At 34.2% G+C, this 57671-nt stretch carries 47 protein-coding genes (1 of these 47 running past the window's edge); 33 read left to right on the top strand and 14 right to left on the bottom strand.

Translation table 11 applies throughout. The features are described 5' to 3' along the window. The 11 genes from FLAPXU55_RS11575 to FLAPXU55_RS11525 form a co-directional block, all read left to right on the top strand. On the top strand, positions 1 to 217 hold the 3' end of the coding sequence (locus FLAPXU55_RS11575; protein WP_180857785.1) for a glycoside hydrolase family 43 protein. 833 nt of this gene lie to the left of the window's left edge; only the last 217 of its 1050 coding nucleotides appear in the window; its start codon lies beyond the left edge, outside the window; the stop codon is at positions 215 to 217. Positions 218 to 404: 187 nt separating this feature from the next. Further along, positions 405 to 2570, top strand: a complete 2166-nt coding sequence (locus tag FLAPXU55_RS11570; protein ID WP_180857784.1) for a TIM-barrel domain-containing protein — start codon at positions 405 to 407, stop codon at positions 2568 to 2570. A gap of 46 nt (positions 2571 to 2616) precedes the next feature. Then, positions 2617 to 4971: a GH92 family glycosyl hydrolase gene (locus FLAPXU55_RS11565; RefSeq protein ID WP_180857783.1), complete on the top strand. Its 2355-nt coding sequence runs from the start codon at positions 2617 to 2619 to the stop codon at positions 4969 to 4971. 51 nt (positions 4972 to 5022) lie between these two features. Next, positions 5023 to 6006, top strand: a complete 984-nt coding sequence (locus FLAPXU55_RS11560) for a glycoside hydrolase family 43 protein (RefSeq protein ID WP_180857782.1) — start codon at positions 5023 to 5025, stop codon at positions 6004 to 6006. A gap of 567 nt (positions 6007 to 6573) precedes the next feature. Next, the gene (locus tag FLAPXU55_RS11555; protein ID WP_235992033.1) at positions 6574 to 9717 is read left to right on the top strand and encodes a SusC/RagA family TonB-linked outer membrane protein; all 3144 of its coding nucleotides are present in this window, start codon (positions 6574 to 6576) and stop codon (positions 9715 to 9717) included. Between the two features lie 17 nt (positions 9718 to 9734). Next, the gene (locus FLAPXU55_RS11550; RefSeq protein ID WP_180857781.1) at positions 9735 to 11627 is read left to right on the top strand and encodes a RagB/SusD family nutrient uptake outer membrane protein; all 1893 of its coding nucleotides are present in this window, start codon (positions 9735 to 9737) and stop codon (positions 11625 to 11627) included. A 16-nt stretch (positions 11628 to 11643) separates the two neighbouring features. Then, positions 11644 to 12807 (top strand): SusF/SusE family outer membrane protein, encoded by a 1164-nt coding sequence (locus FLAPXU55_RS11545; protein ID WP_180857780.1) that lies wholly within the window; start codon positions 11644 to 11646, stop codon positions 12805 to 12807. Positions 12808 to 13010: 203 nt separating this feature from the next. After that, a complete protein-coding gene (locus tag FLAPXU55_RS11540) occupies positions 13011 to 15101 on the top strand; it encodes an RICIN domain-containing protein (RefSeq protein WP_180857779.1) in 2091 nt (696 codons plus the stop codon). Positions 15102 to 15201: 100 nt separating this feature from the next. Then, complete coding sequence (locus FLAPXU55_RS11535; RefSeq protein ID WP_180857778.1) at positions 15202 to 18450, top strand: TIM-barrel domain-containing protein; 3249 nt, start codon at positions 15202 to 15204, stop codon at positions 18448 to 18450. Between the two features lie 181 nt (positions 18451 to 18631). Then, complete coding sequence (locus FLAPXU55_RS11530) at positions 18632 to 19312, top strand: 3-keto-disaccharide hydrolase (protein WP_180857777.1); 681 nt, start codon at positions 18632 to 18634, stop codon at positions 19310 to 19312. Between the two features lie 15 nt (positions 19313 to 19327). Beyond that, positions 19328 to 19798 (top strand): energy transducer TonB, encoded by a 471-nt coding sequence (locus FLAPXU55_RS11525; RefSeq protein ID WP_180857776.1) that lies wholly within the window; start codon positions 19328 to 19330, stop codon positions 19796 to 19798. A 28-nt stretch (positions 19799 to 19826) separates the two neighbouring features. On the opposite strand, the gene FLAPXU55_RS11520 is transcribed toward FLAPXU55_RS11525, so the two are convergent. Then, complete coding sequence (locus FLAPXU55_RS11520; RefSeq protein ID WP_235992032.1) at positions 19827 to 19919, bottom strand: winged helix-turn-helix transcriptional regulator; 93 nt, start codon at positions 19917 to 19919, stop codon at positions 19827 to 19829. 2 nt (positions 19920 to 19921) lie between these two features. Between FLAPXU55_RS11520 and FLAPXU55_RS11515 the strand changes: the two genes are divergently transcribed. Beyond that, positions 19922 to 20215 (top strand): hypothetical protein, encoded by a 294-nt coding sequence (locus FLAPXU55_RS11515; protein ID WP_180857977.1) that lies wholly within the window; start codon positions 19922 to 19924, stop codon positions 20213 to 20215. A 71-nt stretch (positions 20216 to 20286) separates the two neighbouring features. Here FLAPXU55_RS11515 and FLAPXU55_RS11510 read toward each other — a convergent pair whose 3' ends face one another. Further along, positions 20287 to 20652: a hypothetical protein gene (locus FLAPXU55_RS11510; RefSeq protein WP_180857774.1), complete on the bottom strand. Its 366-nt coding sequence runs from the start codon at positions 20650 to 20652 to the stop codon at positions 20287 to 20289. Positions 20653 to 21259: 607 nt separating this feature from the next. Here FLAPXU55_RS11510 and FLAPXU55_RS11505 point away from each other — a divergent pair. The 7 genes from FLAPXU55_RS11505 to FLAPXU55_RS11475 all read left to right on the top strand — a co-directional run bounded on the left by FLAPXU55_RS11505 (position 21260) and on the right by FLAPXU55_RS11475 (position 30370). After that, positions 21260 to 22639 (top strand): heme-binding protein, encoded by a 1380-nt coding sequence (locus FLAPXU55_RS11505; RefSeq protein WP_180857773.1) that lies wholly within the window; start codon positions 21260 to 21262, stop codon positions 22637 to 22639. Between the two features lie 83 nt (positions 22640 to 22722). Beyond that, on the top strand, positions 22723 to 24441 hold the full coding sequence (locus FLAPXU55_RS11500; protein ID WP_180857772.1) for an alpha-keto acid decarboxylase family protein: 1719 nt from the start codon (positions 22723 to 22725) through the stop codon (positions 24439 to 24441). Between the two features lie 42 nt (positions 24442 to 24483). Continuing rightward, positions 24484 to 26478 (top strand): flavin monoamine oxidase family protein, encoded by a 1995-nt coding sequence (locus FLAPXU55_RS11495; RefSeq protein WP_180857771.1) that lies wholly within the window; start codon positions 24484 to 24486, stop codon positions 26476 to 26478. Between the two features lie 20 nt (positions 26479 to 26498). After that, entirely contained in the window at positions 26499 to 28013 is a 1515-nt protein-coding gene (locus FLAPXU55_RS11490) for a ferritin-like domain-containing protein (RefSeq protein ID WP_180857770.1), read from the top strand. A 16-nt stretch (positions 28014 to 28029) separates the two neighbouring features. After that, positions 28030 to 28617, top strand: coding sequence for a hypothetical protein (locus tag FLAPXU55_RS11485; RefSeq protein ID WP_110345497.1), 588 nt, complete (start codon positions 28030 to 28032; stop codon positions 28615 to 28617). Then, positions 28607 to 29521 carry an MNIO family bufferin maturase gene (bufB, locus tag FLAPXU55_RS11480; protein WP_180857769.1) on the top strand — a complete coding sequence of 305 codons (915 nt, stop codon included), beginning with the start codon at positions 28607 to 28609 and terminating at the stop codon, positions 29519 to 29521. Before FLAPXU55_RS11485 ends, bufB begins: the two co-directional genes overlap by 11 nt. Positions 29522 to 29530: 9 nt before the next feature. Then, positions 29531 to 30370, top strand: coding sequence for an HvfC/BufC N-terminal domain-containing protein (locus tag FLAPXU55_RS11475; RefSeq protein ID WP_180857768.1), 840 nt, complete (start codon positions 29531 to 29533; stop codon positions 30368 to 30370). A gap of 18 nt (positions 30371 to 30388) precedes the next feature. Here FLAPXU55_RS11475 and ilvN read toward each other — a convergent pair whose 3' ends face one another. Continuing rightward, on the bottom strand, positions 30389 to 30886 hold the full coding sequence (gene ilvN / locus FLAPXU55_RS11470) for an acetolactate synthase small subunit (RefSeq protein ID WP_180857767.1): 498 nt from the start codon (positions 30884 to 30886) through the stop codon (positions 30389 to 30391). Positions 30887 to 31532: 646 nt separating this feature from the next. Between ilvN and FLAPXU55_RS11465 the strand changes: the two genes are divergently transcribed. The 7 genes from FLAPXU55_RS11465 (at position 31533) to FLAPXU55_RS11435 (ending at position 37311) form a co-directional block, all read left to right on the top strand. Then, positions 31533 to 31775: an outer membrane beta-barrel protein gene (locus FLAPXU55_RS11465; RefSeq protein ID WP_180857766.1), complete on the top strand. Its 243-nt coding sequence runs from the start codon at positions 31533 to 31535 to the stop codon at positions 31773 to 31775. 316 nt (positions 31776 to 32091) lie between these two features. Then, a complete protein-coding gene (locus tag FLAPXU55_RS11460) occupies positions 32092 to 32706 on the top strand; it encodes a pyridoxamine 5'-phosphate oxidase family protein (protein ID WP_180857765.1) in 615 nt (204 codons plus the stop codon). A gap of 439 nt (positions 32707 to 33145) precedes the next feature. Next, positions 33146 to 33382, top strand: coding sequence for a hypothetical protein (locus FLAPXU55_RS11455; RefSeq protein WP_180857764.1), 237 nt, complete (start codon positions 33146 to 33148; stop codon positions 33380 to 33382). Between the two features lie 171 nt (positions 33383 to 33553). Continuing rightward, the gene (locus FLAPXU55_RS11450; protein ID WP_180857763.1) at positions 33554 to 34576 is read left to right on the top strand and encodes an LLM class flavin-dependent oxidoreductase; all 1023 of its coding nucleotides are present in this window, start codon (positions 33554 to 33556) and stop codon (positions 34574 to 34576) included. Positions 34577 to 35013: 437 nt separating this feature from the next. Next, complete coding sequence (locus FLAPXU55_RS11445) at positions 35014 to 35385, top strand: nuclear transport factor 2 family protein (RefSeq protein WP_053471192.1); 372 nt, start codon at positions 35014 to 35016, stop codon at positions 35383 to 35385. Positions 35386 to 35564: 179 nt separating this feature from the next. Further along, positions 35565 to 36506 carry an aldo/keto reductase gene (locus FLAPXU55_RS11440; RefSeq protein WP_235992031.1) on the top strand — a complete coding sequence of 314 codons (942 nt, stop codon included), beginning with the start codon at positions 35565 to 35567 and terminating at the stop codon, positions 36504 to 36506. A gap of 187 nt (positions 36507 to 36693) precedes the next feature. Then, positions 36694 to 37311, top strand: coding sequence for a TlpA family protein disulfide reductase (locus FLAPXU55_RS11435; protein WP_180857762.1), 618 nt, complete (start codon positions 36694 to 36696; stop codon positions 37309 to 37311). 288 nt (positions 37312 to 37599) lie between these two features. Here the strand turns inward: FLAPXU55_RS11435 and FLAPXU55_RS11430 are convergent, their stop codons facing one another. Together FLAPXU55_RS11430 and FLAPXU55_RS11425 are read right to left on the bottom strand one after the other, a co-directional pair. Further along, positions 37600 to 38295: a LytR/AlgR family response regulator transcription factor gene (locus FLAPXU55_RS11430; protein WP_180857761.1), complete on the bottom strand. Its 696-nt coding sequence runs from the start codon at positions 38293 to 38295 to the stop codon at positions 37600 to 37602. Then, positions 38292 to 39902, bottom strand: coding sequence for a histidine kinase (locus FLAPXU55_RS11425; protein ID WP_235992030.1), 1611 nt, complete (start codon positions 39900 to 39902; stop codon positions 38292 to 38294). Before FLAPXU55_RS11425 ends, FLAPXU55_RS11430 begins: the two co-directional genes overlap by 4 nt. A 164-nt stretch (positions 39903 to 40066) precedes the next feature. Here FLAPXU55_RS11425 and FLAPXU55_RS11420 point away from each other — a divergent pair, with 164 nt between their 5' ends. The 3 genes from FLAPXU55_RS11420 to FLAPXU55_RS11410 all read left to right on the top strand — a co-directional run bounded on the left by FLAPXU55_RS11420 (position 40067) and on the right by FLAPXU55_RS11410 (position 43845). After that, the gene (locus FLAPXU55_RS11420) at positions 40067 to 42442 is read left to right on the top strand and encodes an outer membrane beta-barrel protein (protein WP_180857760.1); all 2376 of its coding nucleotides are present in this window, start codon (positions 40067 to 40069) and stop codon (positions 42440 to 42442) included. 73 nt (positions 42443 to 42515) lie between these two features. After that, positions 42516 to 43043: a GNAT family N-acetyltransferase gene (locus FLAPXU55_RS11415; RefSeq protein WP_180857759.1), complete on the top strand. Its 528-nt coding sequence runs from the start codon at positions 42516 to 42518 to the stop codon at positions 43041 to 43043. Between the two features lie 103 nt (positions 43044 to 43146). Beyond that, positions 43147 to 43845, top strand: coding sequence for a DUF1826 domain-containing protein (locus tag FLAPXU55_RS11410; RefSeq protein ID WP_180857758.1), 699 nt, complete (start codon positions 43147 to 43149; stop codon positions 43843 to 43845). A gap of 317 nt (positions 43846 to 44162) precedes the next feature. Here FLAPXU55_RS11410 and FLAPXU55_RS11405 read toward each other — a convergent pair whose 3' ends face one another. The 8 genes from FLAPXU55_RS11405 to FLAPXU55_RS11370 form a co-directional block, all read right to left on the bottom strand. Beyond that, complete coding sequence (locus FLAPXU55_RS11405) at positions 44163 to 44753, bottom strand: hypothetical protein (RefSeq protein WP_180857757.1); 591 nt, start codon at positions 44751 to 44753, stop codon at positions 44163 to 44165. A gap of 151 nt (positions 44754 to 44904) precedes the next feature. Next, on the bottom strand, positions 44905 to 45768 hold the full coding sequence (locus FLAPXU55_RS11400) for a hypothetical protein (protein ID WP_180857756.1): 864 nt from the start codon (positions 45766 to 45768) through the stop codon (positions 44905 to 44907). 85 nt (positions 45769 to 45853) lie between these two features. Continuing rightward, the gene (locus FLAPXU55_RS11395) at positions 45854 to 48508 is read right to left on the bottom strand and encodes a hypothetical protein (RefSeq protein ID WP_180857755.1); all 2655 of its coding nucleotides are present in this window, start codon (positions 48506 to 48508) and stop codon (positions 45854 to 45856) included. Positions 48509 to 48513: 5 nt separating this feature from the next. Then, positions 48514 to 48984, bottom strand: a complete 471-nt coding sequence (locus FLAPXU55_RS11390; protein WP_180857754.1) for a DUF4280 domain-containing protein — start codon at positions 48982 to 48984, stop codon at positions 48514 to 48516. A gap of 46 nt (positions 48985 to 49030) precedes the next feature. Then, on the bottom strand, positions 49031 to 49387 hold the full coding sequence (locus FLAPXU55_RS11385; protein WP_180857753.1) for a PAAR-like protein: 357 nt from the start codon (positions 49385 to 49387) through the stop codon (positions 49031 to 49033). A gap of 50 nt (positions 49388 to 49437) precedes the next feature. Then, positions 49438 to 50610, bottom strand: coding sequence for a LysM peptidoglycan-binding domain-containing protein (locus FLAPXU55_RS11380; protein WP_180857752.1), 1173 nt, complete (start codon positions 50608 to 50610; stop codon positions 49438 to 49440). A 213-nt stretch (positions 50611 to 50823) separates the two neighbouring features. Then, entirely contained in the window at positions 50824 to 51228 is a 405-nt protein-coding gene (locus FLAPXU55_RS11375) for a helix-turn-helix domain-containing protein (protein ID WP_180857751.1), read from the bottom strand. Positions 51229 to 51416: 188 nt separating this feature from the next. Further along, positions 51417 to 51770, bottom strand: coding sequence for a winged helix-turn-helix transcriptional regulator (locus FLAPXU55_RS11370; protein WP_180857750.1), 354 nt, complete (start codon positions 51768 to 51770; stop codon positions 51417 to 51419). Between the two features lie 84 nt (positions 51771 to 51854). Between FLAPXU55_RS11370 and FLAPXU55_RS11365 the strand changes: the two genes are divergently transcribed. From FLAPXU55_RS11365 to FLAPXU55_RS11350, 4 genes are all read left to right on the top strand, one after another. Next, positions 51855 to 52649, top strand: a complete 795-nt coding sequence (locus FLAPXU55_RS11365) for an SDR family oxidoreductase (RefSeq protein ID WP_180857749.1) — start codon at positions 51855 to 51857, stop codon at positions 52647 to 52649. Positions 52650 to 52853: 204 nt separating this feature from the next. Beyond that, positions 52854 to 53414, top strand: coding sequence for a hypothetical protein (locus FLAPXU55_RS11360; RefSeq protein ID WP_180857748.1), 561 nt, complete (start codon positions 52854 to 52856; stop codon positions 53412 to 53414). Between the two features lie 190 nt (positions 53415 to 53604). Further along, complete coding sequence (locus tag FLAPXU55_RS11355) at positions 53605 to 53772, top strand: hypothetical protein (RefSeq protein ID WP_165590681.1); 168 nt, start codon at positions 53605 to 53607, stop codon at positions 53770 to 53772. 99 nt (positions 53773 to 53871) lie between these two features. Next, the gene (locus tag FLAPXU55_RS11350; RefSeq protein WP_053471206.1) at positions 53872 to 54378 is read left to right on the top strand and encodes a PRC-barrel domain-containing protein; all 507 of its coding nucleotides are present in this window, start codon (positions 53872 to 53874) and stop codon (positions 54376 to 54378) included. A 203-nt stretch (positions 54379 to 54581) separates the two neighbouring features. Here FLAPXU55_RS11350 and FLAPXU55_RS11345 read toward each other — a convergent pair whose 3' ends face one another. Beyond that, positions 54582 to 57266: a S8 family peptidase gene (locus tag FLAPXU55_RS11345; RefSeq protein WP_235992029.1), complete on the bottom strand. Its 2685-nt coding sequence runs from the start codon at positions 57264 to 57266 to the stop codon at positions 54582 to 54584. Positions 57267 to 57671 lie beyond the last annotated feature (405 nt).

Here is a 57671-nt window from a genome sequence, read left to right as displayed (position 1 = left end):
TAAAAATAAGGTTTATGCTCCGGGACATAATTCGTTCTTTAAATCGCCAAACGGCAAAGAAGACTGGATTTTATACCATGCTAATTCTAATCCGGGAGAAGGCTGCGGCGAAAAAAGATCGCCAAGAATGCAGCAGATCAAATGGGATAAAAGCGGAAATCCTGTAATTGGAGATCCAATGTCGGAAGAAGCTGTGCTGGCTATTCCGGCTATGTAAAAGAACTATTTTTAAAATAAAATAAAACTGTCTTTTGGCTTGTCATTTTATTGACGGGGCAAAAGGCAGTTCATAGCTTATAATTGAAAAACACAAAATTTCTCAATATTTTTATAAATATACTAAAACGTTTTAGTATATTCGCATATGTTGATTCATAACCGTTTATAACATTTAACTTTCTAACATGAATTTAAAACCTATCTTATTTTCCTTTTTAATTGCAGCAGGAATAACCACAACAACTGCTCAGGAAATTTCAGTATTAAAATCTTCATTAGTCGGGAACAGAATTGCAGAATTTATTCCTAAAGGATTTGATAAAAACAAAACGCCATCGTTAATTCTTGCTTCTGAACCAAAAGCAAAAGGAAAGCTTCCATCAGACTGGTCGCTGGTTCCTGAGTTTACGTTTAAAAATGAAAAAGCAAGTGCCGTTCTTAATCTTAAAGGTGATGTAAGCCTTTATGGCGGAGGAGAAGTTACCGGCCCGTTATTGCGCAACGGACAATCGATAAAATTATGGAATACAGATACCGGAGCTTACAGCGTTGAAGGTGGAAAAAGATTGTATCAAACGCATCCGTGGGTTATGGGAGTTCGTGCAGATGGTTCTGCTTTCGGAATTATTTTTGACAGTACATGGAAAGCAGAATTAATTACAAACTCAAATCAGATTATTTATAATTCTGAAGGCGCTTTATTCAGAGTTTATATTATTGATAGAAAATCACCTCAGGAAGTGATTAAAGGACTTTCAGAATTAACGGGAACTATAAAATTACCGCCTCGCTGGGCATTAGGATATCACCAATGTCGATTTTCTTATGACAGCGAAAAGCGTGTTATGGAAATTGCCGATACTTTTAGAGAAAAGAAAATTCCGTGCGACGTAATCTGGATGGATATTGATTATATGCAGGGTTACAGGGTTTTTACTTTTGACAGTATTCGATTCAAAAATCCGAAAGTGTTAAACGACAATTTGCATAAAAAAGGATTTCGTGCTGTTTATATGATTGATCCGGGTGTGAAAGTAGATAAAGATTATGCTGTTTATAATTCGGGAACACAAAGTGATGTTTGGGTGAAACAAAACAACGGAGAAGAATATCACGGTAAAGTATGGCCGGGCGATTGCGCTTTTCCTGATTTTACAAGTCCGAAAACAAGAAATTGGTGGGGTGGACTTTACAAAGATTTCTTAGCGACAGGAATTGACGGCGTTTGGAACGATATGAACGAACCTGCCGTAAATGATAATGATTTTTCCGAAGATAAACGTTTGGGAACAATGCCGTATGATACGCCGCATAAAGGAGGCGGAAATTTACCACAAGGTTCTCACTTACTTTATCACAACGCTTACGGCCGTTTAATGGTAGAAGCATCTTATAACGGAATTTTAAAAGCAAATCCATCAAAGCGTCCTTTCTTGCTTACAAGATCTAATTTATTGGGCGGACAGCGTTATGCTGCAACCTGGACAGGAGATAATTATGCGGGCTGGGATCATTTAAAATTATCGGTTCCAATGTCGCTTACTTTAGGATTATCAGGTCAGCCGTTTAACGGTCCGGATATAGGAGGTTTTCTAGGAAATACAGATGGAGATTTATGGGCGAACTGGCTTGGTTTTGGTGCTTTTATGCCTTTTGCACGTGGACATGCCTGCGCAGGAACAAATGATAAAGAACCTTGGGCTTACGGCGCAGAAATCGAAAAAACATCTCGTATTGCTTTAGAAAGACGTTATCGTTTATTACCGTATTTATACACCCTTTTTTATGAATCTTCACAAACAGGATTGCCGGTTATGGCTCCGGTATTTTTTGCAGATGCTCAGGATTCACGTTTGAGAGCCGAAGAACAGGCCTTTTTATTAGGTGAAAATCTTTTGGTTGTTCCGGCTTTCGCCAAAGATCCGATACTTCCTTCAGGAATTTGGGAAGAATTAAGTTTAGTTGACGGAGATAAACAAGATAAATATCAGGCCAAATTGAGTATAAAAGGCGGAAGCATTATTCCGGCAGGAAAAATTATTCAAAACGCTGGAGAAAATTCATTCGATCCGTTGAGCCTTTTTGTGTGTCTTGATAAAGACGGGAAAGCAAATGGAGAATTGTATGTTGATGAAGGCGACGGTTTTGGATTTCAAAAAGGAGATTATCGTCTGGTAACTTTTAGTGCAGAAAAAAACAATAATACGGTACTAATCAAAACAGCCGGCATTCAGGGAAAAAGAAACATCGATAAAGAAATAAACAAAATAAATGTGCATTTACTTTTGAATGGTAAAACTTACGAAGGAACTGGAACTCTTAAAGATGGAATTACAATTACTTTAAATTAAATTTCATTAGAATAAAAAAGCAAAATTGAATAATAAGATTTTAGATATGAAAAACATTCTGATAAAATGCTGCGTTATAACTGTACTTTCTTTCGTCAGTAATGCAACTTTTGGGCAGCAGTCAAAAAAGTGGTCTGATTATGTAAATCCGAATATAGGAACCGCACACAGCCGCTGGTTTTTTTATACGCCTGGCGCAATGCCGTTTGGACTTGCAAAACTGGGACCTTCTACGAATGGACATCTTGGAAATGTACAAGGTTGGGAAGCCACAGGTTATGACGATAGAGATACTTCTATCGAAGGTTTTGCTTGTCTGCACGAATTTCAGGTTGGAGGTATTGTGCTTGCACCGTCTGTTGGTAAACTGCAGACAATACCGGGAAGCCTTGAAAATCCGGAAGAAGGTTACAGATCGAGATTTGAGCGAAATGACGAATACGCTACATCAGGATATTATTCAGTTTTGTTGAAAGATTATAAAATTAAAGCAGAATTGACAGCAACAAAACGGGTAGGTTTTCAGCGATATACTTTTCCAAAATCTTCACAATCGAATATAATTTTTGATATTGGAAACAGACAAGGCGAAAGCGGTGCTGTTAAAGAATCAAAAGTTACGATTACTGAAGACGGAAGAATTGAAGGTTATGTAATTACCATACCAGAATATGTGAAAAAATATCAGGCTGGAGCCGAGGTATCAATGTATTTCTCGGCAGTTTTAGATAAAAAACCAACTGCTTTTGGCACATTCAATAAACAGGGAATTCAGGCCAATGTAAAAGAAATTACCGGAGAAGGCGCGGGAGTTTACCTCACTTTTGACACCAAAGAAAATGAAATGATTACCGTAAAAATAGGTTTATCGTATACATCTGTAGCTAATGCCAGACTTAATCTTGAAACGGAAGCCAAGAGTTTAAATTTCGCAGCAGCGAAAAAACAAAGTCTTGCAACTTGGAATGATTATTTAGGAAGGATAGCCGTAGAAGGTAAAAACGAAAATGATAAAATTAAATTCTACACAGGATTATACCACGCTTTATTAGGACGCGGACTGGGCAGCGATGTCAACGGTGCGTATCCGATGAACAATGGTAAAATTGGTCAGATTCCTTTGGATGCAAAAGGGAAACCGCAGCACAATTATTATAATACCGATGCTATTTGGGGAGGATTCTGGAATTTAACGCAATTATGGGCACTTGCATATCCTGAATATTATGCAGACTGGGTTCAGGGACAAATTCTGGTATACAAAGATGCGGGCTGGCTTGGTGATGGAATCGCGAATAGTAAATATGTATCTGGCGTAGGCACAAACTTTACCGGACTTGCAATAGCCTCGGCTTATAATTCTGGCATTCGTAATTTTGATGTAGAAAAAGGATATGAAGCCGCTCTAAAAAATGAATTAGAATGGAAAGGCAGAATTGAAGGCGCAGGAAAAATGGATGTGAAACAGTTTGTAGAATTAGGCTATTCGCCGTATTTGGATAATATGGATTATCAAACGAATACGCAAGGTTCAGGGTTTTCGGCTTCACATACTTTAGAATATTCTTATAGTGCTTATGCCGTAGCGCAATTTGCTAAAGCTTTGGGCAAAACGCAGGACTATGAAAAACTTATAAAATTAGCCGACGGCTGGAAACTAATTTACGATAAGGAAACAACATTTATCAGGCCTAAATATGCAAACGGAGAATTTATAAAAGATTTTGATCCGTCGCAGCCGTGGAGAGGTTTTCAGGAAGGAAATGCGTGGCAGTATACTTTTTATGTTCCGCATAATGTTCCGGAATTGGTTTCTGTTTTAGGAAAAGATACTTTCAACGAACGTTTGAATACTATTTTTACAAAATCTCAAAAAAATGTTTTTGGCGGCGGAACGACTATCGATGCATTTGCTGGATTATCTGGTTTTTACAACCATGGAAATCAGCCTAATCTGCATATCTCGTGGCTTTTTAATTTCTCCGGAAAACCTTATCTCACACAAAAATGGGTTCACGCCATCTGCGATGAATTTTACGGAACCGAAGGAATTCATGGTTACGGTTACGGTCAGGACGAAGATCAGGGACAATTGGGAGCGTGGTACGTTATGTCATCGATTGGATTATTTGATGTGAAAGGATTAACTGATATTAACCCGTCATTTCAAATAGGAAGCCCTTTGTTTGATAAAATCACCATTAAGAAATTAGGAAAAACGCGCAGTAATAATTTTGTTATTGACGTGAAAAATAATTCTAAAACGAATATTTATTTACAAGAAGTAAAACTAAATAATATTGACTTAAAGCAGCTTTCAATTGACTTAGAATCCATTAAAAAAGGAGGAACTTTAAATATGAAAGTAGATGCAAATCCGGCAGATACGTGGTCTAATTAATTGTTAAACTTCGTAAATTGCTCTAACTAACCTTAAACCAAACCAAATGTTATGAAACAAGTATTATATTTTCTGTTGCTTATTTCGTCCGCAAAAGCAATAGCGCAAGAAACAGTTTCAAATCAGAAAAAAAATAATAATCCCATATTCAAAGGCTGGTATGCAGATCCTGAGGGAATTATTTTTGATAAAACCTATTGGGTTTATCCCACTTTTTCTGCCCGTTATGAAGATCAGATTTTTATGGATGCTTTTTCATCAAAAGATTTAACCAATTGGAAAAAACATCCCAGAATTATAGATACTTCGGCAGTAAAATGGGCAAAAAAAGCAATGTGGGCGCCATCCATTATAAAAAATAAAAATAAATACTTTTTGTTTTTTGGCGCAAATGATATTCAGAGCGATAATGAAATTGGCGGAATTGGTGTTGCCGTTGCCTCAAAACCAGAAGGCCCTTTTAAAGATTATTTAGGAAAACCGCTCGTTGATAAATTTTATAATGGTGCGCAACCAATTGATCAGTTTGTATTTAGGGATAAAGACGGACAGCATTATTTAATTTATGGCGGATGGAGACATTGTAATATTGCCAAACTAAAACCTGATTTTACCGGTTTTATTCCTTTTGAAGATAAAACGGTTTTTAAAGAAATTACGCCAGAGAATTATGTTGAAGGGCCGTTTATGTTTATCAGAAATAACAAATATTACTTTATGTGGTCAGAAGGCGGCTGGACAGGGCCCGATTATTGCGTAGCCTACGCCATCGCCGATTCGCCAATGGGACCGTTTAAAAGAATTGGAAAAATCCTGGAACAAGATTTTAAAATTGCTAATGGTGCCGGTCATAATTCCGTTATTAAAAAACCAGATTCTAACCAGTATTTTATAGTTTACCACCGAAGACCACTCACAGAAACCGATGGAAACTCCAGAGAAACCTGCATTGAAGAAATGCATTTTGATGAAAATGGTTTTATTAAACCCGTTGTTATCACCAACGAAGGCGTAAAAGCTAATGTGATTAAATAATTTTTAGTGATAGCTGTAGAACGTAAAAATAACGCAGTGATGCGTTATTTTTTTGCTTTGAAAGTTTTGAGTTATGATTTGTGTTAGTCTTTATTCCTTAATAATACTTATTCTGAAATCATTCTGCGTCTCAAATTTCACATTCGCAAATTATAGTTTTTAGCTGTAATTACCTACTTATAATTTATAACTCACAAACCCAAAATTACCAATTCACAATTTACATTTTATAATTAACAATCCATTTCGTCTCACATTTCTAAATTTCAGTGTTTTCAAGGTCTCATGAATCATTTGAACACAATTATGACACGAAATGGGATTAAAATAATGTTACCAATGCGCTAATTTGGTCAAAAATTAAAATGAAATTTTTAAGAGATAAATTGAAGTATCAATAAAAAAGTATATGATATTTTATCATCTATTAAAAAATAAGAGGCTATAATCTATTATTTGTATTTACAAGATTAATCTTATTTTTTAAAGTGTGCTTCAAAAAAATCTTTAGAATGAATTTTTAATTCGATAAAACTAACTTTTAACCAACCAAAAAAAATTAACCAAATGGAAATTAAAACGACTTGGAAAATGTCATCCAATCTTTTAAGCTTTTTTACCCCGGGTAAAATAAAGTTTAGGAGTGCCGGATTGATTTTTTTATTGTTTCTGGCGCTTTTTGCAGAGACCAGTTATGCACAAAATGGTAATTCTCAAAACCCCGTAAAAATTACCGGAAAAGTAATTGATTCAAAAGGATTAGCATTACCCAGTGCTACCGTGATTGAAAAAGGTACTAAGAATGCAGTCACGGCAGACTTTGACGGAACTTTTACCATTACAGTATCATCTCCGCAAGCGATACTTGTATTTAGATTTATTGGAATGAAAGAGGTCGAAAAACCTTTAAATAATGCCAAAACAATAACCGTAACCATGGTAGACGAAACCAGCGACCTTCAGGCCGTTGTAGTTGTAGGTTATGGTACTCAGAAAAAAGCTTCGGTTGTAGGAGCGATTGGAACTATAAAGCCTTCGTTATTGCAAGTAGGAACGGCACGTACATTAGGAAACAACCTTGCAGGTCAGATTACGGGAATTATGGCTGTACAGCGTTCGGGTGAACCGGGTTATGATCAATCCGATATTAAGATTCGTGGAATTTCTACATTTAAAGGAGGAACTAATCCGCTTGTATTGGTAGATGGAATCGAACGAAACCTTAACGATCTTGATCCTTCAGAAATAGAATCTTTCTCTGTTTTAAAAGATGCGGCCGCAAGTGCTGTATACGGAGTGAGAGGAGCAAACGGAGTTATTTTGATCAATACCAAAAGAGGTTTTGTTGGTGCGCCAAGAATTCAGGTAAGAACAGAATATTCGATTCAGGAACCTACAAAATTACCGGAGTTCATTAAAGCAGGACCTTATATGCGACTTTTAAATGAACTGGCAGTAGAGCAGGGCAAACCAGTTTTGTTTTCTGAAGACCGTATTTCAAAGACAGAAAGCAAATACGATCCGGATTTATATCCAGATGTAAACTGGGTTGATGCCATAACTAAAGATTATGCTTTTACATCAAGATCCAATTTAAACGTTGCCGGAGGATCAGAAATTTTAAGATATGCCTTAACCGCTTCTTATTATAGCGAAAAAGGAATTCTTGCCGCAGATCCAAAACAAACCTACGATTCAGAAACAAACTTAAATAGAGCAAACGTTCGTACCAATGTCGATGTTAACGTATCTAAAACAACTTTATTAAGAGTAAATATTGGAGGATTTTTGCAAAACCTTCAAAAAGGAAACAGCAGTACAGATGCTTTATTCAACACAGCATTTGAAACAACTCCGTTTGTTCATCCTGCTATTTACTCAGACGGAACTATTCCTAGAGTTTTTGCACGTGAAAACCCGTGGGCGATGAGCACGCAGCAAGGATATTACAGACAAGGCGGAAGCAAAATCGAAAGTCTGGTATCGTTAGAGCAGGATTTCAAAGATATTATTACACCGGGATTAAAAGCAAAATTTACTTATTCGTTTGACTCTTATTCAGAAAACAGAATTACACGTGGTAAATCACCGGATTATTATAACGTAGCAACTCAAAGAGACCTTGACGGAAGTTTAATTCACGGAACTGTTCAGGCTTATGGACAGGAATATCTTGGCTATGAAAGATCGGCGGAGTTTGGTAACAGACGTGTTTATCTGGAAGCGAATACAATGTATAACCGCACTTTCGGGAAACATGATTTAAGCGGACTTTTATTGTATAATCAGGACAGTTATAATGATGGAACAGCGCCACAGGCTTTTAAACATCAGGGATTAGCAGGAAGAACTTCCTATACATTTGACAGAAAGTATGTTGGGGAATTTAACTTTGGTTACAACGGATCAGAAAATTTTGCAAAAGGAAACCGATATGGATTTTTCCCTTCTGTAGCCTTAGGATGGATTGCATCTGAAGAAAAATTTATGGAACCTGTTAAAGATATTTTTAATAAAATCAAACTTCGTGGTTCTTACGGATTAGTTGGAAATGACAACATTGGAGCCAACAGAAGGTTTGCTTACTTAACTACAATAAGCGATAATAATAATTCTGATTATTGGTTTGGTACAGGACAGGGAGTAAAATTTGAAGGAATTGAAGAAGGTCAGATTGGAGTTAACGATTTGACTTGGGAAAAAGTAGCTAAAGCTGATATCGGTATAGAATTAGGAATACTGAATATGATGGACTTAACCGTAGATATATTTCAGGAGAAAAGAAAAGACATTTTTGTAGAAAGAAATACGGTTCCTACTCAGGCAGGATTTATCAATGCGCCGTGGGCCAATTTCGGAAAAATGGAAAATAAAGGAATTGAGGTTGGACTTAATATCAATAAACAGGTAACTCCGGATTTCTTTATGAGCTGGCGTGCGAACTTTACTTTTGTTGAAAACAAAGTAACAGAAAGAGATGAAGCCGAAGCCGTAAAAGGAACTTACCGTTCTGGAACAGGAATTCAAAACAATACTTTATACGGTTATACTGCAACCGGATTATATACCAATGAAGATTTTACATCGCCGGGAGTTTTAGCGCCGGGACTGCCAATACCAACATTTGGTACAGCGTTACGTCCGGGAGATATTAAATATGAAGACAGAAACGGTGACGGAATCATCAGTGGTTTAGACGAAGGTTTTATTGGAGGAACAACAGATCCTCAGATTGTCTACGGTTTTGGAAACAATTTAAAATACAAACAATTCGATTTTAGCTTTTTCTTTCAGGGTGTAGCCAAATCAGAAAGAATCATTGGCGGAGCAAATTTTATTCCGGGAAGCGGAACAGGAACTTTAGGGAATATTTATTCTAATTACAATGATCGCTGGACAGAAGAAAATCCAAGTCAGGATGTATTTTGGCCAAGATTAAGTTATGGCCCTAACGTAAACAATTCAGTTGCTTCTACATGGTGGAAAAAAGACATGAGTTTTGGACGTTTAAAAACGATGGAAGTTGGATATACATTAGATAAAAAGCTAATTGAAAAATTCTATCTGCAAGGATTAAGAATTTACATCAGCGGAAATAATTTATGGTACGCTTCTAATTTTAAACTATGGGATCCGGAATTGGATACCGGAAATGGTTTAAAATATCCATCAACAAAATCAGTCCTTTTTGGATTATCAATCGGACTATAATTTAAAAAGAAATTAAAATGAAAAATATATACATTAGATCGATTTTCCTTTTTTTAGGATTATTATTATCGTCATCTTGTTCTGATTATCTGGATAAAGAAAGCGATACCGAACTTACTTTGGATGGTGTTTTTGAGAGTAAAACAAAAACAGAAAATTGGCTGGCAGGCTGTTATTCCAGAATTCCAGATCCTACCTGGGGATATGCACGAAGCTTAGGATGGGAAATTTTAGGAGATGATATGACTCCTTCAGAAAGATGGCGTCAGTACGACTGGCAGGTAATTCCTTTTATTTTAGGAGACTGGTCAGTAGGTTCACAATGGAGCCCTGGATATTGGAACAATCTTCCGCAGCGAATAAGAGAATGTAATCTCCTAATACAAAACATAAAACCATTACCGGAACAAAATTTAAATGAAGATGAAGTTCGCTTAATGATTGCTGAATGTCGTTTTTTAAAAGCCTATTATTACTCTTTATTGATCAATACATATGGGCCAATTCCTTTTAGCCCGGATGAAATTACGCCTGTAAATTATAACCTTTCAGATTTACAAGTAGGGCAGACGCCGTATGATGACATTGTAGCGTGGATTAATAAAGAACTGAAAGAAGTAGAAACAATTTTGCCCGCAAATTATTCAGACGGAAGAAAATTTGGACGTGCTACATCAATTATGTGTAAAGCCGTAAGAGCCAGAATGCTGCTTTTTGCCGCAAGTCCGCTTGTTAATGGAAATTCAGAATACGCAAATCATGTTACGAAAGATGGAAAAGCATTATTTAATTCGACTTATGATGCCAATAAATGGAAAATTGCCGCAGATGCGAGTAAAGATTTAATTTTAAGTGCAGAAGCTGCAGGACATAAATTATATACAGAAACAAACGCTGCAGGAAAAATTGATCCGTTTTTATCTTGTCAAAACTTGCACCTTGTAGAAGCAAGTAAAGGAAATGGAGAAGTACTTTTTGCCCGTGTAAATGTTGATTCTAAAGAATATGACAGACATACCGCTCCGGGTGGAGCAGGTGGAGCAGGAGGCTATGGAGTAACGCAATCATTAGTAGATGCTTTTTTTACAGCAAATGGTTTACCAATAACAGATTCTAATTCGGGATATGTTGAAAATGGTTTTTCTTCTCAGGACGGATACTGGCCAAACGGAATAACCAAATTTAATGAAGTAAAAAGTCCGGGACTTGTAACGCTTGCAGGGACTTATAACATGTACTGCAATCGTGAACCAAGATTTTATCTGGCTGTAAATTTTGATGGTGCCTGGTATACAGATGGCGATAATGCAGGAAAAGATAAAGGAAGAAAACTGGAATTTTTTAACGGTAAAAAAGACAATAACAATACTCATGATGCCCCACAAAATGGATATTTAGCAAGAAAAAGAACAGATCCAACAAGGAATCCTACTATTGGTTATTTTGCCCCACGACACGGAATTTTATACCGATTAGGAGAAGCTTATTTAAATTATGCAGAAGCACTTAACGAGTCTGATCCCGGAAATCCTGAAATCCTTCTTTATCTAAATAAAATTAGAACAAGAGCCGGAGTAAGAACGTATACAACAGGCGGAACAGATGTTGACAATATTCATGTAAACAGCGATCAGGAAAGTATTAGAAAAATCATCAGAATGGAACGCAGAGTAGAGCTTTGTACAGAAGGAATTCGCTATGATGATTTAAGAAGATGGAAACTGGCAGAAACAGTTTTGAATGGGCAGTTCTACGGAATGAATTTTAATGGTAAAAATGCTGATGAATTCTATAAAAGAACGGCGTATCAAACAAGAGTATACAGAAAATCTTTCTATTGGTTCCCGATATATTTAGCAGAAATCGAAAAGAACCCTAATTTAATCCAGGCACCTTTCTGGGACAAATAACTAAAAATCAAAGCAAATGAAAAATATAAAAAATATTATCTCATTTATAATAATGAGTTTGGTTTTTGTCTCCTGTGAAGACAGCGGACTTGAAAATCAGGATTGGCTTAAGCAGCCTAATTTTGCCAATCCTTTGACTATGACACTTTCGAGCAAAGAAATTGTATTAACTAAAGAGAATGAAGCGGCAAACGCCATAACATTTACGTGGACACAAGGAAATGACAGAGGAGCCGGAACCAGCCTGACGTATTTTTTCCGTATGGATATTGCAGGAAATAATTTTGGAGAAGGCGCAGCACCCGGAACAAGTACAACAATTACCGAAGAAATTCCAGCAGGCGTTTTTACCAAATCGTATACCGTAGGGCAGTTAAATGGTTTATTGCTCAAAAACTTTAAACGTCCCGGAGGTGTTGTTACCAATCTTGAAGTGCAGATAATTGCAAGAGTCGATAATTCAGCACAATATCAGCTGCCGGAAGTATCTACATCTAGTTTTGCGGTTACAAGTTACAGCCCGGGGCCATTACCATTATTTATGGTTGGAGATGCCATAAGCGGCGGCTGGGATTACAGTGCAGGTAAAATTTTACCGGAAAAAACAGAAAGAACCATTTACAATTTCATCGGAGATTTTTCAGTAGGTTCATTCAAAGTGATTGAAAAACCGGGCAGCGAATTACCATCTTACGATCCTATTGCCGGAAATAAAATTGTGTACAACGAAACCGAGCCAAGAAACAATGATAATGTCTTTAAAGTAACGCAGGCAGGCCGTCATTCTTTCTATCTGGATATTGATCAGGGAATCTATGCCTTTGGATATGTACCTTATGAAAATGTTTATATGGTTGGAAACGCCATAACCGGTATAGGCTGGGATATTGGAAAAGCAAAACCAATGAATTGGGATCCTAAAAACCCTGAAGTATTTACGTATAAAGGACAATTTGATGCCGGAGAATTTAAACTTGCTTTAGACTTAGGTAACTGGGGCGGCAGATTTTTAATGCCTCCTGCAAACGGAACGGTGATAAAAGGAGAACCATCGGATAATCCAACTGTAATGTTAATGCCAAACGGATCACCGGATAATAAATGGATTATTGAAAGCGCAGGACAATATGAGCTTACTATAAATCCGGCAAAAATGACTATTCTATTGAAAAAACTGTAATAAATTAAGTAGTTAAGTGGAAGAAGACAAAACTTTTCAGTCCCGGTTGGACTGGAGAGTTTTGAATTCTTTTTTTAACTTTTTTCAAGAACTAAATAAGGCATGCTTTATAGATTTCCGTTAAACGGAAAACGAAAAAGTTAGTAGTAATTCTTATAAAAAAACAAGTTATGATACAATTTAAAATAAATAGTTTCTGTCTTATGGATTCCGTAAGACTGCGTTTTACATTATTTTTAATGTTTATAAGTTTAGCCAATACCGTTCAGGCACAAACAAGCGGCAATCCCTTGTTTACAGGAGCCGATCCCGAAATTCATTACTTCAACAATAAATATTACATCTATACTACAGCCATTTACGGTACACAATTTCATGCTTATTCTTCCACAGATTTGACCAACTGGCATGACGAAGGTCTTATTTTTGATCTCTTTCCGGATAGTCCGTGGGCGCAATATAACGGCTGGGCTCCGGCAGTAGTTTTTCGCAATAACAAATATTATTTCTATTATACTGCCGAAACCAAAATTGGTCTTGCAGTAGGAAATACTCCGATAGGCCCTTTTACAGATATTGGCGCACCGCTTATCGCAACAGATCCTTATACCGATGATATCATCGATGCCAACGTTTTTGTTGATGATGACGGGCAGGCTTATATTTATTACGGAGGATCAGGCAAAAGCCGAATGGTCGTTCGTAAATTAAATCCAGATATGGTTTCGTTAGCCACAGGCCCAACCGATATAACACCTCAAAATTATACCGAAGGCCCCTATATGGTAAAACGAAAAGGAATTTACTATATGATGTATTCCAATGGATCCTGGTTTAATGATACTTACAATGTGCAGTATTCTACTTCAAATACACCAATGGGACCCTGGACTTATAGAGGGAAAGTATTAAGTTCTAATGTAGAAGACAAAGGTCCGGGTCATCATGGTGTAATCAAAATAGGAAACTGTGATGAATATTACATGGTTTACCATCGTTATGAAAATGGCACATCGGGAGATCGAAAAATTGCTATTGACAGAATGTATTTCAATTCTAATGATTTGATTGAACCCGTAAACATGACCAATTATGGTGTGGCACCAAGAATACCGGATCAATCCTGTCCAACACAAAGTATCGTTTCGGGAGGAATTTATAAATTAACCCACAAAGGGACTAATCAATGTCTGGATGTTGTTAATAACAGCAGTCAGTCGGGAGCAAACGTGCAGCAAAGTACAGACAATGGTAATGATGCACAACGCTGGGTGATAACACTCGAAGCAGACGGATTTTATAAATTAACCCACAAAGGAACAAATCAGTGTCTGGATGTTGATAATAACAGTAATGCACAAGGCGCAAACGTACAGCAATGGCTGGACAGCAACAATAATGCACAGCGTTGGAAAATTGAAATCATGTCTGATGGTTATGCTAAGCTGACTCACAAAGGAACAAATCAATGTCTGGATGTTGATAACAACAGCAGTCAGTCCGGCGCGAATGTACAGCAATGGACAGATAACCTGAATGCGAATAATGATGCCCAAAGATGGAAATTAGATTTAATTGAAGTACCAATTGTTTCCGGAGGTGTTTACAGACTTATTCATAAAGGAACAAACCAAAGTCTCGACGTAAGTGATGGCAGTACACAGCAAGGCGCAAATGTGCAGCAATACACCAGTAATGAAACCGATGCACAGCGTTGGGTAATTACAAAAGAATCGGATGGTTTTTATAAATTAACGCATCGAGGTACAACTCAGGTTTTAGATGTAGATAACAACAGCAGTCAGCCGGGAGCCAATGTACAGCAATGGTCAGATTTGGGTACCGATGCGCAACGCTGGAAAATAGAATTAATGAGTGACGGTTATTTTAAACTGACCCATAAAAACACAAATTTGTGTCTGGACGTTGTAAATAACCTTGCAGAACCGGGAACAAACGTACATCAGTGGACCGATAACAACAACGATGCACAACGCTGGAAACTGCAATTACTAAAATTCACCCCAACTTTAGGAACTGCCAAAATTTCGAAGCCTTTACCAAATGCTGAGGAAACTTTCAATGTATATCCAAATCCGGTAAAAAATACGCTGTTTTTTACTTCTGAAATGGCAGGAATAAAAGTTCAGGTTTATTCAGAAACCGGAAGTCAGGTTTCACAGCAAATAGTAAAAGAAAATAGTATCGATGTTTCAGGCTTGGCAACAGGAATTTATTTTGCTGTTTTTGAAAAAGACGGAACAAAAGTTACAAAACGATTTATTAAAAAATAAACGCAGAATGAAAAGTAAATACTTCAAATAAGATCATTAAAATCATTATTTTAACGAAACGATTTGAAGTATTTATTTAAGATTAATTTTAAAATAAAATATGAAAACAAAACAATTTTTAGTTACAATTATTTGTCTTGCTTCCGCAGCTTTATCCGCTCAGGAATACAAACCCGAAGCCAATCCCAAAGCAATGGTAGTTTCAGGCAATGCCAGATTTACAGTACTTTCGCCGCGAGTAATTCGTATGGAATGGAGTTCAGACGGAAAGTTTACAGACAATGCTTCGCTGACCTTTGTAAACCGAAATCTTCCCGTACCGTCGTTTACCAAAAAAGAAAGTAATGGTGTACTACAAATTGTAACTGATGTCGTAAAACTTAAATACAAAACAGGTTCAGGCAATTTTAACGACAAAAATTTAAGTGTAGATTTTATTGTAAACGGAAAACCCATTTCATGGAAACCAGGTTTGGCCAATACTAAAAACCTGTTAGGAACAACCCGCACGCTTGATGGAGTTGACGGGCCGGCTAAGGAACTGGAAAAAGGTATAATTTCTCGTGATGGATGGTATTTAATAGACGACAGCGAACGCCCGCTTTTTGATAATTCAGAGTGGCCGTGGGTTATGGCGCGTCCGGGAGATAAACCACAGGATTTATACCTTTTTGCCTATGATTCTGATTATAAAGCGGCCTTGAAAGACTTCACTGATATTGCCGGAAAAATAGCCATGCCGCCAAGATTTGCGTTTGGTGCGTGGTGGTCACGATACAGAGAATACTCTGATACTGAATTTCGTGATCTTGTTGGGGAATTCAAAATGCATGACGTTCCGCTTGATGTATTTGTAATCGATATGGACTGGCACGTAAAATCGTTACCTGAATTTTTCAAAAACGGACAAAGACAAAGAGATCAGGCCGGAGAAGATTCGGGATGGACTGGTTTTACATGGAATAAAAACTTGTTTCCTTCTCCTGAAAAATTCTTAAAATGGACCAATGAACAGCATCTTAAAACCTGTTTAAACCTGCATCCCGCATCTGGAATTCAGCCTTTTGAAGAAGTATATCCCGAAATGGCAAAAGCAATGGGAATTGATCCTTCTACCAAAAAATATGTCCCTTTTGATATTACGGATAAAAAATTTGCTACCAATTATATGAATTTGGTATTACATCCTATTGAAAAAGCGGGTGTCGATTTTTGGTGGTTAGACTGGCAGCAATGGGGAAGTACTAATATTCCCGGAGTAAATCCAACGATTTACTTAAATTATGTTCATTACAGCGACATGGAACGCCAAAACAAAGTTCGTCCGCTTATTTTTCATCGTTGGGGTGGTTTAGGGAATCACAGATATCAAATAGGATTCTCTGGCGACACGCACGTATCTTGGGAATCATTAAATTATCAGCCTTATTTTACAGCTACAGCTGCCAACGTTGGATTTGGATATTGGAGTCATGATATCGGCGGACATCAAGGCGACGCGGGAACTGCAGAACTGTATACAAGATGGATTCAATGGGGCGTTTTTAGTCCGATATTCAGAACACATGCAACTGCTGCACCACAGCACGAAAGACGTATTTGGGCTTATCCGCTTGATAATTTCCTTATAATGAGAGAAGCGTATCAAATGAGATATTCTCTTGTGCCGTATTTATACAACGAAGCACGCAATACATACGAAACAGGAGTTTCTACCGTGCATCCAATGTATTATGATTATCCAAAGGAAGAAACCGCTTATGCTACACCAAACGAATATATGTTTGGGCGTGATATGATTGTGCATCCAATAACAAAACCTATCGAAAAAGGAAGTGTTTTCCTGACGCATGAAACATGGCTGCCAGAAGGTAAATGGTATGAATTAAGTACAGGAAATATTATAAAAGGCGGTAAAAAAGTTTCGATGCCTTTTACTTTAGGAGATATTCCGGTTTTTGTAAAAGAAGGAGCCATTATTCCGATGCAGTCAAAAGTGGAAAGAACAGATGAAAAACCTCTAAATCCTTTAATTCTTGCATTCTATCCCGGAAAAAAAGGAAGTTTGAAACTGTATGAAGATGAAGGCAATAACAACAACTTTAAGAAAAATGCTTTTACTTATACACCAATAACTTCAGAACAAACCGGAAATAAAACCAATATTGTGATCGCGCCTGTAGAAGGTTCATTTCCCGGAATGCTGACTTCAAGAAGTTACGAACTGCGTTTTCCATGTTCATTTCCTCCAACAGCGGTATTAGTAAACGGACAAAATATTCCGTACAGCGAAGAAGCAAAAACAGGAACTTGGTCGTATGTAGGAGATGATTTTGAAACCCGTATTTATGTACCGGAATCTTCAACCAATACAAAAGTTTCTGTTGAGGTACAATTTCCAGATTATGATCAGCAGCTTCTTTCAGGTAAAAAAGGACAAATTAAATACATGAAAAATTTTGAAATATTTCGTTTGTTAAACAATTGGAATGACGGATTATACAGTCCGTTCGAAATAATGTCACTTTCTCAATTTGGTCAAAATATCGAATATAATATTACCGACATTAAAAAAGAAATTGATGGATTTAACAACCGCTGGAATAGTGCTTTATTGACTATTCAGTCTATCAGTGAAACCAATAAAGTGTACAAACCTTATTACGAATTACTGAAAATCTACGGAAAAATTGCTGAAAGACCAGAATTTAAAAGCAACGAAACAGAGTTAGAATCGGATACAAAAGCAAAAGTGGAGTTTATTCAAAAAGGAACGGATAAAATTTATTACACCACAGACGGTTCTGTTCCAACACACAATTCGCAGCTTTATACAAAAGCATTTGAAGTCTCAGTTCCGGCGCGTGTAAATGCAATTGCAGTTCCGGTGGGCGAAGGTTCAGCGAGTTCTGTTATTTCGAAGATATTTTACAATAAAAAAACAGGTTTAAATTATAATTTATACAAAGGAAAATGGAGCAAAATACCTGATTTTAGTAAACTTACTCCGGCTGATAAAGGTTATGCCCCAGATTTTGATTTAAACAAAATTAATCATGACGATAATAATTACGGCTTGGTGTATAATGGATTTATAAACGTTCCGGAAGACGGAAAATATACTTTTTATGTTTCATCTGATGACGGAAGTAAATTCTACATCAACGATCAATTGCTTATTGATAATGATGGCTTACATGGTTTTGATGAAAAAAAATCGGAAATAATCTTAAAGAAAGGATTAGTGCCAATTCGATTAGAATATTTTCAGGAAAGTTATGGCGCAGGATTGTCAGTTGATTTTTCATCAGACAAAATCGCTAAAACCAGTCTTTTTCCTTCTATTTAAAGAGAATTTTTTAGAAGCAAAAAAGACATAATACTATTAAAAAAGGATGAGCAAAATGTTCATCCTTTTTTACTATTTTTACTAAGGTTGGAAATCTAAAATCCAATCTTTACCCAATATTTAAGAATTTACTAACTGAAAAGACTGAAATAAAATTCAGTTTATCAAAAAAATAAACCACATGAAAAAAGTTATAGCAGCAGTTTTGATTTTATCTTTTGCACAAATAATTCACGCACAGAAAGGTTTTAAAACTCTTTTTGATGGAAAAACTACAAAAGGATGGCATACTTACGGTAAAGATTCGGCTCTGGCCGGATGGAATGTAGAAGATAGATTATTGCATTTCAATCCGGATGCGGCAAAAGACGGGCAAGGAGGAGATTTAGTAACCAATGCTGAATTTGAAAACTTTCATTTAAAATTAGAATGGAAAATATCACCAAACGGAAACAGCGGAATTATTTTTTATGTCAACGAAGATCCTCAAAAATACCCAAACACATTTAGTACAGGTTTAGAAATGCAGGTTCTGGACAACGACGGACATCCTGACGGAAAAATCACAAAACACCGCGCGGGAAATTTATACGATTTAATTGAAAGTAAATCAGAACCGGTAAAACCGGTTGGAGAATGGAATAAAGCCGAAGTTATCAGCAACAAAGGAAAATTAACCCTTATTTTAAATGGCGTTGTCGTAGTTGAAACTACACTTTGGGACGAGAACTTTAAAAAATTAATAGCAGGAAGTAAATTTGCCGACTGGGCAGGATTTGGAACATTCAAAAAAGGAAAAATAGCGTTGCAGGATCATGGAAACAATGTATGGTACCGCAATATTGAAATAAAACAATTATAAATAAACAGGAACAAAATGAAGAAAACGTTTTTTTTACTTTTTAGTTTAATCTTAATTACAAGCTGTCAAAAAGAGAGCAGTAAACCTGCAATTGTTAATCCTCCTTTAAAAGTTAAAAAAGAAGCTCCAAAAAAAGCTGTATTAGAATATGGTATTGATGAAAATGACAAGGAAATTTATAATGCATCATCAGTGGATTCCCGGCCAGAATATCCGGAAGGCATGGATAGGTTTAATATTTTCCTGACGAAGACTTATGTTATGCCGAAAAAAGCAGTTGAAGAAGAAGCGATGGGCGGTATTTTTACAGTTATTTTAATAGAGAAAGATGGAACATTATCAAATATAGAAATTCTTCGCGATTTTGGTTATGGATCAGGCAAAGAAATGCTAAGGGTTATGAAATTATGTCCTAAATGGACGCCTGCAATAAAAAATGGAAAACGAGTAAGATGTTTGTACAGCTTTCCTTTTTATACTAAGTAGGTAAATTTTTTATAAGCAAAATTGCCTATTAACTGCGGTGTTTTAAAAAACAGCCAAAATTTCTCAAAGCAATAATAACAGGAATAATGGCTTTACCGTTTTCGGTAAGGCTGTATTCCACTTTTGGCGGTACTACAGGATAATGTCCGTGTGATAGGTGCAAAAGGTATCATTACCTGCGGATATAACAATACTACAAAACCAAACACAGCCTTTGTAGAAATCAAAAGAGGTTTAGACTGGAATTATGAGTTAGAAAAGATCGAGGTTGATTCTGGAAGCGGTTTTAGTTTTGAAGCAGAAGCTTTTGCAGATCACATTAAAAACTATAATAAAAAGGAACAGATTTCAATGATGAATGAATCTGTAGATAACATATCAACTATTTTGGATATTCTGAATATCATTAAAAAATAATAATTCTTTTATCTAAAAAAAACTGCTAAACCATTCGTTTAGCAGTTTTTATATTAATTATTACAGGGTAACTATAAATTTAATATGTCAACATTTACAACACCTGATTGTTCATCTTCTGCGGTAACAGTATACCATTTGAAACCTATCAAACCTCCTAAATTAAACCGTATAATATCACCCTCTTCTGCTGGAAGAACCCAACTGTTTTGAGGAGGAGGAAACACGAACCCACTGGCGCCTGTTGTTTGATTCCTGGGAATATACGTTAGTGAGGGAATAACAATAACACCTTGTGTCAATTTAAATTCGATGGGTCTTGTATAAAATTTGTTTATAGTATTATCATGTTTTTGCTTGGGTGTCGCAGCATTAAATCCTGGACTAATGCATAATGATAATAATAGTATGGTACTAATAATAATCTTTTTTTTCATGGTTCTTAAAATTAATGGTTAATGATGGTTTGATTTATATAAAATTGATTTTCTAATTCTATAAATACTCCTTTCTGAGTATGGATTTATTTGCAGTAATATTTGGTAGTGTAGAGAATTGTCTAATAGTGAAATACATAGACGGCTTGTAGAAGAGCTTAAAGGTAAATAAAATATTACAATAACGATTAAAAAGAATAAGTTTTATTTGATTTTCAGATTGTTACAGTCAATTTTACTGTAATACAAGGTAAAGTCATTATATACTTTCACACTAAAAACCGCTGCCATAGCGGTTTTTTTGTTTTACATCATTTTGATTTTACTTCTTATTAATTATCTGTTTGTCAAAATGTAGACTTGTTGCTTAAATAAAGCATGTTTAAATAAAACGAAATATTCAAGAATGCAGCGAAATGATCTTGTGCTTTTATTTTGACCTCTCATGGATAAAAATCCCGCACTCATGCCTTTTTTTTAATTTGAACTATGGCCTCACACTAATTTTATTACAGAAATGAGATAAGATGCATGCGCTAATGTGCCTTAGAATCACTTTCCTAAACGAGACGTAACTAACCTGAAAAGGAACAAAATACATAACAAAATGGAAAATTTAAACGGTTTACAACAGCAAAAATGCCCTTATCAGGCTCAACAAGCAGCGGGAACAGCAATAACAACACCAGCTGCAGCACCAGCGGTAATTCCAGACATTACAACTCCGCTTGTATCAACAACAAATCAGCCGCCGGTTGTGGGTACTAATAATCTTGGTCTTATAAATAGTTTTATTGGCACCTGGAATAGTCCCACGGGAGCAAATGCCACAGGTTACAATGTTATGCCTTTGCCGCAAACAGATGCTCCAAGTGGTTATATCACTAAAAACTTTCCTTATTTCGAAGAAATCTCATTTTCGGCTATAGCCGGCGGTGCACCAAATAGGGAAGGGCAATACACACAGGCAAGCAGCGTGTTGTTTTATGAACAAAGAGTTTACATTGCCAACAATGCCGATCCAAACGGAGCACAGCCCATTCAGAATACTTTAATTCATGCCGAAAATGGAACTTGGCTTTATCACGTAATACAAAACCAGGTTGAAGGTCCTTATGGTCCAGGTTTTGTTCCGGATTCAAATCCAATTCCTGTACAAAATCCGGCAACTCAGTACAACAAACAAATTTCAGTACCTCATGGTGTTTCCGTTTTAATGACGGGAGGACCAGTTGCTTCGGGAACAGGAAATCCGGTTTTTCCAACTGCAGACAGAACCAAATTACCGTTTACAGATCCTACGATAATTGATCCGTCCACCTATTTGACACAGCAATTAAGCACATTGAACAACCAGGGAATTACGGTTGACAGCTACTCAAGTATTACTGTAAGTACAAATAATGAAGGTGGTGCAGTAAGCAATATAAATTTTGAAACTTCTTTTGGAAAAGTGCTTTCAATGACCACGACCTGGTATGTTGAAAATTTAAGTAACGGAACAACTCAGTTACAATACATTCAAAATATTGTTTTACAATTTTTGATTAATGGTATGCCAACTCAGTTTTTACATATCGATGCTAATACCCTGCAGCTGGTAGAAACCTTTGTTCCGGTTAATGCAAACCAGTCATGGCAAAACACTGGAATTGCCGTACAGCCAGGTAATACAATAACAGTAAGTTATGAATCTGGTTTATGGACGGCAGATCCGCAAACGAATAATGGTAACCTGTATGACGCAAATGGATGTCCGGGAATTATTGTAACGCAATCAGGATATCCTATTCAAAATATAAATATGGGCTCGCTAATAGGACAAGTTGGAAATAATGCTCCATTTTTTATTGGAAATGGACCCGTTACAACTCCTGCAGGTCAAAGCGGACCATTGAAGTTATGCATCAACGATGATTTAAACGCTGAATACGGAGCAGGATTAGCTGATAATATTGGCAGTCTGCAGGTACGTATCAAAATTTAAAAGACTAATATAAATCTCTTCAGTTTTATGCTGAAGAGATTTATTACTGAAAACAAAATACTCCTAATTCTAATAACCAAAAAATGAAACCTACCAAAGAATTTACGGTCGCAGATTATCTGCTAACCCGACTCAAACAATTAAATGTCACCGAGGTTTTTCAAATTCCGGGGGATTATGTAAAGCATTTTACACAGGCTCTGGAATACTTTGACGGAATTGAAACCATTGGAACTTCAAACGAACTAGACGCTTCTTACGCGGCAGATGCTTATGCACGTACCAGAGGTTTAGCTGCCGTATCTTTACAATACGGAGTAAGTACTTTTAGCGCATTAAATGCTATTGCAGGAGCATATGTAGAACGCAGTCCTGTTGTTGTAATTAGTGCCACACCCGGAGCAGATGCACGACAAATAGGGAGTATGTACAATGTACTTTACCATCACTCTACAGGTAATCTTAACGTAGATCAGGAAGTTTATGAAAGAGTAACTGTTGCTGCCGAGACACTAAGCACTTCTGCAGGCGCCCCTGAAAAAATTGATAAATTACTTATCGCAGCACTTACACACCAAAGACCTGTTTATATAGCATGTTATAAAGAGGTGTGGGGCGAACCTTGCCCTAAACCTTCCAGTAAAAAACTAGAACCTGAAATAATAAAAAGTGAACCAGCGGCACTTGAAAATGCTGTTTCTCAGGCATGGTCACAAATTAGTCAGTCAAAAAATCCTTTGATTTTTGCCGGAGTAGAGCTCTTGCGACATAAACTAACCAAGCAATTAGAAGAACTTATTAAAGCAAGCGGAATGTTGTACACTACAACTTCACTTGGAAAAACGGTTCTCGATGAGAAAGGCGATAAATTTATCGGTACCTATTCTGATCAGGCTTCAATACCCGAAGTTATAAAATTAGTCGAAGCTTCTGACTGTATTTTATCCTTAGGAACTATTATTACCGATGACTATTTATGGCTGGTAGAAAATAAATTTTCGGATATGATTCAGGTAACTACTCAGGAAACGAGAGTTGGTTATTTTACCTATTCAGGAGTAACTTTAAAAGACTTTATCGAAGCCTTAACAGAACGCTTTAAAAGAGCATCAGGATATCCTTTAAAAGTAATAGCTCCGGCTCAGCCAAGATTCCCGGAACCATGGAGATCGAACTCTGATCCTAAATACGATTTAACTCCGGAAGTAATAACGTTTAACCGCTTTTTTGAACATGCAACATCTTTTCTGAAAAAAGAAAAAATGCTGGACGATATTGTAATGACTTTCGGTGTAAGTTCATCAATGTACGTGGCTACCAATATTTACGGATTATCTCAAAACGCTTATATTTCTTCGGCTGCGTGGCAGTGTATTGGTTTTGAAACCGGTGCAGCTTCAGGAGCTCAGTTGGGAAGCGGTAAACAAGCCTGGACTGTAGCCGGTGACGGTGGTTTTATGATGATCGCACAATCACTTTCTACCCTTGTAAAATACAACATCAACTCCGTAATCTTCGTGATGAGTAATGGTGTATATGCAATTGAGCAGGTATATGTCGACATGGACTCCTTTAAAGCAGGCCCGGATCATAAGTTTGATGCATTTGATATTCTTCCAAAATGGGATTATCAGGCACTTGCCAAAGCATTTGGAGCAAACAGCTATCGTGCTGAAACTGTTTCAGAGTTAGATCAAGTACTTCTAAATCTTAAGAAAAAAACAAATCTTCCAACTCTGGTAGAAATTGTAATTCCTCAAAAAGATCTGGCACAGCAAATGGCAAGATTGGGAAATGAATAAAACCACTATCTATAACTACTAAAAAATCTAAAACATACTATCATGAGCAAAAAAACATACTCTATTTTTGGAGCAGGTGCAGCCGGACTCTATACGGCGTGGAGATTACTCGATGGAAAATCTAAACTCGCCAAAAACGAAAAAATGCTCGTTAAGGGCGATGTATTAGAACTTTACGACTGGGGAAAATATGATTTTTCTAAAAAAAATCCGGGAACCAGAGAACCGGGCGCACGTGTTTGTACATGGCATTATAAAGACGACAAAGACAATTCGTACCTTGAATTAGGAGGTATGAGATATTTATATTGGGATGGAACTCCTCAGGGGCCGGGACACCGTTTAGTGACTAAAACCATTGAAGAACTGGATTTAAAGAAAGATTCAGTTCCGTTTAATGAATCAGCAGACCCATTGATGTCTTTGCGTTCAAAAAACATGTATATCTCAGATATCAATTCTAATCAGCCAGCTCCGTATTTCGCAAACAATTACGCTCAGGATGCTCCGCCAGATGATGGTTTTACAACCATACAATCTGTAGCAATCACACAAACATCAGGGCCGACTACCCGAAGAGAATGGTGCAAATTTTATGAAGAAGGAAGGATCAATATTGATATGCCTGATAGTTCAATCTACCAAAAAGGAGATTTACTAAAAGAAATTGGATATTGGAATCTGGGTTATGATATGCTTGACCAAGAAGGATTTAGCTACTTATCTGATGGAAATGGCTATAGTTCAAACGTAGTAAACAGTAATAGCGCCCAATCATTTAATGTGAATGATGAGTTTCTTCCGGGAACAGAATACAAAACTTTAATAAAAGGATATTCCAGCTTATTTGATTCTTTATTTGAAGAAGTGGAAAAACTGGCAAAACAAAAAGGGATTACTCTAAATTATTATCCAAACATTAGATTGCGTTCTATTGTGCACACTAAATCAGGAGTGAATTTTACAACTGCAACACGCAAAGATCCAGATGCACTTGCAGAAAGAAAAAAATGTGATGCAGCATTTCTTGCTATGCCTAGAGCAGCAATTGACTTAGTAGCGCAGGCAAGCAGATACAGTGATGAAGAAGCAACCGATGTATTAAATCATGAAAAAGTACAGTTGTATTTAGAGTCTGTATTAATGGAACCTTCATACAAAATAGGGATGTTTTTCGATACACCTTGGTGGAGAACAACCGAAGCCGGAAGCCCAACGTATCCTGCAAAACTTACAAGTTATTTCCTGACACAAGAAGGAATTGAGAAATTAAAAAAAGAGGGCTTTCCTTCTAACTATCTTAAAAAAATAGAATCGGCTAAAAATCCGGCTATTATTGTTAATTCGTTTAACGATAAGGTAAGCTTTATAACTGCTGTAGAAAATGCAATCGAAGAACGTTTAACTTTTAAACAAGAAAAACAAATTTCGACTGTAGCCGAATTAGATACTATTGGGCCAAGTATTACAGATATGCCTATTCGCCAAGTGGTTTATTTTGGTGATAATGCCAGAGACGGAAAAGGAAAAAAAGTATACGGTATTTTGGCCAGTTACGATGATATTCAATATTCAACATTCTGGAAACCTTTAGAACTTGGACCAAATGCTACGCGCGAAATTCCTGAATCCAGAGACTGTCAGCCGCTTGAAGGGCCAAGAGAAGCTACTCCGGTAATGGTGAAAATGCTTCGTTCGCAACTAGCGTCACTGCATTTTGGACCGCAGGCTGATTATTCGTATGTGCCAGAACCTTTAGAAACTAAATATATGGACTGGTCGCTTCCTCCATTTAATGCAGGATATCATGCCTATAAATCGCACTATAATTTAGGTGATGTACAAAGAAAAATTAGAAAACCATCTCAGCTTGTTCCAAACACAGACTGCGAAATTTTTATTGTAGGAGAAACGTATTCAAACGATCAGGCTTGGGTAGAAGGCGCATTTTGTACTGCTGAATCTGTTTTGAATGATTTCTTTGGAATCGAACCTATTATTGACGAAAAATACTATCCATTTATCAGTCCGGAATAATCTACTTTAACCAAAAACAAATGAAAACCAAAAAACTATTTAACTTTTCTACTTCGGTAACAAAAGACAATATCAAAGATGTAATGCAGCAGGCAATTGCACTGGAGCTTGCTACTATTCCAACGTATTTATCGACTTATTATTCGATAAACAGAGCACAGGATCAGGATAAACTGTATGCTAAACTTCATGCGCAGCTTTCAAAATCCGGCGTGCGTACTGCTGCCGAAATCGACCAACTGGCGCAAGAACTGAAACTCGATATATTAGTTTATTCGAATAAATCGGCTGCCTTAATTATGAGCGTTGTTATTGAAGAAATGCTGCATCTGGCACTTTCATGCAATGTGAAACAAGCAGTTTGTCAGACGGCACCTGATTTAATGGGAATTGGAAAAGTATTAACATTTCCAACACAATTAGACGGACATATTCCTGAATTTCAAATTGATGCAGCAAAATTGTCATTGAAGCAATTGACTACATTTTTACAAATTGAAAGCCCTGAACCGTTTAAAGATCCTTATGCAAATGCACAATTACTGGATACTGTTGAATATCAAACGATTGGACTTTTATATGAAATGATTATCAAATGTATAAAAGAGGATTTCCCGGGACCTTATGAGCAAAGACCACAATTGCTTCCGCCGGATAATCCGGATCGTCCGAGACCGTATTATTCTCAAAATTCAATGAATACGGTACATTATGACAGAGATCACAATCCTCAATTTGCCAATACAGATGATAGTGAAGGACTTGTTGGCGTACACGACGCTCACTCGGCAATTGAAGCTATACATCGCATCATTGAACAGGGAGAAGGAAAAAGTAAATACAAGCAGCATACTTTAATTTGGGGCGAAAATAAAATGCCGGTACCAATGGATATTGTTGATGGCAAAGTAGTTTTTTGGGAAGGTGATTATGATGATTCCGGGAAAGAACCTGCTCATTTTGCCAAATTTCTTGAAGCCTACACACTTGGCGGGCATTATCAGCAAAAGTTCCGTAACATTCAGGGATTAGATGATTTCTTCAGCTATTTTGTATATGATACTGATGCTAATCCTAAAACAGCCGATTATATAGCTTCGGGTAATCAGGCACTGGCATTATGTTCACAATTAGGTAATGCAGTTTTTGCTTATATCCTCTTAATGATTGAAGCCTGTTACCATAAAGACGAAAGTACACAATACGATTTATTCATTTTTGGTATTCATAAATCAATGATTTGGCTTTTAAGCGGTGTTGGTAATCAAATTAACCAATACACTTATACCAAAGGCAATCAGGCTTATAAAGGCGCTTTAACATTTGAACCTTTTTCATTTGAGCAAAGTTTCTTAAGACCAAAAGCACAAATCATGAGTTTGGTTGATCAATTAGCGAAAGCCGACCCTGTAAATTGGGGCTGGGCTATAAAAAGCGAAAACTATTTCCCGTCTTTACCAGACGTAGGATTAGATTACAGCATTGAAGCCGATATTCCTAAAGTACCAACTACACCTTATAGACACAATCATTAATATAAAAGTATACAACATGTCAGAATTAGTAACAAAAGAACTTCATGTATGCATGGGGCTTAATTCATGCAAAAATGCGGGATATTCAGGAAATAATGATTGTGCAGGCCAAGGTGATTGCTCAACAGCAGTTGGTCATCCTTGTCACACTTTAAATGCTTGTAAAGGGCAGGGAGGCTGCGGGATTTTTGGTACAACAGAAGAACTTTGTCATCCGGGCGAAAATGATTGTCGCTACCAAGGAAGCTGCGGTGTGCCTATTTTATCTTCTCGTTTTATGGCACAAGGGCCTAACAAAGGACTTAGTGTCTGGCAATTAGCAAGAATACGTTTTGAAGAAAAAAGAATAAAAAAGGGAGAATCCTTTGGCGAAGCTCCCCAGCAATATGGGCCAAGCGATGAATATGTAAACTCCATTCGCGGCACTTCAGGTGTAGATTATTCTTCTTGCGGACAAAGCGGTTCAAGATCTTGTTCCTACATTAATAATCCTGCTGAAAGAAAAGCTGCGGCAGCGGAAAGAGTTTTGAAAATGGAAGAAGAAAGCGCTAAAAAACTACCGGAAAGTCTTTCAAATTGTCAACCCAAAAATAATGGACACTAGACTTGGATTACCCAATTTAGGATTGGGATTAGGACTCAGAAGCCAGCATTTTGAACATATTCTGGAGAAGAACCCTGCCGTAGATTGGTTTGAGGTAATTTCTGAGAATTTCATGGATTCACATGGACGTCCAAGATATATTTTACAACAAATAGCAGAAAAATATCCCGTGGTAATGCACGGGGTATCGCTTTCTATAGGAAGCACTGATCCCTTAAATTTTGATTATCTGAAAAGTTTAAAACAACTTGCAAGTGAAGTCAAGCCAGCCTGGATTAGTGATCATTTGTGCTGGACAGGAGTTTTAACGACCAATTCGCATGATTTACTGCCGCTTCCGCTAAATGAAGATTCATTAAAACATGTTTGTAACCGAATCAAACAAGTTCAGGATTATTTAGAACGACCACTGATTGTAGAAAATCCAAGTACCTACGCAGCCTTCAATAATTCGACCCTTCCGGAATGGGAGTTTTTACGAATCATGACCGAAGAAACTGGCTGTGGATTACTCTTGGATGTAAACAACGTTTATGTATCTTCTTTTAATAATGATTTTGATCCTGTAGAATACATTAACGGAATTCCACATGATAAAATAGTTCAAATGCATTTGGCAGGTCATCAAAATTGTGGCAATTATATTATTGATACACACGATAGGGAAGTAAATAATCAGGTTTGGAAATTGTTTCAAAAAGCTTATCAATTAGCCAATCAGGCATCCATTTTATTAGAATGGGATGGTAATATTCCGGCTTTTGATGTGTACCATTCTGAATTACTGAAATCAAAACAATACATGGACGCAGCATTTGTTGGAGTTGAAAAAGAAATTTTTTCTACTGATGAAGAACAAGTTTCAAACCCATTGAATTTATTCGCTGTAGACAAATTTTTATAAACTCCAAAAATGCAGAAAACGGTAAAAATACCATTAAAAGACTTTCAGCAATGGATGCAGCAGCTTTTGCTTGATCCTTATCAGCAAACAGGAATAAACCCTAATGATTTGCTTTCGAATGCAGAAAATGCAGCTTCAATTGAAGATGTAATTTGTCATTCGGAAAAACTTACAGCTCAGGAACATTTAGCCATTTACCAGCGAAGTTATATTGCACGACTGCGAAATTGCATGTCGCAGCAGTTTAGTGCTTTAGAATATGCTTTAGGCGAAGCAATTTTTTGCGCTTTCGCCGATGATTATCTGGCTTCAAAACCTTCTTATAATTACAATTTATCTTTTTTAGGAGCTCATTTTGCAGAATATCTGGAAAATAACAGACCCGATGCTGATGAAGATATAAAAGAAGATTGGATTGATTTTATGATTGAACTCGCCAAATTTGAATATGCTATTGGTGTTCTTTTTGATCTAAAAGCAGACGAAAATTACCAATTAGCCACAATCGATACACCTGAAAATGAACTAAAATTGGTGCCTGTATTTGCCTTATTTAAGTTCCAGTTTCCTGTTCGAAAATATTATTCTGAATTTAAAAATAACAAGAATCCTGATTTGCCTCTTCAAAAGGAAAGTTATTGCGTGGTTTTGAGACACAAATTTAAATTAGCAATTTACGATCTGCACAAAGAACAATATGATTTTTTATGTTTTTTGAAAGAGCATAAGAATATTGCTGCAGCAAAAGAATTGTTTAAAATTGATTATAAAGAAAATGATGTTCAGTTTGAAGAAGTTTGGAACAGTTGGAAGGAGCGTTGGGTTGGTGCTAATTTTTTTAGGTTTTAATGGAATTCAAAAATTATACTATATCTCAAAAGTGCCACTATTTAAAGTAACAGCAATTCGGGCACTTTTTATAAATTCGATTAATTCAAATTCCTTTAATTCAGTAGCCAGATTATTGATTTCATTTTCATGTCCCGTTACTTCAAAAACCGTAAAATCTTTTTCGATAGTTATAAATTGAGTATTATATTTTCTAAGTAAAAAATTCATTTCTTCTTTCATGATGCTCGAAGTTTTTACTTTAAATAAACCCATTTGTTTCCATACGATTTCGTCGTTTGTGCTGCAGTAACATTTAAAAACCTCGATAATTTTTTCGATTTGAAGCGCTATGTTTCTAACTACTTCAAAAGTATCATTGATAACGAGCGTGCAACGGTACATTTTGTCGATTTCACAAGTTGAGATATTGAGACTTTCCAAACTAATTTTTCGTCGGGAAAGTATAACGGTTATTTTATTCAGTAATCCCATTTGATCTTCTGTATAGGCGGTTAAAGTATATTCTTGTTTCATTTATTTTTTAATTATTTGTAAGTAGAGTTTTTAGAAATAAAAAAGCCTTTCTCGTTTGACAGAGAAAGGCTTTTATTATGCAATAGAATCCTGCCTCGTCACGGTAGACGAATAATGATAATTGCGCTAATAATAATTTGTACTGAATTTTTCATGTATATTTTAAATAAAAAAACCTCCCAAAAAGGGAGGTTTTAAATTGTATCGTGTACTTATTTATATAACATCCCTGATCATTATCGAATGATAATAATGCTGCTAATAATAGTGATGTTAATTAAGTTTTTCATTTTCTGTTATGGATGAGCGACAAATGTATTGATTTTTATAAGATTACAAAATTTTTTTTTGAATCAAGTAAAAAGTAATTTTTTAACACATAGAAACATAGGTTTTATGTGTGCAAAAGAATATAAAAAGAAACATGTTTCTAACATATAGCCCGTCTATGTGTGTTGTAAATAAGTGAAACGCCTTTTTTAAAAGTGCTAAAGCTATGTTTCTATGTGTTTAAATTTCTTTTAATAATCCAGCCACAATTTTAGCATAGAAGCTTTTGTTCTGCTTACAATTACAGCCTCGTCTTTGCTGTGTTTTATCTTAAGCTGTAGTTTCCCATTAAAATAATTATTTAAACAGTAAAGGATTGATCACTTTTACGGCTGGTCCTCAGTTCAGTTTTTTGGCGAGCGGTAATCAAAGTGTTTTAGATAATAGTAAAAAACTTTTCAAAAAAACCGATTTTGCCGTTGTTGCCGGAGCCGAAATCAATATAAGACCCATTACGATTTATGGAAGATATATCTGGGGATTTTCTGATGTGAGCAATTTTGGCGAAAAAGCTAACAGCCAGCAAATTCAGACAGGATTATCTGTTCGTTTGTTTTAAAATAATGAACTCCTGGAAAATAATAAAAGGGCTTCTGGTTACATTGGTAATACTGATTATCTCCTTATTTTTTCTAATTAGCACAGCGATCACTTATATCCTGAAAGCGAGAATAGAACTAAACGAAAAAATAGACAGCAGTTTAGGTGTTAAAAAAGATGATTTGGTTCGCTAGCAATAGCGAACCTTTTTTGTTTCTACATATATAATAATTATCCATCATAATGTAAAAATTGTCCATTTCATATTACTATATAATAGTTGAACTTTGTAATGCACTACAGAATAGATTTAAGAACAATTTAAATTTTCTATTATGAATTACGGACAATTAGCTTTTACAGATACTATTAAAAAAATGCAGGAAGAAGCGGGAAGCAGAAGCGCTTATGATCGCATGGAAAAAATGTCGGTTGTAGACGGATTGACAGAAAACGAAATTAACTTTATAAGTGACAGAGATAGTTTTTATATGGCCAGTTTTGGAGAAAATGAATATCCATACATTCAGCACCGAGGCGGACCAGCAGGATTTATTAAAGTAATTGATGATAAAACAATTGGAATTGTTGACTTTTCGGGCAACCGACAATATATTTCTACGGGTAATATTTCTAAAAATGAAAAAGTAGCGCTAATTATGATTTCATACCCGCAAAGAGCCCGATTAAAACTGTATGCAAAAGCGAAAATTGTTAATTTAGAAGAGAATAAGGAACTATATGATATTTTAAAACCAGAAGATTATAAGTTTCGTCCGGAGCGCATGATGGTTTTTGAAATTCAGGCTTACGACTGGAACTGTCCGCAGCATATTACGCCGCGTTATACTACTGAAGAAATTGAACAGGCATTATTGCCACAGAAAAAGTATATTTCTGATTTAGAGAATAGGGTAAAAGAGCTTGAATTGGAATTATCCAAAAAATAATTAGAGAAAAAACGGTTATTCTTTTTGAAGAATTTAAAATAAGTAGTCGAATCAAGTTCTTTTTCGAACTTCTTTTTACAGCATATCCCTTTCATTTTGAATTGCCTATCTTATCATTTTGAAAGGTATTTAAAAATAAGCGGGCTATTCTTTTTTTGTAGTTTGTTGATAGTTAGTATTTTGCTTTTATCTAAAATGCTCTGGCATGTCATTTGTTTCTGTTAGAGAAATTTAAATAAATCAATATCAATTAAAACAATATGAAAGCAGATAAAACAAGGAGTAAGGAGATTACGAAACTATATGTATCAAAAAAATCTTTGCAGAATAAAGACAGGTTTATAAATTTAATGGTTTTTGCCATCGTTTTCTTTATTGCTGTTTTATTAATCTCTAAAATAGTTTAGGTTTTATAGTAACAGAATTTATTTTAAAGATTATGAAAATTATAAATCCTATTATTGACCCTAAAATAAACTTAACTAAGAAAAATTTCTTTTCGAATTCATTCAAAAATAAAATAGAAACATCACCAGTTAAAGAAGCTGAAGAATCAGTTGATTCTACTATTGAAAAAAACCGAGTTGATCATATTTTTTGGATCAGACAATTTTTAAAGAACTGTTATAATTTGTTGATGAAAAGTGATACAGGAAAAATCTACAGAAACAATTGAAAAGATAAAAAGGATATTTACACGAGATGAATTTCCTGCTAAAACCTAAAAGCATATTATGTGTTCGTTACGATAAATCTTAGCAAATGATAACAGTTTCGACATAAAGAGTATAGTTTCACTCAATAATGATGCGTATATTTGGAATTATAAATTATAACAATGCTATCTATGAAAAAAATAGGATTTTTATCGTTTGGGCATTGGGCCAATCATCCATCATATAAAGCACGTACAGCAAGCGATACACTTCTTCAATCAATTGATTTAGCTGTTGCTGCAGAAGAAATAGGCATAGACGGAGCTTATTTCAGAGTACATCATTTCGCACAACAACTTGCGTCTCCATTTCCTTTGCTTTCGGCCATTGGAGCCAAAACAAGCAAAATAGAAATTGGGACAGGCGTTATCGATATGCGATATGAAAATCCTTTGTATATGGTTGAAGATGCCGGTGCCGCAGACATAATTTCAGAAGGACGTTTACAATTAGGAATCAGCAGGGGATCACCGGAACAAGTTATTGACGGCTGGCGTTCTTTTGGTTATGAACCTTTAGAAGGGGAAACAGATGCTAATATGGGACGTAAAAAAGCGTTGGAATTTTTAGAGAGATTAGACGGTGTAGGATTTGCCGAGCCAAATCCATATCCGATGTTTCCAAATCCGCCCGGATTATTGCGTTTGGAACCACATTCTGAAGGATTACGCGATCGAATCTGGTGGGGAGCAGCCTCTAATGCTACTGCTATTTGGGCAGCTGAAAACGGAATGCATCTGCAAAGTTCGACGTTGAAATTTGACGAAAACGGAAAACCTTTCCATATCCAGCAGGCAGAACAAATCAGGATATACAAAGAAGCCTGGAAAAAAGCCGGACATAATCGCGAACCAAGAGTTTCGGTAAGCCGATCTATTTTTGCTCTGGTAAACGATCAGGATAAACTTTACTTTGGAAATCAGGGTAAAGCAGCCGATAGTTTTGGCTATATAGAAAGTGATAAACGTGCCATTTTCGGAAAAAGTTATGCCGCCGAACCGGATAAACTTATTGCAGAGCTTGCTCAGGATGAAGCGATTCAGGAAGCAGATACAGTATTGCTAACTATACCCAACACTTTGGGCGTTGATTATAATGTACATATATTATCTTCAATTCTAAAATACATTGCCCCGGAACTGGGCTGGCGTTAATTTTTTTAAATAAATATAAAAGAGGCTGTCTCAATTTTTGAGACAGCCTCTTTTACTATAATTAATTTGTTTTTAGGGACTAAATTGGTCACTTTTGGTATCCGATTTATCATTCCATAGGAAATGTTTCGTAGGTAGAAAAAATGAAGATCAGTAACATTTACGTTCCGTAGAAACGTTTGACAGATCAGATTATTGAAAAACAATGTCAAAATCAAACATTCCTACGGAACGTAAACCATTATTGCAATATAATTTTTTTACCAATGAGATGTTCCTACAGAACAAAGAAACATGTAAAATAACAAAAAGGTTGTTTTGTCATCTATTTAAGAAATAATGTAATTTATAAAGGATTAAATCTATGTTAAAGCTTTACCTGCATTTCATTATTAGTTTGTAATTTGTATAACTGTTTAATTATTAAAAGATTGATTATGGAAACGCAAATTATTGAACTGGAAAAAAAATATTGGCAGGGAATGGAGAATCACGATTACGAAACGGTAAAACAGCTTACATATTTTCCTTGTATAATTGCCGGCAAAAATGGTGTACAAAGTGTCGATGAAGCCAAATTTAAAAAGATGTTTGAATCAGGCGATGGTGATAAAATAAAAGTATTAAGTATTTCTGATGTCGAAGCAAAGTCGATTGAAAATACTGCAATAATAGGATACGTAATAGAATTAGGAATACAAGATGCTAAAGAAAAAGCTCCTGTAAAATGTGCCTGTACTTCGACCTGGATCAAACAAAATAATAATTGGGTTTGTGCTTTGCATACTGAAGCTGAGTTGTCTCAGTAATGATTATAAAAATAATTTAAATGCATTATAAAAACTCTAAATCATTGATTTGGAGTTTTTTTTTATGGTAAGCGTTGATATCCTAATAATTAATTTCGCATTGAAAAATTAATATTCTATTTAAAATATAATATATACTTTTATTAGCTCATTTAAATTGACTAATACACTAAACTATTATGAATAACCAAAACCAAAAAAATGAAATAAACCGACGCAGATTTTTACAAAGCACTGCAGCTGCAGGAATTTACCTGGGTCTATTTGGAATGCCCAATCTATTCGGTAATGAAATAATGGATAATAATGCTAAAGAAATTACAAATGTTAAGCTGAACAATAGCGTAAAAATGCCGATCCTTGGATTTGGAACTTACGGATTAAGAGGTGAAGTATGCCAACAATCTGTAGCAGATGCTTTATCAGTAGGTTACCGCCTTATTGACACTGCAAAAATATATGGAAATGAAGAAGCAGTAGGCAAAGGAATAAAACAAAGCGGTATTAACAGAAAGGAACTTTTTGTTACCTCAAAACTATGGGTTGATGATGCCGGTTATGAAAATGCAAAAAAAGGTTTTGAAGAAACACTGACTAAATTGGGACTTGATTATCTTGATCTATATCTTATACACCGTCCGAGAGGTGATGTAAAAGGATCCTGGAAAGCAATGGAAGAACTTTACAAAGCTGGAAAAATCAGGGCTATAGGAATAAGTAACTTCGATTCAAACCAATTGGCTGATCTTTTGTCTTATGCTCAGGTAAAACCAGTTATAAACCAGATTGAGACACATGCTTATTTTCAGCAGGGAGATGCGTATAATTTGTTGAAAAAACATAATATCCAGATGGAGGCATGGGCGCCTTTTGCAGAAGGACGCAATGAGCTTTTTACAAATGAAGTATTCACTCAAATTGCCAAAAAGCACAGTAAAACTGTTGCTCAGGTAAATTTGAGATGGCATTATCAACTCGGTATTGTTGCCATTCCGAGATCTTCCCAAAAAGCACACATTGTAGAAAATCTTGGGATTTTTGATTTCAAACTAGATTCTGGAGATATGAAAGCGATTGAAAAGCTGGACTTAAATAAAACCCAGTTTCCAGAATGGAGTTAAGTAATGATATAGTAACTGTATTGCTCTGATCATATATTAAAAAAGCCTCTTTAATTAGAGGCTTTTTTTATGTTTTTTGAGCATTATGTATACCAGAAAATAAGAGTTATTGTAAAAACTGGTCTATTAACAAGTTAGCAATCCTAACTAATTTTGTACTATAACTTAATGAATAATTATTTCACCAATGTCAAAATTTCATCTCAATATTCAGAAATTAGTTCAAGGGGAATTTAAAATACAAAAGGTAAATATAGCATTTGTATTTCAAGTAAACTGCCCGGGGTGTTTTATATATGGTATTCCTATTATAAATAATCTTTACAGATTATTTAGCAGTAATGTTGGCTTTATTGGGGTAGCAACTGCTTTTGAAGACTTTGAATACAATAACGAAGCAAACTTAAAACTTTTATTAGATAACGGTACATTAGTTGGAGAAACCAAAAAATATTTTAAATCAAATTATGGACTTTCTAACTATTCAGAAATTCCAAAATTTCCTGTAGCTTTTGACAGTATTATATCTTCTGAAGAGTTAATAAACTCAGATAAGATTGAAGTAATTTGTAATGCTATTCCAAATTTTTCAAATTTTTCAGAAAAAGAAAAAGAAATATTACTGATGAAAATAAAGTCATATTACTCTGAGATACCTTTAATAGCAGAAACCTTCACAATTAATCAATTACAAGGAACTCCTTCTTTTATTATTTTTGATGACAACTATAATATTTTAGGACATCATTTCGGTCATATAAATGAAGACACACTAAAAACCAGATTAGAACATTTCTTGTCTTAATTCATTTTTTTAGAATTATTTTTCCCTCTTTCCCAGAAATTCTCATGAACTGAAAAAGCGGCCAAAGCTTTAACAACTCTTTTGGCAATATTATGACACTCTTAAAAAATATCTCTTTCAGATACAAAATTGACAGTTTCCTATAATTAGCTTATCACACAGCCAGAAAGGTAAGACAGACTTACCTGAAAAATAGTTTATAATATTAAAACATTTGGAAAATAAAGTTTATCTGATTTTTTTTTTAAAATAACATGTCTGAATCTGAGTAATTATTCAAACCAAAAACTAAATCAATTTATGCCTAATTTCTTTATATTTTGAACGCCCCACAGGCAATAATTCCCCACTTTTAAGTAACATATTATATTTTCCGCCGGCTTCAACAATCAGTTTATCTGCTTCCTGCCAGCACAGAATATAGGATTTATGAATTCGCTCGAATTCAACCGGGAGGAGTTTTTCTAATGATTCCAGAGATTTATCATGCAGTTCTACACGGCCGTTTACTAAATGTAGTTCAGTATAAATTCCTGCGCCTTTTATATATCTTATGTCTTTAATTGTGATCAGTTTAATTGTTTTTGATTTTTTTATGGCTAAAAACTGAATATCCTGACTATTTGTTTTTTCCGGTGTTGTAAAACGTGTAAAGGCCTGAGCCAATCTGTTTGCATCAAATGGTTTCGGAACAAAATCCAAAACGCCATAATGAAATGCCATAATCGCTTTATCTGTATAAGCAGAAATAATAATAGTTTGAAAAGATTTTGCGACAACGGTCTGCAGCACTTCAAATCCGTCCTCGCCATTCAAATTCAAATCGAGAAGCAGTAAATCAATGGACTGTTTTTCGATTGTGTTTAGTCCGTTTTCAACAGAATCGCTAAGCAGAATCTGAACCTCTTTATCAAAAAAATCACGGGTCATTCTTTCGATTCGTTTAGCAATTCGGGCTTCGTCTTCAATAATTAGAATTTTCATTTTTTATCAAAAATTTTAATTGTTGTACACCATCCTTCTTCTATAGCAAAAGAGTCAAATTCCCAATTGCTGCCATAACTTTCATTTAATCTGGCTTTGATGTATTTAAAACCTGTTCCGTTGCTGTTTTCTTTTTTTCTGTTTCGGTTTTTTGCCAAGGTTAGCAAAGTATATTGTTTGTATTGTTTTTCTCTGGTAAAACTTAAACAGAAAGTAATACAGCCTTGTTTTGGAGGAAAACTGTGTGTGATTCCGTTTTCTATAATGGTATGAATAACTGCAGGCGGAATTTCTTCATTGGCATCAATATTTTTTTCTTCCCAATTATAACATACTTCTTTTCGAAAAGACATTACTTCTAAATGTTTTCGGCATAATTCGATTTCCTGCTGAATAGGAATCAAGGTATCCTCTGCAATAGCATTCATAATATCAAATTCATCTGCCAGTGCCCGAATAAATACAACGCCCTGCTGCGGAGATTCTTCGATCCAGTCTATCAATGAAGTCAGTGTGTTACGCAGAAAGTGAGGCTGAATATTTTTCTTAACCAGTTCTAGCTGTAATCTCGATGAAAGCAATAGCGAAGCATTATGAGCTTCTTCGAGCGCTTTTGCCCGGATAGTATGCAGATAAAGCATTGACAGGACAATAATCGTAAAGGCTATAAACAACCCAAAATCATAAAACATATATTTATTTACAATTACACTTGCCAGTAAACCAATCACTACTATTAAACCGCCTTTAATTTTTCTAAATGCCGCATCGATGGCAATAATTAATGAGAGAGCACACATGGCATAACTAAAATAGATGGCCGTGTAATCGTAATGACCATAGTAAACAAGATAAATTGTTAGAAGACTTACAATTAAAAGAAATAAAAACAAGCGTTTTCTTTTAAAACTAAACTGCAGCATAAAATACCAGGGAACCAGTATTGAAATTACAAATGTCAGTAAACCGACAGTCTGCAATCGGGTATAAAAATGAGTATACGGAATATCGATATAAAATTTCACGTATTCTATAATAAGCAGGCAGAAAAAGAGCAGACAGATTATTCCAAAAAGTAAAACCGTTGCTTCTTTACGAGTACTGTTTATGTAGAGAAAAAAATAATAAATAAAGGCAATAAGGAAAGCACCTGCCATAAGGTTCATAAAAGACATGACAACAAGCGGAGCACGATGAAGTCTTAAAAAGCTCTCGAGTTTTAAGCCGATGCTGCGATTTGCATCCCGAATTTTAGATTGTGTTCCAATTACCGTAACAATGTGTTTGCCTTTATTAGCCAATTTTTCGGGTATTTGATAATAAGTCAGTTCAGTTCCCGGAATTTCAGGCTGGCCTGATTTTGCCATTTTACCGTTGCTTCCCACAAAAACACCATCCCAATAAACATCAAAAGAGCCAAAAGCAGTTACCTGTAAACCTAACGGAGTAGATTTATTTTCACGTTTAAGGATTTCGATTTCTATTGGAACTTTAAAAACAGAGTTGTCGGATTTGCCCAAATAATCATGAGGACGATTTTCATCATCAACATAATACGTTACATCCGATTTCACGTACTCGGTATATTGTTTACAGGATGAAAACATTAGCAATAATAAAACTATAAAAAAGGGCGATCGATACATGAGATAAAGATAAAATAAATATCGAATACAGAAATGCATTTCAAAAGCTCTTAGAGCCGTTTGCATGTTTTAAAAGGTAAGATTTTATTTTATAAAGTAATCTTGTATCATCAAAACCAATAAATATGAAAACCTTAATAACCAGTATTTTAATTTTATTTATTCCGATGTTTAGCCTGGCGCAGAAAGCAGCTGTTTCGGGCAAAGTTCAGGACAATACAACTAAAGAAGCGATTCCGTATGTGACAGTTTCCATTCAAGATAATACCTCAAAAACAATTGCAGTTGGCGTAACAGACGACCAAGGTATATTTAATCTTGAAGAGCTCCCAAGCGGTAAAATGACCATTTCTTTTAGTTATATCGGATATCAAAATTATATTCAAACATTCGAAATCATTTCGGGGAAACCAAAAACAGAATTAGGAACTATTCTTTTAAATGCCGATGCTGTGCAATTAAATGCAGTTGAAGTTACAGGACAAAAATCCAGCGTGAGTTTAAAACTGGATAAAAAAGTTTTTGAAGTAGGTAAAGATGTGCTTTCGCAGAATGGCTCTGCTCACGATGTTTTAAACGGAGTTCCTTCGGTAACAGTTAGTCCAACGGGTGGAATAAGCCTTCGTGGCAACAGCAGCGTATTGGTATTAATTAACGGACGCCAGTCTGGTTTAACGCAAAGCAATTCACTCGACCAAATTGCAGCCGACCAAATTGAACGCATTGAAGTAATAACGAATCCTTCGTCCCGATATGACGCTTCGGGCTCGGCAGGAATTATCAATATTATATTAAAGAAAAATAAAAAAAGTGGTTTCAGCGGTCAGGTTCGATTGGTTGCCGGATCGCCAAATGACAGCCGACTTAATCCAAGCATCAATTTTAAATCGGATAAAATCAATATTTTTTCCAATTTTGGTATACGTTCTTCGGATTACGTTGGATTATATACTACAAATCAGTCGACTATGAATAACGGTTCTCCAAAATACCTTAACCATGTGCAAAATGAGGATCGCCACGACGACGGAAAATTGATGTATCTGGGTGCTGATTATTATATTGATGAACATCGCACTATTACTGCAGCTTTTTTAAAAAATGCCACGACAGATGATGATAAAACCCGTTTATTGTATGATTACAGCAATGCAAACCATGTACAAGACAGTCTTTTAACAAGACAAGGAAAATCATTAGAAAAAAGAGATTACAACCAATTTGAGTTTAATTATACCCAGACTTTTAAAAAACCTTCAAAAAAATGGACTATCGATGTTCAGTACGATTGGTGGAACAGCGATAAAAAGTGGGATCTTTCAACACAGCGTATTTATCCGGAAACGCAGGCTTATCCCGGTATTAGAACCAACTCAATAGGAAGCAGTAAAGATTTGCTTGTGCAGACTGATTTTGTTCAGCCAATTGATTCTGTTTCTGTATTTGAAATGGGTGTTAAAACAGAGATTCGTAAAGTTTCCAGTCAGTTTTTGGCAGAGCAGGAACAGGGGAATGTTTGGTCGATTTATCAAAATATTGACAATGATCTGGATTATACCGAAACCATTTCAAGTGCTTACGCGCAATACAGTAACAAATTTAGGAGATTTAATTATATGTTTGGGCTTCGTACAGAATTCACCAAAATTGCTATTACAGATATTAAAAACACTTATAACGATGATAAAAAATACAATAGATTATTTCCAACCGTTAATTTAAGTTACAAGTTTGAAGGATCTACTTTGCAGTTAAATTACAGCAAACGAATTAACCGTCCGCCTTTATATGCTTTGTACCCTTTTAACGAGCTGACCGATTTGAATGCGCAATATGTTGGTAATCCTGATTTAAATCCTTCTTATTCTGATGTGTTTGAACTGGGTTTTCTTAAAGCATGGAAAAAGCTTACGCTCAATCCTTCCGTTTATTATCAATGGGAGAGTGGTTATATTCAGGATTTTACGTATCGTGAAAATGATATATTTTTTACAACGCCTATTAATATTCAGCATGAAATACGAAGTGGTATAGAACTTTCGACCTTATATAATCCGTTAAAATGGCTTCAGGTCAATTTAGAAATGAATTTTTATCATTTTACGCAAAAAGGAAGTTATCAGGAAGAAAATCTTGATTATAACGGACAAACTTTTACCGGACGTTTAAGCAGTCAGATTAAACTGCCATCAAAATTCAGTTTTCAGGGACGTTATAACTTTCGCGGCGCGCAGCAAAATGCGCAGACAAAAAACGATGCATTGCAATCGCTTGATTTTGGTTTAAGCAAAATTTTTTTAAAAGATAAAGCTACCATTGTATTTGATGTTTCAAATGCTTTTGACTTACGCCAAAATAAAAGCACAACAACGGGTACAGATTATTATATTACCGAAAACAGTATTCCAAATGCAGCCCGCTACAGACTTAGTTTTGTGTATCGTTTTAATTTAACAGACCCAAAAGCAATCAGGCAGGCGAGTAGTGCTAATCGTAATTAATACGGCTGTAATTTATTTATTATATGCTTACATTTGCGTTTCTATTGAAAATCAAGATTGAAACTATTAGCACATGATAAAAGAACCTGAGTACAAAATTTGTTCAGAAGATGATATTCCGCAGATTTTGGAAGTATATAAGCAGTCCTATAAAGAACATTATCTCTATTTATGGACTGATAATGGTGAAAACTATATGAACACCAGCTTTACAAAAGAAAAAATAATTTCAGAAATGAATGTGCCCCAAACTCAGTTCTATCTCATTTACGATCAGGAATTAGCTATAGGCGTATTAAAAATTAATAATAATAAATCTGCAGAAGGAAAAAAAGATACTAATGCTTTAGAAATCGAGAGGTTGTATTTTCTAAAAGAAGCTGCCGGGAAAGGTTTAGGAAAAGCTACTCTTAAAATGGTCTTACAACTTGCGGCTCATGAAAATAAAAAAACGATTTGGCTCAAAGCAATGAAATGTTCAGATGCCTTAAAGTTTTATGAAAAGCAAAATTTTAAAGTGACAGCCGAAATGGATTTGACGTATCCTTTTATAAAAGACGAATTAAAAGGTATGGTTGTAATGGAGAAAGAGGTCAAATAATTTTTGACTTTAAAGTTTTTTTAATTTGTGATTCAGCAGAAACTATGGCTGTATCATTTCTATTTTTTATTAGAGAAGTAACTTAATCTCTTAATATCATATTATGAATAATATATTTTCTGAAAACAGCCAAATTGGAGTTGTATCTACATTCTCAGATCTTGTACATACCAATTTCAAGGGAGAAATGAATGCGTTATGCTGGCACAGAAATTTAGATGGAGATTTTAACGAAATTGTAACCAAATTATCTTTAAAAGAAAATATAACAGAAGTTTCTCCCGAAGATTTAATCGCTCTCCAACTTTCAGAAAAGGGAAATACAGCAAGGGAAATAATTTTAAATGATTTGCAATTATTAACTGATTTTGGCGCTTCGCCTTCTCTTAATTTACTGAAGTGTTATGAACGTGATGATGAATTTGATTTCATTTCGACCGATGTGTATTCGTTTCATGTTGATCGTTCGCCCATAGCAACCGATACTTTTTTATGCACTTATCACGGAGCGGTAAGTGATATTGTTGCTAATTCGCAGGCAGAACAAAAAATCCTGATTCCAGAAATACGAGAAAAGCTAAAAGAGCTGCACGATGGACCAGCAGAAGAATTCGAAGACTTTTTAACAGAAAATTATTTTGATTTGCATTATCAGGTACATGAAGATGCAGAACCTGTTAATTTAGGTTTAGGACATCTTTGGCGTCTGGCTGTTGATCATCCAAAACAACAAGTGCTGCCTTGTATTCATAGAGCGCCAATAGAAAATGATGGTGAATATAGGTTGTTGTTGATTTGTTAGGGACAAATTGGTTGCACTTGATTTATCTCCATCATTTTTATTAAGTATAATTTCTTCTAATTCCCTAATTGTTTAAACCTTGAAGTCCCGATCGCTCGGATATATACAACGATAGCGCGGAAATTCTTTCCGTGCCCGTTCCTAATATTAATAAAACTGGATTTTCTATTTTTTTAATCTTTTAAGATATACTTTGCGGGCACGGATTACAAATCCGCGCGATCGGGATTCATTAGTTGAAATTGTATTAACGTGCATTTAAGACCCATTTTACCATAAACAAAAAACTTCTTATCTATCTTTATTAAAATGTTTCTTTAAAAAAAACTTTTTGGTAATAACGAATAAAATAAAAAACAAGCATTAAATAAATGATAGAAAATAGCCGTAAATACCAATCTTGAATTTGAATTTCCCAATTCCTTATATCCTAAATATTGATCAAAAAATCCTGTTAGAGAAAAACAAATAGTTGCTATAATTACCCAAACAAATACAACTCCAATAAGTTTTAACAGTGCATTTTCTCTGTTTTTTCCGATTGCAAATGCAATGCTAAAAATTTCTATCAGAATTGCTATCCCATATTTTAGCAACTCAAAATAATCAAATTTCAAGCTGTCATAAATAAATAACATAAAAAAAAGACAAAAAATAGGAAGCAATATTTTCTGCAATAAGAAGTCTACAAAATTTAAGTTTCTATTTTTTTCCTTTTTTGCTATGTTAACAATTACTGTAACAGCCGACATAACTAAGAGTGTCGAAAAAAGTATTAATGTAAAATTTGAAATTAATTTCTTATCTAATTTATTAAGCATAAATGCCTCCAAATAAACAACAAATAAATAAAGACTATTTACTATTGATAATACTGGAACTACATAAATTATTCTTTTTATTACCATGTAGATATTTCTCCTGAAAAACATTTAATCTTAATAAAAATTACCAGAAGCATTCCTAGTAAAGCCGCTATAAAAACCCAAAATATTAAATGACAGCCTCTAAGACTTTTTATTTTTAAATTATTATGGGGTAAAGAAGGTGCTTTTTTCACTACCAAACTTTTAATTCATTACTATTATACGGCATATAGAGAATTGTACATCTAATTGATCCATCAACACCTGTTTCAGTTTCAAACTCTACATTTAGTATCTCTTCTCGATCTTTTTTTCGTCTTAATATTACTAATTTGTTATCAGCACTAAAAGTCATTTCATAATCTTCAATCGGATATACTTTTCTGTTTTTAACATCTTTTCTAATAGGTTTTATATCACTGTTTTCTATTTTATCTTCAATTAATATTTCTTTTTTTGTAAAATATAAATAGGACATTGTTTTTAAATCACTACGCTCGATTTCTTTAAGAAAAGATAAGCCATCGCCATTTACTAATAATTCTCTCAATTGATTGTACTTTTTTACTACTTTTTCTTCTATATCTGGAACTTTAGATAAATCTTGAGCCGTGTCTAAATCTTTACTAAAATCCCAAGGAACAATAGCCTCAAATGGTATCTTAAGCTCAAAATAAGGTAGTTTTTTACTCCCAATGTTTTCTGGCAACTCTACGTGTGATAAATTTGTATACGTATCTACACCATCATTTTTGTCTTTTGCGTATTTTAATTTAATATCTAAATCAGCATTATCTGCAATAAATTCTTGTCCCTCTTTAGGATAGATCTGTATTTTCACAATTTGATTACCCGATTTCAGGATGTAATCATTTAAAAATAAAGGAGTACTTGCGCCATCATTGTCAAAAAAAGTAATCCAATGTGGTATCTCATTACAAGAAACCAATACCCTACAATTGTTTTTATTTACTTGCAATACATACAAAGGTTTTGTGTCAAATTTTTCTATCTTATCATACATTTTATCTTGATAAGTGATGATCTCTTTTTCCATTTTTTTTTGTTTTTTTAAAATATCTTTTGGATTCTGGGCACAGCTATTAAAACAATATAGACTTATGATGCAAATAATTGTTTTTTTAAAGCACATATATTTTATCCGATTTACATATATCCTTGTAGTAATCAACAAGATCAAATTTTTCATTTAAACCATAATTTTTTGGTTGCTTTTTCTTTCTATGAATAGTCAATTTCCCAACTACTTTTAAGGTTATCCCTGTAAAATCTGCACTGAATTGCTGATACATTCCCTTTTCATCTCTTCCTCCTGTGGCTGTACCAACAAACCCACTTTCCACTTCTGCAGATAACTGACCGTCAAAACCAGTTTTACTTATTTCTTCTCCTCCAGCTTTATCAGATTTTGTGTAAATCACCTTTTCAATACTTGCCTTTATTTTAAATCCTAATTCAATCCCTAGCAATAATGAGATTTTAACATCCGTTTTATCATTAGACGAATTAATAAAATCTATAGTTTGTCTTAAATCAATCTTTCCTTTTACATATAAATTAAAGTATAATTCACTATCAATTTTCACAGGAGTATTATCACTTAACCATTGTGCACCAACTTTAACGTATCTTAAAGCAACTAATACAGGTTTCACAACTGGTATGTAATCTGCGGCAGCAACCAAGTCAATTCCTCCTTTACCCTGTATTAATGGCTCAAATCCAAACTGTAAATTTCCTATACATTTGATTTTCCCATCTTTTTTATCCATATCCCAATACCATCCTCCTCCCAAACGTATTGTAGGAAAGCTAAACTCTATAAAAACAGGGAGTTTAGAACCTATCACATTTTTATCTTTGAGCGTTTGCATTGCTTCTTGTGCTTTACCTTTTACAGCTTCATCTCTATGAGATAAAGAATCTAAAACTTCTTTTACACTACTAAGTGTAGATAAGATTACATTTAGTTTATCTTCAATTGTAGCACCATAGTCAAATGAATTAGCACCATTATTTGTACTAGCTTTTATATGCAATTCTCCAGTAAAATCTTTAGACATCTTTTTTGCAGAAACGCCAGTTTCTCTTGCTTTTTTTTGATGTATTTCGAATATGTTTTTTCTTGTAGGTTTTCCATTTTCTGTAACAATAGGATCTCCAAAAGAATCTTTATCACTAGGCATTCCTGTATGAGAAAAACTTTCAGAGGTCTTTGACATAATCAAAATATAAGCTTCCCATTTTATATCGGGCACAGTTAATAGATTTATTTTATGCTTATGCCTGCATGTATTTGCATCAATATTGATTTGAGGCAAATCCTTCAATTTAGAATCTGTCAGAAAAAAATAATCAAATAATTTTATTTTATCATAATCAAAATACGCAATTCCTTCAATACTTTTAGGTTCATGTTTAGTAATAGAAATATTTTTAGAAAGCTTCGACTTATCAAAGGTGAAAATATTTTTTCCATGATCTTCGGGTTTGTCTTTGTATATACATTCCTCGGTATCACTCTCTTCGTCAACTTTAATCGAGAATTTTTTAGGGTCAGATCCTAAAATTAATCCTACTTCAATATTAGGATTTTCGCTTACCCCTGGATCTTCTTTATAGAGTTCTTGTTTTTCGGTTTTATCACCCTTTTCGTATTCTAAATTAATTCCAGTATACTGACAATGATGAAAAGCCCCTACATTTGTTTCTACCTGTCCAACCAGCACCGGTTTATTACTTACTTCTTTTTCAGCGGTTAGTATTAAGCTATTTGCATCAACATTTAAATAGTTTCGTTCAAAACCTTCAAAAAAAGTATCTGTTTGCTTTGATTTTATTGTGCAGAATATTTGTAAGTTACTGCCAGCCAATTTCTCCCAATTTGCATCTATTAGAACCTCTAGTTCAATTTTTTGTACATATTGCTCTTTTTCTACTATATTATCAGTATTGATTTCATTACTTTTAGTTAACAAATCAGATACTCCTTCTTTACCTATCTCATTTTTTTTTATTTTAAATATATTTACTTCACCACGAAAAGTTTCTGATTCAAAAGCATTAAGGACATCGTTAGGGTCAAACAAGTCTCTGTCTATTAACTGTATATCTACCTCTTGTCCGTACATAGCCCGAGTATAAATATGCAAAATCACTTTAGACATAAAACCAACACTTCCTTTTATAGGCTCATAGTTAAAATCTGTCCATTCGGCTCGTATAATTTTAGGTGTTCCGTATGCCTGTACATATATTCCATAAGGAGTATTGCCAACTGCACCTTCTTTTTCGTGAAATGCTTCCAGCCAAGCCATACCACCGCCTTCTAAAAGTTTTGGGAATTGAATACTTTGCTTACCCGTATTTTTTATTTGATAAATTCCTTTGGTAAAAGACTTATTATGAGAAAGATTATTATAATCTAACTTTGATCCCACTAACTGCCAGCACCAATTTACATCATTATATTTTTCTTCGAGCGCTTGAATAGCTTTATTTGCTTTTTCCCAATCCTGCATATTAGCATTATAGTTCTCTTCTAATTTTTTTTTGTCCCAGCCTTCTTCTGCGTGCTGTTGCCATTTTTTTACAGCAAAGTCTCTGGCAGTATTTTTTCTTTTTTCTAATTTTTTTATTTCTTTTTCATCTTTTTCATATTCCGCTATAGTTACAGAAAAAGTTTCCGCCTGTTCTAAAACAAGGCTTCCCATCGCTTTATCATAGGTTTCTCTAAATGTTATTTTAGGAATAATATGCAGTTTATTATCATCCATACTATTTAAATATTAGGTATTTGTAATAATCCTATCTCATCAATGTTTAAGTTTAATGCTGGGTTAATTACTTTAATCACTTCTGGGTTAGCATTTTTAATATTCTGTTTGGTAACTTCTGTAATCTGCCCATGATTAATAATTTCTATACAAGGACTCCCTGCTACTGCACAAGTAGCTTTACTGTTTTCTAATAATGGTTTGCCATTATTGTCTTTTAATGTAACTTTATCATAAAAGTTTTCCCATTTTGTAATTGTGGGCTTACAAGGATTATTGTTCATTTTTGCACAACTGCCAAAAGTGTTTTTTTCAAAAGTTTGTCCAATATCTTTGTGAGTTGCTGTTAATTTTGATTTTCCTTTGGCATCGTTTATAAAACGTTTGGTTTGTGTTTTTACTTTCAAAGCATCTGGAGTTGTACCAAACTGGCACTTGCATGTTGCTCCCTGACATACTAAATGTACTTCGCTCATCTTCTGTTTTTTTTGATTAGTTGAAATTATTTATTTAAAAGCCTTGTTATTTTAAATCAGTAGCCACCAGCATACCATCAATTTCTGCTACGCAATTTTGTCCTGCATCTGTAATTGACAACATTCCTCTTTCTTTGCAAAACAATACTGACTTTGTTGTAATATATTTGCCTTCTGTAATACCGCAATTTGCTGGCTCTCTCCAAGTTTTATCTAATGCTTTAAAAACACAAGCTTGTTTACGAACTGTGCAAAAAACAAAACCGCCAATATTTAAATTACTTTCAAGCACCGGATTTTTATCATCAATTGTACATCCATCATATGGTACTTCTAAAAAAGTGGAATCTGCACTACCGTATTCACAATTTATTTTTGCTCCGTCTACTACTATATAATCCATTATCTTTTACAATTAAAAATTACTAATTAAACTTTTAAACCTAATTACGGTTAGGTTCCCCAAAACGTATCCCAAAAACCTTTTTCTTTTATTTCTTTCTCATTAATAACTTCTGCACTCCAATCTATTTTTCTCGATATTGGATTTAATATTTCTTGTTTAGTTTTTTTCTTAATTCGCTCATAAGTTTCAAACTCTATGGTAGATACAACATCACTATTCTTTCTTGAATTTATAAAGCCAGTAATAGAAAATATGGTTTTGTTGTCATGATGCAGTTTGTATAGAAAATGCATATTACTAGTGTTTTCTTCTTCTAATTTTCCAATTTCAAAGTCACATTTCTTTAAGTCATTTTCAAAATTTTCTGAGTCATTTACTAACAATTGCTCAACACCTTTTCGTGTTAGACAAATTTTAGATGTCGAAGTCTGGAATTCATCAATAATTTGAAGTGTTTTTATTTGAGAGTCAGTTTTGGCAAATGATAGATCTGAAGTATATTTTTGGTATATAGGCGCAAAGTAAATTTGATAAAAAGGATGCTCGTGAAAGCTTCTTTTTAATAAAGAGGCCGACATTATGTTTTTTTCGAATGAAGCAATTAATTTATCTATTTCATTCCCGCCTTTAAAATATTCAAGGATAGAAGGTTTTATTATATCCCATCTTCTTTGGATCTCATCGATATTAACTATATTCTCTATTTCGCCTTTATCATTTAAACGCAATAAAACTGGATATAAAGCCTTCGAAATTCTGTCGGCTAGTTTCTCTATTACTAACTCTGGCTCTTTGTTATTGATGTAAACTTGATTTATTTGAAATTTTACAATAGAAAAATTTCCATCTCTTTTTAGGAATTCTATTTGAGATGTAAAATGAATTTTATCTTTTACTTGATTATTTTCTTTGTACTGTATTATAGTTCCGTAATCGAGTTTCAGATTTTCTGTAACCAGTATCCTCAGATGATTTTCTGGATTAGTAAAAACTTTTTTAGTTGCGCTATTTTTAGCCTTTTTAGATTCTACATATTCCTCTAAATTTGGAAGCAATATGTATTCAACATGTCGAATAGGAAGTCTAAATTCAACCAAATCACGCACATCGCAATATCGATTATGATATGTTCTGATTTCGACAACAGGAATTCCAATTTTTGCAGCAATACTTTCTATTGTATCTCCACGTTGAACTTTATATTTTTTAAAATTATTCATTTGTTATAAATATTTAAAATCAAATATAAATAATATATTACAAAATAATGTTAAAAAACTAGTCTATTTCTTATAAAAATAAAAATGATATTGTGTTTAAATTAAAAAAAGAGACAGAATTTGTTGTATACAACAAATTTTGTCTCTTCTACAAAATTAAAATACTATTCTATTTATTTTAGGATTTACTGTAAAATAAGAATTATCCTGAAATTATTTACCAATCAATTTTTCAAGCCTCACCATCATTTCATCTTTCTCCTTTAACATACGCTCATATAAAGCAATTTTTTCTTCGTGAAGTTTTTTTAACTCCTCAATCGGATTGTTATTAAAAACTTCAATTTTGTTATTGAACATTGCATTATCTGAGAAATTACAAGAAATTAAATTCACTGCCTGTTCTTCATCAAAATTCTGAAAAGCTTCAACAGGAATTTTTAAAATAGCAGAGATTTGTTTCAGCAGTTTTTCTTCAATAACATCTTTCTGTTCCAGCAAAGAAATTTTCTTTTGGTTCCAGTCTTCGCCCAGATCATAAGCTAATCCTTCCTGCTTTATGTTAAGCATTTCTCTGAAGCGTTTTACGTTTCTTCCCTGATGTATTTTCTGTTCCATAATGAATATCAATTTTTCTGAAGACTCAAAGATAAAGCCATTTTGCTTAAAAAGCCTGAGTTTCAAAGATAAAAAAATATCCCATAATACATCTATTTTGTCAGATATTATACCATTTCTATTCTATTTTACGTCAATTTATGGTATAATCCTAATGTGATATGAAATAGAAGTAATGCAATATGAATTTATTTTGCTATAATTTGAGATCTGTGTTTTTTCCCAAATGTAATTAAGGCATTTATAACAGGCTGCGTTTCAGCAGCATGCTTGGTAAGTGCGTAAGTAACTGTAACTGGCTTCGTATTATTTACTGTTCTGGTAATAAGTAAATTATTTTCCAGATCCTGTAATTCTTTAGATAGAACTTTGGGAGAAATACCTCCTACAGAATTTGCAAGTAAATCTTTAAATCTTTGACTTCCATAGATGTATAAACTCAAAAGAATACAAAATTTCCATTTTCCGCTAAGCAATTCGAGAGAATCTTTTAATGCCAGCATATTTTCTTTGCTGGTTTCTATGCAAACATTTTCATCCATAAATAGTAACTTTCCTAAAGGTAATTGATAACAAAAGTATAGTAAAAACTATATAGATTTGAATTTTATTAAAAATATTTTAAAATGGAAATCAAATCAAATTACAATACCGAATTAGAAGGTAAAATTGCCTTGGTTACAGGCGGAACAAAAGGAATTGGAAAAGCTATTGCTGAACGTTTGTACCAAGCAGGTGCAGTCGTAATAGTTACGGCTAGAAATGAACCTGAATTAGAAAACACTAAGACTCATTTTATTGCTGCTGATCTTACGGTTGCTAACGATGTTTTAAAACTGGAAGAACAAATTGCTGAAAAATTTGGCACTATTGACATTCTTATTAATAATGTTGGCGGACTTACAACACCGGGTGGCGGCTACAAAGTATTAACTGATTCACATTGGGAGAATGAGCTGGAGCTGAATCTGATTTCAGCAATACGTTTAGACAGAACTTTACTGCCTAAAATGCAAGAAAAGAAAAGCGGTGTAATTATACATATTTCCTCTGTTGCAGGAAAACAGGCTTTATGGAATCTTAATCTGGCTTATGCCGTTTCTAAAGCTGCATTAAACAGCTACAGTAAAGCCTTGTCAACAGAAGTAGCTTCTGATGGAATACGCGTAATTACTGTTGCACCAGGCGCTACTAAAACTCCGCCAATGTTAAAATTTGTTGAAGATTTTGCTCTTTCATCAGGAATTAAAAATGAAGATGCCGAAAAGGAATTGATGAAACATGTTGGTGGTGTACCAATGGGTAGAATGGCTGAACCTGAAGAAGTTGCGGATCTTGTTGGTTTTTTGGTTTCACCAAGGGCATCTTATCTAACAGGTTCTATTTATGCAATAGACGGAGGAAGTCTTCCTGTTATATAATAATTTTAAAGCATACTTTAATTGCCGGGATACTATTATCCCGGCTTTTTTTATATAATAGTTTTGAATTAAAAAAACTGAATTTTCTAAAAGATAAAAACATCCCATAATACATCAATTTTGTAAGATATTATACCTATGTTTAGAATAGGTTATCCTTTTTAAAGAATAGAATTTCGCTAGATAATTTTAAATCTCATTATTATGAAAATGAATAAAATATCCTACGATACAGGATTTTGGGCAGGGTTTGAGGCAGGAAATCCATTTAAGGCAGTTGAAGCCTTTTTTGACTTTGCAGTTCTTGATTATTATAAACAAAATTTAAGTGAAGCGGTAATTTACAGTTATAAAAGAAAAGTGCACAAAAAAGAAAATCCTAGTGATGTTTTTGTTTTATATACAGCTTTCAGTTTTTTTATTAAGGTGTGTTACTGTCTACAAAAGAAAAGTAAAAAATGGAAAATTACAGCGTCTTTGGGTAGTGAAAAGGTTTATCATTTTTCATCCCTAATAAAGGAAGAATACAATAATCCTTTTATTGTATTTCAAAAAGCATTTGATGAAAAAACGCTTGAAGAATTTGAATTATTTCTATTTCAAATCCTCGAGCATTCCTTGTCTCCAGATATTGGAGATCCGGAATCTGACATAACTACGCCTTATATTCATTTAATAAAAATGCTCGATGCAGCAGAAATTATAAGAGAAAGGGGCGTTGAAAAAATCAGGAAAAAGGATAAGATAGATTTTGTAACGGAATAAATAAAACATAGCGATCACTGAATAAATTTCTTTTTTTAAAGGCTTATTAATCTCCTGTAACATCATCTTTTCAATTTTTTTCTACTGGGAATTGTATAACTTCTTGCTGAAATTAAATACTTCATAGTCCGTTGTCATTTGTAACTTTATTATCAAGTTAAAATGTTGATAATCAAAAAAAACATAAATTATGGCAGAAATTAAAATTGAGAAAAAAAAGCCAGTATGGCCATGGATTGTAGCTGTTCTGTTAATCTCAGCAATTATATATTATATCTTTTTGAGAGATAACGAGGTACAAAGTGAAAACAACGTACAAATCGAAAACACTACAAGTACAGATAACACGACAAACTAAATGCATTTGTTGTAAAGAGGTAAGGGCTGACATAAGTGAAAAAGTTTCCTGCAGCAAGACTTACCAGAAAAAATAAATTATAACATTAAAAAAGAAAGTATGGAAAATAAAGAAAGAAATTTATACAGACTCGACGAACTTTCTGATTACAAAATTGCTTCTAACTATTCTGATGTTAGAGGTTGGAAAATAGTAGATTCTGATAACCGAACTATAGGCAAAATAGATAATCTTTGGGTTAATAAAGATATGCAGCGCGTTGTTTATCTGGATGTTAATTTAGATAAAGGATTAATAGACGACAGCCGCAATGAGGTGCATGATGCTATAGCAAACGAGAATGGAAGAGAGTTTATATATAAAGACGGAGACAGCCATATTATTATACCAATTGGATCTGTGAGTATAAATAAAGATACTAAAATTGTCATGGCTAACAGTATAGGATATGATACTTTTAGAAGCACAAGCAGATACAACAGACAACATAATTTTGACAGGGATTATGAAAGAAATGTGCTGAAATCCTATTATCCTAAAAATGAGTCCGGTTTTGACAGTGATGATGATAATTTTTACAATCAAAGAGAATTTGAAAATCACTAATATTTATATTCCCTTGGGATTTTAATACAACGAATTCGAAACCTTATTAAAAAATCAATTAAAAAGATCAAATATTTAAAATGTTTGATCTTTTTTTGATACTAAGAAAACCTCAACATCGATTTTCTCTTATCCGTGATAATAAGAAAGATATAAAAAGTTCATTTAGTTAAAAATGTGTTATTCTAAATTCCATAAATAGCTTAAAAAACTGCAATTTTCCCTGTTTGAATTCCGCCCGAACTTGTGATTATTTTGTAGATATAAATTCCCGAAGCCGTATTTTTAAGATTAATGTTATTGATTTTAGAAATTAGGGGAGAAGTAAATGTATTTTGTCCGCTCATGTTGTACAAATAAAAAACAGCGTTTTCGTCTTTTTTGGCTTCGACAAATAATTCTTCGTTCTTGCCTAATAATGTAGGATGGATAAAAAATAAATCATCGCCTAAATAATTGGCATCAAGAATTGAAGAACTTATTATAGTATCGTTTTCTAAAATTATATTTATTTTATATCGATTACTGCCTTTTATGGGCGTGCTGTCGATAAAAGAAAATGTTTTTGAATCGATGTTATTTATGGTGTTAATGACCTCTTCGGTATTGTTAGTTATTTTTACCAGCTCAATTCTTTTAATATTGTACAAACTAAAAAGACTGGCATCAATTTTTACTTTATCCTCCTGATAAATTTCTGCCAGAGCCAGCTCAAAATAACAATTTGAGTTTGCGGCATACTGTAAAGTTGACTCACTTTTTATTCCTTCGCTATTGTCAAATATCGGAGTAACAGTATAAATTTTTCCATCTGTATAGGTATAATTGGCGTTTGTTGTTTGTTCTTTAAATTCTAAATTATCTCCTGTGAGCTGATAAATATTAAAAGAAGCAACATTGGAAGGTTTTTGCCAATAAATTTCTGTTGTGCCATCACAAACTAAACTGGTACTGATATTTAAATCATAAGAAATAATAAAACTGTCAGAGATATAATCAGTAGTACCAATGGTCATTTTTAATTTTGCTTTTGAAAATTTTTGTTCAGAAGGAGTATAGAGAAATTGTTCAGAATCCAGATTAATATCATTTGCGATAATTTCCCAAGTCTGCCCATTATCGTAACTAATAGACAATTCTCCCGAAGTACCAGAAAAAGAAGCATCCCATTTAAAAGGTGAAATAGTTTTACCATCATAAGGGAAATTATCATTTGCAACGGGGTAATTCCATTCAAATTGATTTTTCAACTCATATTCATAAGCAATGCTGTATTGCTGAGAAGTATTCGAAACGTATGAACCCTTGATATTTATTGTATAAGATCCTGATATGGGGTTTTCAATAGTAATTTGTTCTATAGTATTAAGTTTGTCTTTTCCTCTAATAGCTTGCTGTTCTGGAATATCAGGGTTAAGAATCCAGGGTAAAAAAGCAGTGTTGTCAGCAGCGATAACTTCAAGGTCTAAATCGTTAACCAAACTTATATTACTGTTGATTTCGGCAGGCACATCATTCCAAACTAATGTAATTTTTAAGTTTTCTGCATTTTCCGGAACATTAATAGTGTGTGCATTTGTTTGTCCAGATGTCAAAGCGCCGGATATAATTCTATTTTCGCTAATGGTTTTTAGGCATTTATCCGTATTAATATTACCATAACCATAGGTAAAATCAGGGCCTGGATTGCCTAAATCTTTGGCACTATTAATTAAAATAGCTTTTGTAGTGGCATTGTTCAGAGGCACATTGTTGATGTTTTTATAATGTTCTTTCATCAGCGTAATAATTCCTGTAGCCAATGCCGTAGAATTTGAAGTTCCCTGTGTACTAAACGCGACTAATTCTGGTTTTATTCGGCCGTCATAAGCCGGGCCTTTTGAAGAAAAAGGCATAATTACTTCGTTTTGATCAATACAGCCTAATACGATACTATTTTTAGATTGCTTAAAATTACCGGTTATAGATTTATAACCCTGAAGACCGGTATTTCCAGATGAAAAGCAATGGGTCAAATCTGAATTTGAAAATAATTGAGCGTCATAAGCATTAGCAAGCGAACCATAAAAATTTTCAATTTCTGTACCGTAAGAATGGTTTTGAGTGGCGGCTCCTTGTAACGTCGCTATTTCATCAGGATAAATATTCAAAAAATCTGATGATAATATTTTTGCCTTTTGCGCGACGCCTTTTCCTAAACCAGAACTATTTCCTAATCCGCAGACTATAGTGGCCATAGCCGTTGCATGGCTCGATACAATATTAGATTGTGTGGTGGAAATAATGTGCTTATTTAAAAGATCAAAATCATTTATATCAAAAAAATCATCTTTGATTACTGCAGTTTGATTTTCACCCTTTAAAAGAGGAAAATCAGCATGGGCTTTATTTATATAATTGATACTAAAGTTTTGATCTATTATTTTAGATTCAGCTTTTGGCTGCAGCGATTCTTGCGAAATAGACGATACACTGTTCAGAGCTATCACTTCATTAGTGATTTTTTGGGAATCACTTTTTATCATTACAAGATGGTTATCGAGTATTTCGATTCCAGAAATGTTCATTGATTTCAAGTCTGTAATTAACGCTTTGAGAGAATCTGTTGCTATTATATACGTTTTGTCTTCTTTATGATTTGAAAAACTGGAAGGTAGTTTCCATAAATTGTTAACCGCGAAAATTTTTTGTGAAGATTTTTGAAGTCCTGTACTTTGATTTTCAACAATGCAAAAAGTATTGTCTAATTTTTTTACAACCTTGTAGTTGTTGGAATGCGCATTTGCTAAAGACGTAAAATAATATTTTTCAAATTTTCTTTCGGTTTCCTTTTTTATGTATTGTTTCCATTTATCAGAGCTTTGTGAGAGACTGATTGTCGTTATCATAAGAATGAAAAAAGTAATTTTTGTCTTCATTTAGATAAAGCAAAGATGAAATTTATACATAATGATTTCTATTTGAAATAATTATCTGTCGTGTGTAAATCAAAGTTATTAAAATATTTGTAAAAAAAATATGATTTTTTATTTCCTACATAATCTTCAATATCGGCAGGAATGATATTCTCTTTTGAAGCCGGTTTTATATTTTAAATGATATGCAAAAACTGTGAAATCATTTTTTAATACATCCAAAACAAAATAAAATTTCAGAATAATTTTTTACGCTTAACAACCTGATTTGTATTTTCTTACTGATTTTACTGGGTTTGCATTAATATGAGATAATTTTTGTTAAAAACATTTGTTAAATTTTTATAACAAAAAGTGTTAATTTTGTTAAATAATTAT

Origin of the sequence: Flavobacterium panici (assembly GCF_903819335.1) — a bacterium.
GTDB classification, from domain to species: Bacteria; Bacteroidota; Bacteroidia; order Flavobacteriales; family Flavobacteriaceae; genus Flavobacterium; species Flavobacterium panici.
This window is presented reverse-complemented; position numbering and strand designations above follow the sequence as displayed.

Excerpts from the sequence above, each read along its gene's own strand:
- FLAPXU55_RS11510 (WP_180857774.1), bottom strand. The coding sequence starts at position 20,652 with ATGAAAAAAAAGATTATTATTAGTACCATACTATTATTATCATTATGC.
- FLAPXU55_RS11375 (WP_180857751.1), bottom strand. The coding sequence starts at position 51,228 with ATGGAACAGAAAATACATCAGGGAAGAAACGTAAAACGCTTCAGAGAA.
- FLAPXU55_RS11555 (WP_235992033.1), top strand. The coding sequence starts at position 6,574 with ATGGAAATTAAAACGACTTGGAAAATGTCATCCAATCTTTTAAGCTTT.
- ilvN (WP_180857767.1), bottom strand. The coding sequence starts at position 30,886 with ATGAAACAAGAATATACTTTAACCGCCTATACAGAAGATCAAATGGGA.
- FLAPXU55_RS11445 (WP_053471192.1), top strand. The coding sequence starts at position 35,014 with ATGGAAACGCAAATTATTGAACTGGAAAAAAAATATTGGCAGGGAATG.
- FLAPXU55_RS11530 (WP_180857777.1), top strand. The coding sequence starts at position 18,632 with ATGAAAAAAGTTATAGCAGCAGTTTTGATTTTATCTTTTGCACAAATA.
- FLAPXU55_RS11400 (WP_180857756.1), bottom strand. The coding sequence starts at position 45,768 with ATGGAAAAAGAGATCATCACTTATCAAGATAAAATGTATGATAAGATA.
- FLAPXU55_RS11545 (WP_180857780.1), top strand. The coding sequence starts at position 11,644 with ATGAAAAATATAAAAAATATTATCTCATTTATAATAATGAGTTTGGTT.
- FLAPXU55_RS11505 (WP_180857773.1), top strand. The coding sequence starts at position 21,260 with ATGGAAAATTTAAACGGTTTACAACAGCAAAAATGCCCTTATCAGGCT.
- FLAPXU55_RS11460 (WP_180857765.1), top strand. The coding sequence starts at position 32,092 with ATGAATTACGGACAATTAGCTTTTACAGATACTATTAAAAAAATGCAG.
- FLAPXU55_RS11540 (WP_180857779.1), top strand. The coding sequence starts at position 13,011 with ATGGATTCCGTAAGACTGCGTTTTACATTATTTTTAATGTTTATAAGT.
- FLAPXU55_RS11475 (WP_180857768.1), top strand. The coding sequence starts at position 29,531 with ATGCAGAAAACGGTAAAAATACCATTAAAAGACTTTCAGCAATGGATG.
- FLAPXU55_RS11535 (WP_180857778.1), top strand. The coding sequence starts at position 15,202 with ATGAAAACAAAACAATTTTTAGTTACAATTATTTGTCTTGCTTCCGCA.
- FLAPXU55_RS11370 (WP_180857750.1), bottom strand. The coding sequence starts at position 51,770 with ATGGATGAAAATGTTTGCATAGAAACCAGCAAAGAAAATATGCTGGCA.
- FLAPXU55_RS11390 (WP_180857754.1), bottom strand. The coding sequence starts at position 48,984 with ATGAGCGAAGTACATTTAGTATGTCAGGGAGCAACATGCAAGTGCCAG.
- FLAPXU55_RS11560 (WP_180857782.1), top strand. The coding sequence starts at position 5,023 with ATGAAACAAGTATTATATTTTCTGTTGCTTATTTCGTCCGCAAAAGCA.
- FLAPXU55_RS11380 (WP_180857752.1), bottom strand. The coding sequence starts at position 50,610 with ATGAATAATTTTAAAAAATATAAAGTTCAACGTGGAGATACAATAGAA.
- FLAPXU55_RS11435 (WP_180857762.1), top strand. The coding sequence starts at position 36,694 with ATGTCAAAATTTCATCTCAATATTCAGAAATTAGTTCAAGGGGAATTT.
- bufB (WP_180857769.1), top strand. The coding sequence starts at position 28,607 with ATGGACACTAGACTTGGATTACCCAATTTAGGATTGGGATTAGGACTC.
- FLAPXU55_RS11570 (WP_180857784.1), top strand. The coding sequence starts at position 405 with ATGAATTTAAAACCTATCTTATTTTCCTTTTTAATTGCAGCAGGAATA.
- FLAPXU55_RS11425 (WP_235992030.1), bottom strand. The coding sequence starts at position 39,902 with ATGTTTTCATCCTGTAAACAATATACCGAGTACGTGAAATCGGATGTA.
- FLAPXU55_RS11490 (WP_180857770.1), top strand. The coding sequence starts at position 26,499 with ATGAAAACCAAAAAACTATTTAACTTTTCTACTTCGGTAACAAAAGAC.
- FLAPXU55_RS11550 (WP_180857781.1), top strand. The coding sequence starts at position 9,735 with ATGAAAAATATATACATTAGATCGATTTTCCTTTTTTTAGGATTATTA.
- FLAPXU55_RS11455 (WP_180857764.1), top strand. The coding sequence starts at position 33,146 with ATGAAAATTATAAATCCTATTATTGACCCTAAAATAAACTTAACTAAG.
- FLAPXU55_RS11500 (WP_180857772.1), top strand. The coding sequence starts at position 22,723 with ATGAAACCTACCAAAGAATTTACGGTCGCAGATTATCTGCTAACCCGA.
- FLAPXU55_RS11485 (WP_110345497.1), top strand. The coding sequence starts at position 28,030 with ATGTCAGAATTAGTAACAAAAGAACTTCATGTATGCATGGGGCTTAAT.
- FLAPXU55_RS11360 (WP_180857748.1), top strand. The coding sequence starts at position 52,854 with ATGAAAATGAATAAAATATCCTACGATACAGGATTTTGGGCAGGGTTT.
- FLAPXU55_RS11395 (WP_180857755.1), bottom strand. The coding sequence starts at position 48,508 with ATGGATGATAATAAACTGCATATTATTCCTAAAATAACATTTAGAGAA.
- FLAPXU55_RS11525 (WP_180857776.1), top strand. The coding sequence starts at position 19,328 with ATGAAGAAAACGTTTTTTTTACTTTTTAGTTTAATCTTAATTACAAGC.
- FLAPXU55_RS11350 (WP_053471206.1), top strand. The coding sequence starts at position 53,872 with ATGGAAAATAAAGAAAGAAATTTATACAGACTCGACGAACTTTCTGAT.
- FLAPXU55_RS11430 (WP_180857761.1), bottom strand. The coding sequence starts at position 38,295 with ATGAAAATTCTAATTATTGAAGACGAAGCCCGAATTGCTAAACGAATC.
- FLAPXU55_RS11415 (WP_180857759.1), top strand. The coding sequence starts at position 42,516 with ATGATAAAAGAACCTGAGTACAAAATTTGTTCAGAAGATGATATTCCG.
- FLAPXU55_RS11365 (WP_180857749.1), top strand. The coding sequence starts at position 51,855 with ATGGAAATCAAATCAAATTACAATACCGAATTAGAAGGTAAAATTGCC.
- FLAPXU55_RS11420 (WP_180857760.1), top strand. The coding sequence starts at position 40,067 with ATGAAAACCTTAATAACCAGTATTTTAATTTTATTTATTCCGATGTTT.
- FLAPXU55_RS11355 (WP_165590681.1), top strand. The coding sequence starts at position 53,605 with ATGGCAGAAATTAAAATTGAGAAAAAAAAGCCAGTATGGCCATGGATT.
- FLAPXU55_RS11405 (WP_180857757.1), bottom strand. The coding sequence starts at position 44,753 with ATGGTAATAAAAAGAATAATTTATGTAGTTCCAGTATTATCAATAGTA.
- FLAPXU55_RS11385 (WP_180857753.1), bottom strand. The coding sequence starts at position 49,387 with ATGGATTATATAGTAGTAGACGGAGCAAAAATAAATTGTGAATACGGT.
- FLAPXU55_RS11410 (WP_180857758.1), top strand. The coding sequence starts at position 43,147 with ATGAATAATATATTTTCTGAAAACAGCCAAATTGGAGTTGTATCTACA.
- FLAPXU55_RS11495 (WP_180857771.1), top strand. The coding sequence starts at position 24,484 with ATGAGCAAAAAAACATACTCTATTTTTGGAGCAGGTGCAGCCGGACTC.
- FLAPXU55_RS11440 (WP_235992031.1), top strand. The coding sequence starts at position 35,565 with ATGAATAACCAAAACCAAAAAAATGAAATAAACCGACGCAGATTTTTA.
- FLAPXU55_RS11565 (WP_180857783.1), top strand. The coding sequence starts at position 2,617 with ATGAAAAACATTCTGATAAAATGCTGCGTTATAACTGTACTTTCTTTC.
- FLAPXU55_RS11450 (WP_180857763.1), top strand. The coding sequence starts at position 33,554 with ATGAAAAAAATAGGATTTTTATCGTTTGGGCATTGGGCCAATCATCCA.
- FLAPXU55_RS11345 (WP_235992029.1), bottom strand. The coding sequence starts at position 57,266 with ATGATAACGACAATCAGTCTCTCACAAAGCTCTGATAAATGGAAACAA.